The 55570-nt window shown below is 65.5% G+C and carries 57 protein-coding genes and 1 riboswitch (2 of these 58 cut by a window edge); of the genes, 25 read left to right on the forward strand and 32 right to left on the reverse strand.

The genetic code is table 11. From position 1 onward, the window contains the following. The 6 genes from A9973_RS26130 to A9973_RS26155 form a co-directional block, all read right to left on the reverse strand. Positions 1 to 1076: the 5' portion of a hypothetical protein gene (locus tag A9973_RS26130; RefSeq protein WP_183016532.1), read on the reverse strand. Its footprint begins 286 nt before the window's first position; only the first 1076 of its 1362 coding nucleotides appear in the window; it begins with the start codon at positions 1074 to 1076; its stop codon lies off the left edge, out of view. Between the two features lie 2 nt (positions 1077 to 1078). After that, positions 1079 to 2770 carry a type II secretion system protein GspD gene (locus A9973_RS26135; RefSeq protein ID WP_183016533.1) on the reverse strand — a complete coding sequence of 564 codons (1692 nt, stop codon included), beginning with the start codon at positions 2768 to 2770 and terminating at the stop codon, positions 1079 to 1081. Positions 2771 to 2794: 24 nt separating this feature from the next. Continuing rightward, on the reverse strand, positions 2795 to 3535 hold the full coding sequence (locus tag A9973_RS26140; protein ID WP_183016534.1) for a toxin co-regulated pilus biosynthesis Q family protein: 741 nt from the start codon (positions 3533 to 3535) through the stop codon (positions 2795 to 2797). 121 nt (positions 3536 to 3656) lie between these two features. Then, positions 3657 to 4076, reverse strand: coding sequence for a hypothetical protein (locus A9973_RS26145; RefSeq protein WP_183016535.1), 420 nt, complete (start codon positions 4074 to 4076; stop codon positions 3657 to 3659). A gap of 16 nt (positions 4077 to 4092) precedes the next feature. Then, positions 4093 to 4419, reverse strand: coding sequence for a hypothetical protein (locus A9973_RS26150; protein WP_255469292.1), 327 nt, complete (start codon positions 4417 to 4419; stop codon positions 4093 to 4095). A 574-nt stretch (positions 4420 to 4993) separates the two neighbouring features. Next, positions 4994 to 5602 carry an Arm DNA-binding domain-containing protein gene (locus tag A9973_RS26155; protein ID WP_183016536.1) on the reverse strand — a complete coding sequence of 203 codons (609 nt, stop codon included), beginning with the start codon at positions 5600 to 5602 and terminating at the stop codon, positions 4994 to 4996. Positions 5603 to 5810: 208 nt separating this feature from the next. Between A9973_RS26155 and A9973_RS26160 the strand changes: the two genes are divergently transcribed. From A9973_RS26160 to A9973_RS26180, 5 genes are all read left to right on the forward strand, one after another. Then, entirely contained in the window at positions 5811 to 6050 is a 240-nt protein-coding gene (locus A9973_RS26160) for a type II toxin-antitoxin system Phd/YefM family antitoxin (RefSeq protein ID WP_183016537.1), read from the forward strand. Further along, a complete protein-coding gene (locus A9973_RS26165; RefSeq protein WP_183016538.1) occupies positions 6047 to 6442 on the forward strand; it encodes a type II toxin-antitoxin system VapC family toxin in 396 nt (131 codons plus the stop codon). Before A9973_RS26160 ends, A9973_RS26165 begins: the two co-directional genes overlap by 4 nt. A 211-nt stretch (positions 6443 to 6653) precedes the next feature. Continuing rightward, on the forward strand, positions 6654 to 6923 hold the full coding sequence (locus A9973_RS26170; protein ID WP_183016539.1) for a transposase: 270 nt from the start codon (positions 6654 to 6656) through the stop codon (positions 6921 to 6923). 169 nt (positions 6924 to 7092) lie between these two features. Beyond that, the gene (locus A9973_RS26175; protein WP_255469294.1) at positions 7093 to 8718 is read left to right on the forward strand and encodes a methyl-accepting chemotaxis protein; all 1626 of its coding nucleotides are present in this window, start codon (positions 7093 to 7095) and stop codon (positions 8716 to 8718) included. Positions 8719 to 8792: 74 nt separating this feature from the next. Continuing rightward, positions 8793 to 9920, forward strand: coding sequence for an EAL domain-containing protein (locus tag A9973_RS26180; protein WP_183016541.1), 1128 nt, complete (start codon positions 8793 to 8795; stop codon positions 9918 to 9920). Positions 9921 to 9932: 12 nt separating this feature from the next. Here the strand turns inward: A9973_RS26180 and A9973_RS26185 are convergent, their stop codons facing one another. From A9973_RS26185 to A9973_RS26245, 13 genes are all read right to left on the reverse strand, one after another. Then, positions 9933 to 10643 (reverse strand): helix-turn-helix domain-containing protein, encoded by a 711-nt coding sequence (locus A9973_RS26185; RefSeq protein ID WP_255469295.1) that lies wholly within the window; start codon positions 10641 to 10643, stop codon positions 9933 to 9935. Between the two features lie 984 nt (positions 10644 to 11627). Beyond that, positions 11628 to 12434, reverse strand: a complete 807-nt coding sequence (locus tag A9973_RS26190; protein WP_370539535.1) for an ABC transporter ATP-binding protein — start codon at positions 12432 to 12434, stop codon at positions 11628 to 11630. Beyond that, on the reverse strand, positions 12431 to 13489 hold the full coding sequence (locus tag A9973_RS26195; RefSeq protein ID WP_183016544.1) for an iron chelate uptake ABC transporter family permease subunit: 1059 nt from the start codon (positions 13487 to 13489) through the stop codon (positions 12431 to 12433). Before A9973_RS26195 ends, A9973_RS26190 begins: the two co-directional genes overlap by 4 nt. Continuing rightward, positions 13486 to 14577 carry an iron ABC transporter permease gene (locus tag A9973_RS26200; protein ID WP_255469296.1) on the reverse strand — a complete coding sequence of 364 codons (1092 nt, stop codon included), beginning with the start codon at positions 14575 to 14577 and terminating at the stop codon, positions 13486 to 13488. Before A9973_RS26200 ends, A9973_RS26195 begins: the two co-directional genes overlap by 4 nt. After that, positions 14574 to 15740: an iron-siderophore ABC transporter substrate-binding protein gene (locus A9973_RS26205; protein WP_255469297.1), complete on the reverse strand. Its 1167-nt coding sequence runs from the start codon at positions 15738 to 15740 to the stop codon at positions 14574 to 14576. Before A9973_RS26205 ends, A9973_RS26200 begins: the two co-directional genes overlap by 4 nt. Continuing rightward, positions 15740 to 17953, reverse strand: coding sequence for a TonB-dependent siderophore receptor (locus A9973_RS26210; protein WP_370539540.1), 2214 nt, complete (start codon positions 17951 to 17953; stop codon positions 15740 to 15742). The genes A9973_RS26205 and A9973_RS26210 overlap by 1 nt, the downstream gene beginning before the upstream one ends. 116 nt (positions 17954 to 18069) lie before the next feature. Then, complete coding sequence (locus A9973_RS26215; RefSeq protein ID WP_370539541.1) at positions 18070 to 19293, reverse strand: multidrug effflux MFS transporter; 1224 nt, start codon at positions 19291 to 19293, stop codon at positions 18070 to 18072. Between the two features lie 114 nt (positions 19294 to 19407). After that, a complete protein-coding gene (locus tag A9973_RS26220) occupies positions 19408 to 20322 on the reverse strand; it encodes a helix-turn-helix transcriptional regulator (RefSeq protein ID WP_183016696.1) in 915 nt (304 codons plus the stop codon). 206 nt (positions 20323 to 20528) lie between these two features. Then, positions 20529 to 21695, reverse strand: coding sequence for an aromatic ring-hydroxylating dioxygenase subunit alpha (locus tag A9973_RS26225; protein WP_183016547.1), 1167 nt, complete (start codon positions 21693 to 21695; stop codon positions 20529 to 20531). A gap of 41 nt (positions 21696 to 21736) precedes the next feature. Next, a complete protein-coding gene (locus tag A9973_RS26230; protein ID WP_370539536.1) occupies positions 21737 to 22486 on the reverse strand; it encodes a siderophore ferric iron reductase in 750 nt (249 codons plus the stop codon). Beyond that, on the reverse strand, positions 22483 to 24336 hold the full coding sequence (locus A9973_RS26235; protein ID WP_183016549.1) for an IucA/IucC family siderophore biosynthesis protein: 1854 nt from the start codon (positions 24334 to 24336) through the stop codon (positions 22483 to 22485). The genes A9973_RS26230 and A9973_RS26235 overlap by 4 nt, the downstream gene beginning before the upstream one ends. Further along, on the reverse strand, positions 24333 to 24938 hold the full coding sequence (locus A9973_RS26240; RefSeq protein WP_183016550.1) for a GNAT family N-acetyltransferase: 606 nt from the start codon (positions 24936 to 24938) through the stop codon (positions 24333 to 24335). Before A9973_RS26240 ends, A9973_RS26235 begins: the two co-directional genes overlap by 4 nt. A 13-nt stretch (positions 24939 to 24951) precedes the next feature. Further along, positions 24952 to 26349, reverse strand: a complete 1398-nt coding sequence (locus A9973_RS26245) for a lysine N(6)-hydroxylase/L-ornithine N(5)-oxygenase family protein (protein ID WP_183016551.1) — start codon at positions 26347 to 26349, stop codon at positions 24952 to 24954. Between the two features lie 296 nt (positions 26350 to 26645). On the opposite strand from A9973_RS26245, the gene A9973_RS26250 reads away from it, so the two are divergent. Then, positions 26646 to 26783 carry a hypothetical protein gene (locus A9973_RS26250; RefSeq protein WP_255469298.1) on the forward strand — a complete coding sequence of 46 codons (138 nt, stop codon included), beginning with the start codon at positions 26646 to 26648 and terminating at the stop codon, positions 26781 to 26783. A gap of 196 nt (positions 26784 to 26979) precedes the next feature. On the opposite strand, the gene A9973_RS26255 is transcribed toward A9973_RS26250, so the two are convergent. From A9973_RS26255 to A9973_RS26280, 6 genes are all read right to left on the reverse strand, one after another. Continuing rightward, on the reverse strand, positions 26980 to 28503 hold the full coding sequence (locus A9973_RS26255) for an EAL domain-containing protein (protein ID WP_370539537.1): 1524 nt from the start codon (positions 28501 to 28503) through the stop codon (positions 26980 to 26982). Positions 28504 to 28818: 315 nt separating this feature from the next. Then, the gene (locus A9973_RS26260) at positions 28819 to 29034 is read right to left on the reverse strand and encodes a zf-HC2 domain-containing protein (RefSeq protein ID WP_183016552.1); all 216 of its coding nucleotides are present in this window, start codon (positions 29032 to 29034) and stop codon (positions 28819 to 28821) included. Beyond that, positions 29028 to 29636: a sigma-70 family RNA polymerase sigma factor gene (locus A9973_RS26265; protein WP_183016553.1), complete on the reverse strand. Its 609-nt coding sequence runs from the start codon at positions 29634 to 29636 to the stop codon at positions 29028 to 29030. The genes A9973_RS26260 and A9973_RS26265 overlap by 7 nt, the downstream gene beginning before the upstream one ends. Before the next feature lie 129 nt (positions 29637 to 29765). Then, positions 29766 to 30086, reverse strand: coding sequence for a DUF1294 domain-containing protein (locus tag A9973_RS26270; protein ID WP_255469300.1), 321 nt, complete (start codon positions 30084 to 30086; stop codon positions 29766 to 29768). 124 nt (positions 30087 to 30210) lie between these two features. Further along, positions 30211 to 30369 (reverse strand): hypothetical protein, encoded by a 159-nt coding sequence (locus tag A9973_RS26275; protein ID WP_183016555.1) that lies wholly within the window; start codon positions 30367 to 30369, stop codon positions 30211 to 30213. Between the two features lie 87 nt (positions 30370 to 30456). After that, a complete protein-coding gene (locus tag A9973_RS26280; protein WP_183016556.1) occupies positions 30457 to 31692 on the reverse strand; it encodes a hypothetical protein in 1236 nt (411 codons plus the stop codon). Positions 31693 to 31729: 37 nt separating this feature from the next. On the opposite strand from A9973_RS26280, the gene A9973_RS26285 reads away from it, so the two are divergent. Together A9973_RS26285 and A9973_RS26290 are read left to right on the forward strand one after the other, a co-directional pair. After that, positions 31730 to 32047, forward strand: a complete 318-nt coding sequence (locus tag A9973_RS26285; protein ID WP_183016557.1) for a TonB-dependent receptor — start codon at positions 31730 to 31732, stop codon at positions 32045 to 32047. A gap of 99 nt (positions 32048 to 32146) precedes the next feature. Next, a complete protein-coding gene (locus A9973_RS26290) occupies positions 32147 to 33601 on the forward strand; it encodes a GGDEF domain-containing protein (protein ID WP_183016558.1) in 1455 nt (484 codons plus the stop codon). A 14-nt stretch (positions 33602 to 33615) separates the two neighbouring features. On the opposite strand, the gene A9973_RS26295 is transcribed toward A9973_RS26290, so the two are convergent. After that, a complete protein-coding gene (locus A9973_RS26295; RefSeq protein ID WP_006217094.1) occupies positions 33616 to 33861 on the reverse strand; it encodes a hypothetical protein in 246 nt (81 codons plus the stop codon). Positions 33862 to 34059: 198 nt separating this feature from the next. Here A9973_RS26295 and A9973_RS26300 point away from each other — a divergent pair, with 198 nt between their 5' ends. The 12 genes from A9973_RS26300 (at position 34060) to A9973_RS26355 (ending at position 45618) form a co-directional block, all read left to right on the forward strand. Then, a complete protein-coding gene (locus A9973_RS26300; RefSeq protein ID WP_183016559.1) occupies positions 34060 to 35184 on the forward strand; it encodes a cupin domain-containing protein in 1125 nt (374 codons plus the stop codon). Positions 35185 to 35273: 89 nt separating this feature from the next. After that, entirely contained in the window at positions 35274 to 36185 is a 912-nt protein-coding gene (locus A9973_RS26305) for a fumarylacetoacetate hydrolase family protein (RefSeq protein WP_006227233.1), read from the forward strand. Between the two features lie 59 nt (positions 36186 to 36244). After that, on the forward strand, positions 36245 to 37438 hold the full coding sequence (locus tag A9973_RS26310; RefSeq protein ID WP_183016560.1) for an ABC transporter substrate-binding protein: 1194 nt from the start codon (positions 36245 to 36247) through the stop codon (positions 37436 to 37438). Beyond that, positions 37435 to 38349 (forward strand): branched-chain amino acid ABC transporter permease, encoded by a 915-nt coding sequence (locus A9973_RS26315; RefSeq protein ID WP_183016561.1) that lies wholly within the window; start codon positions 37435 to 37437, stop codon positions 38347 to 38349. Before A9973_RS26310 ends, A9973_RS26315 begins: the two co-directional genes overlap by 4 nt. Continuing rightward, positions 38346 to 39332, forward strand: coding sequence for a branched-chain amino acid ABC transporter permease (locus A9973_RS26320; protein WP_183016562.1), 987 nt, complete (start codon positions 38346 to 38348; stop codon positions 39330 to 39332). The genes A9973_RS26315 and A9973_RS26320 overlap by 4 nt, the downstream gene beginning before the upstream one ends. After that, complete coding sequence (locus A9973_RS26325) at positions 39322 to 40092, forward strand: ABC transporter ATP-binding protein (RefSeq protein ID WP_183016563.1); 771 nt, start codon at positions 39322 to 39324, stop codon at positions 40090 to 40092. The genes A9973_RS26320 and A9973_RS26325 overlap by 11 nt, the downstream gene beginning before the upstream one ends. Next, entirely contained in the window at positions 40079 to 40771 is a 693-nt protein-coding gene (locus A9973_RS26330; protein WP_183016564.1) for an ABC transporter ATP-binding protein, read from the forward strand. Before A9973_RS26325 ends, A9973_RS26330 begins: the two co-directional genes overlap by 14 nt. Positions 40772 to 40835: 64 nt before the next feature. Next, on the forward strand, positions 40836 to 41597 hold the full coding sequence (locus tag A9973_RS26335) for a GntR family transcriptional regulator (protein ID WP_183016698.1): 762 nt from the start codon (positions 40836 to 40838) through the stop codon (positions 41595 to 41597). Continuing rightward, positions 41590 to 42474 carry an alpha/beta hydrolase gene (locus A9973_RS26340; RefSeq protein WP_183016565.1) on the forward strand — a complete coding sequence of 295 codons (885 nt, stop codon included), beginning with the start codon at positions 41590 to 41592 and terminating at the stop codon, positions 42472 to 42474. The genes A9973_RS26335 and A9973_RS26340 overlap by 8 nt, the downstream gene beginning before the upstream one ends. A gap of 83 nt (positions 42475 to 42557) precedes the next feature. Beyond that, the gene (locus A9973_RS26345; protein ID WP_183016566.1) at positions 42558 to 43472 is read left to right on the forward strand and encodes a LysR family transcriptional regulator; all 915 of its coding nucleotides are present in this window, start codon (positions 42558 to 42560) and stop codon (positions 43470 to 43472) included. 145 nt (positions 43473 to 43617) lie between these two features. Further along, positions 43618 to 44610 (forward strand): tripartite tricarboxylate transporter substrate binding protein, encoded by a 993-nt coding sequence (locus A9973_RS26350; protein ID WP_183016567.1) that lies wholly within the window; start codon positions 43618 to 43620, stop codon positions 44608 to 44610. A 63-nt stretch (positions 44611 to 44673) separates the two neighbouring features. Further along, positions 44674 to 45618, forward strand: a complete 945-nt coding sequence (locus A9973_RS26355) for a succinylglutamate desuccinylase/aspartoacylase family protein (protein WP_183016568.1) — start codon at positions 44674 to 44676, stop codon at positions 45616 to 45618. Between the two features lie 46 nt (positions 45619 to 45664). On the opposite strand, the gene A9973_RS26360 is transcribed toward A9973_RS26355, so the two are convergent. The 3 genes from A9973_RS26360 to A9973_RS26370 all read right to left on the reverse strand — a co-directional run bounded on the left by A9973_RS26360 (position 45665) and on the right by A9973_RS26370 (position 48766). Continuing rightward, positions 45665 to 46186 (reverse strand): lipocalin family protein, encoded by a 522-nt coding sequence (locus tag A9973_RS26360; protein ID WP_183016569.1) that lies wholly within the window; start codon positions 46184 to 46186, stop codon positions 45665 to 45667. 82 nt (positions 46187 to 46268) lie between these two features. Beyond that, positions 46269 to 47840 carry a glutamate--cysteine ligase gene (gene gshA / locus A9973_RS26365; RefSeq protein ID WP_183016570.1) on the reverse strand — a complete coding sequence of 524 codons (1572 nt, stop codon included), beginning with the start codon at positions 47838 to 47840 and terminating at the stop codon, positions 46269 to 46271. Between the two features lie 32 nt (positions 47841 to 47872). Beyond that, positions 47873 to 48766 carry an alpha/beta hydrolase gene (locus A9973_RS26370; RefSeq protein ID WP_183016571.1) on the reverse strand — a complete coding sequence of 298 codons (894 nt, stop codon included), beginning with the start codon at positions 48764 to 48766 and terminating at the stop codon, positions 47873 to 47875. Between the two features lie 60 nt (positions 48767 to 48826). Here A9973_RS26370 and A9973_RS26375 point away from each other — a divergent pair, with 60 nt between their 5' ends. After that, positions 48827 to 49384 (forward strand): hypothetical protein, encoded by a 558-nt coding sequence (locus A9973_RS26375; protein WP_183016572.1) that lies wholly within the window; start codon positions 48827 to 48829, stop codon positions 49382 to 49384. Here A9973_RS26375 and A9973_RS31395 read toward each other — a convergent pair. Continuing rightward, positions 49374 to 49601 (reverse strand): helix-turn-helix domain-containing protein, encoded by a 228-nt coding sequence (locus A9973_RS31395; RefSeq protein WP_183016699.1) that lies wholly within the window; start codon positions 49599 to 49601, stop codon positions 49374 to 49376. The two genes, A9973_RS26375 and A9973_RS31395, sit on opposite strands and share 11 nt — an antisense overlap. Before the next feature lie 233 nt (positions 49602 to 49834). On the opposite strand from A9973_RS31395, the gene A9973_RS26385 reads away from it, so the two are divergent. Then, positions 49835 to 50734: an AEC family transporter gene (locus A9973_RS26385; protein ID WP_183016573.1), complete on the forward strand. Its 900-nt coding sequence runs from the start codon at positions 49835 to 49837 to the stop codon at positions 50732 to 50734. Between the two features lie 27 nt (positions 50735 to 50761). Here A9973_RS26385 and A9973_RS26390 read toward each other — a convergent pair whose 3' ends face one another. After that, the gene (locus A9973_RS26390; RefSeq protein ID WP_183016574.1) at positions 50762 to 51769 is read right to left on the reverse strand and encodes an Ldh family oxidoreductase; all 1008 of its coding nucleotides are present in this window, start codon (positions 51767 to 51769) and stop codon (positions 50762 to 50764) included. A gap of 136 nt (positions 51770 to 51905) precedes the next feature. After that, a riboswitch (SAM riboswitch) is annotated at positions 51906 to 51987 on the forward strand. Between A9973_RS26390 and A9973_RS26395 the strand changes: the two genes are divergently transcribed. From A9973_RS26395 to A9973_RS26405, 3 genes are all read left to right on the forward strand, one after another. Further along, a complete protein-coding gene (locus tag A9973_RS26395) occupies positions 51977 to 53239 on the forward strand; it encodes a homoserine O-acetyltransferase (protein WP_183016575.1) in 1263 nt (420 codons plus the stop codon). Its footprint overlaps the riboswitch before it by 11 nt. Next, positions 53236 to 53850, forward strand: a complete 615-nt coding sequence (gene metW / locus A9973_RS26400; protein ID WP_183016576.1) for a methionine biosynthesis protein MetW — start codon at positions 53236 to 53238, stop codon at positions 53848 to 53850. Before A9973_RS26395 ends, metW begins: the two co-directional genes overlap by 4 nt. 108 nt (positions 53851 to 53958) lie before the next feature. Beyond that, positions 53959 to 55209 carry a muropeptide transporter gene (locus tag A9973_RS26405; protein WP_183016700.1) on the forward strand — a complete coding sequence of 417 codons (1251 nt, stop codon included), beginning with the start codon at positions 53959 to 53961 and terminating at the stop codon, positions 55207 to 55209. 89 nt (positions 55210 to 55298) lie between these two features. Here the strand turns inward: A9973_RS26405 and A9973_RS26410 are convergent, their stop codons facing one another. After that, positions 55299 to 55570 carry the 3' portion of a universal stress protein gene (locus A9973_RS26410; RefSeq protein WP_183016577.1) on the reverse strand. 595 nt of this gene lie beyond the right edge of the window, so only the last 272 of its 867 coding nucleotides appear in the window; its start codon lies beyond the right edge, outside the window; its stop codon occupies positions 55299 to 55301.

The following is a 55570-nucleotide window of genomic DNA, read 5'->3' on the forward strand; positions in this document are numbered from 1 at the left end:
GTCAATGCGGGTCGCAGCGCTTGCCAGCTTGGCTCCCAGGCCGTCTGGATCGCATTTGGCGCCGGAAGGTCATCCAGAGGCAGCATTTGCATTGAAAGCGCATTTGGTAGTTGCCAGGTAACGGTGGCCGAATCTAAGTCCGGATGGACGATGCGAAACGAGCTAGCCAGCGCCGCCTGTAGCGTATGGTTGTCGGCCAGACGTGTGCGGCGGTAGGTCGCAGCACACGTCCCTGCGCCCGGTCGGCAGTCGATTTCGGTCAAGCGCCACCGCCCCGGCTCTACCGGAACCGCGAGGACGGCATTGAGAAGTGCGTCGAGGCCGGTGCTGCCTTGAGCCTTGACCGACTTCGCCCAAGTGCTTATGGCGTTGTTCCACAGCGCAGTGGCATCGAATTGGGGTTGTGCTGCTTCTGCCAACTCCTGAAGTCGTGCCTGTCTTTCTTCCCACCAAGCCGACCCGTAATCCCAGGCCTCGTAGGCAAGGACCGCAGCTATTAGCACCCACCAGATGGGCGACACCATGGACAGCCTGAAGGAAGCCCTGCGCAGCGCCGACTGAGCATTCACATGCGCAGTGAGCTGCTGCAAGGAGAATACGCGGGCCGCCGTGAGGTAGTCGCTGTGCAACTGGTGTTCCCGGTAGCGCGCTGTGACCTCTTCCACGGCAATCTTCGCTGCAGTCTGGTCGGGAAATATCGTGTCGCCGCCCGTCTGCACGACACCGTCGATCACAACCGCCAACCACACGGATTGATCGGGCAGAGTGCACGCGACAACGTGGGTGCCATGTCGATGCATCTGTGCAAATGCGGCGGCGCCCGAGAAAAGAGTTGCCCGGGTCTTTGCACGTGTTTCGCTGCCTTTAGCAGTCACCAGACCTACCGAAGAACTTCGCGCATCGCTTTGCACGTAGTGCGTTGCCTTGGCTTTGCGCGCTGCTTGAAGTGCAAGTTTCTGGAGGTCTTCCCCCAGGACTGTTCGCCACTTGAGTCCGAAGACGAGTTGATTAGGCGAGCCCGGTATCGCGACGAGCCTGTAGCTCGTGCGCCGAGCGACTTTCTGTCGCGTTGCCACGTTCAGAATCCTTCTTCTGGGATTGCGGTTACCAACACCACCGTCAGTAGTTGCTGTTCTTGCGAGGCGTCAGACCCACCCATAACCATCGGCGCCCTGTCGTCAAGACGGCGGCGGGTCGAACTGTCGGAGGATTGTTGATACCCACCGATGACCACTTGTTCGCCGGGGCGGACCATCACCTGCTGAACGCGCCCCTGCCCGCCGATGTTGGTCTGCTGGACGAACGACTGATCATCACGTGACCCAACGGGCTCCTTCTTCATTTCGATGAGCCGGGTGTCGTCGTAGGCGATGGTCAGCAGGACCTGGCCGTCGTCTTGCGCGTCAGGCACGACGGTGAGAAACGTGCCGACTGTCTTTTCATCTTGCGTGACCGTGACAGTCGGCGCCGAGCTGTCGGACGTGCTCTTTGTCTGTTGCAGATCCTTGATGTACTGGAAGGTGTTACGCGTGTCGTACTTCGCGGGTCGGCGGTTCTGCGAGAGAAGCGGAATGCTCTTGTGATTGACGATCGACCCGAGTTGCGAAAGCGCGCTCAGTGCGATGTTGGTGCCGGCAAAAGGTCCGCTGCCCACCGAGGCGCCCACACTGCCCGCTGCCTTGGCTGCGTCGAGCAAGGGGCCGACGCCGATGGCGGATGCAGTGTTTTCGCGTCCAAGGCTGTTGAACAGAATTTTCCAGTCGACGCTGCCTTGGTTCAGTCGGTCGCGCTGAACGGTGATCTCTTCAAAGACGAGACGCACGCGCCGCGTCATTTGGCGATTCTCCGCGTCCAGAAACTCACCGATCCGATCCTGCGCATCCTTTGTATCGGTGACGACGATGGTGTTGGCCGCGCCGTCCGCAGACTTGATCACGCCTGCGCGACTGAGGAACTGGCTGACCTTGGTGACCACAGCGGCCAGTTCGCGGGCTTCTTCCTTTGAACTGCTGGTCGACTTGTCGGCGAGCGTCGAATTTGCCGACTTTATATCGCGTTGAAGGTTCTCTTCAGCAGCCTGCGTCGGCGTGCGGACGACGTAGCTCTTGGTCTCCGTCCGATAGAAGCGAAGCGCACCGATCTTTTCGTCGTAGCGCCAGTAGACGCCCAACCGCAGCGCAATGGAGTCCAGCACGGATGCCAAGGGGGCTTGGCCTGGCGGCAGAGGAGCCATCTTCGTGCGCGCAACGCCCTGCGGCAGGACCGGGCCTGCAATGCGGTCAACTGCAATACCGGGGACAAGGGCCGGAACCAGTGTGTCGGCTGTCGCCGCCGCCAAGTTGGTACTGGCGGTAGCAACGCCCTGGTCGACCGCCAGGCGCGGAAGGAAATACTCGGTCGGCAGCAACGCGTCGGCGGACACGTGGGTCAGGATGCCGGTGGCCAGTTGGATGCGGTCGGCAAGAGTTTTGAGGTCCGCCGCGCTGTTTTCGAACAACAGTGTAGTGTTGACGTTGGCGCGCAACGCCGGCGGCAGGGTGACATCACGGGCAAGCGGTTGAGGCCGACCAGCGATCCAGGGAAGTTCTACGACCTGGCCTTTAGCACGATCGGTGTCACCTGCCATGCCCTTGAAGGCGTCCATAGCAATGGCGCCCTTGGAGCCTTCGTGGTCAGCACGGGCGGTGACGCGGTCTGTGGATTGGAGCGCGGAGCAGCCGGACAGCGCGGCAAGCGTCAGTGCGGCCGCTACAGTGCGGTATGCAGTCATTGGTATTCCTGGTCAACGCCACGGCTAGGATTGCGTGGCTGGGGATCGGTTGCAGCTGCGGGTGAAGGGCACGACGCGCAGGACACGGTTGCCGTAGAAGCAGGGACGTATCGGAGATTCGGTCATGGCGACCGCCTGGGAGAGCGCCTGGGTAGCTTCTTGGAAGGACGCTGCTTCGAATTCGGCGGGTGCCTGGATCGGCAAGTCGAAGTTCAACTCCCATTGGTCAGGACCGAACGTCCAACTGGCATCTGCGGCCCAGCGGACGAGCGCCTGACGCACCGTGCCGTCCTGCGGGCTGATGCGCCAGATTTGCTTGGGCGGTTCCACGATTTCCGGTTCTGCTACTGCCGGGGTCGGCGTGGCATCGACCGTCATGACCTCTGTGGTCGCCGCTGCCGTTGCTGCGCCGCCCACTTCAGCGCCCTGGGTCTTCGCGGCCAGTTCGCCTGCCGGCGTCTGAGCATCTGCCGCGGCGGCAGGTTTCGCGCCGGCGGCGGGAAGCTCGCCGCTGCTGGGCGCCACGGCAGGCTGGCCGGGCGCCGGGTCTTCAGCAATGGGTGGTGCCTCGGGGACTGGAATTGGCGGGATAGGCGCCGAAGCGACCACCGTGGGCGATTTACCCGGTAGAACGCTTCGTGGATCCAGTTGGTTAATCGCGACGCGGCCAGAGTCGGCCGGCATTGGCGGGGCCGGCGGTACGAATCCGCAGGCCGAAAGAAAGCAGGCAGCCGAGATGACGGCCGCCAGAAGACGGGCATGCATAGGGGGAACTCCGAAGGGATGAGGCGTGTGTCCCGTGCTGATCACGGGCTAGGTGGGCTGGGAGGCCGCAGGCGCGCGTGAGGCTCCGTGGGGCAGTGGAACGACCGACGTGGACGGCGGTTTATTCGAACATCCCGGAGAACAAGAGCATCTCGAAGGCTTTGGCGCTCAATTGAGGTACCGGGAGGCTCGCTAGGTTCACCCCGTCATGACACCGGGCCACCTTCGCCGGTTCGCCATTGAGCCTGAGTGCATTAATGGCGCTGCGCTTGCCTTGCGCGATCCATCGCTCGCACGCCTGGGGCGACAAGTAGAAGTCGATGCCGTTGGGTTGCTCGACTTTGATGACCCAGTCTTGGCCGTCATCGCTGCTCCAGGTCTGGTTGTCGAGTTGAACACGGGCGAGATTGGCTGGAGAGGGCACGGGTTGAATGTGCGGGGACCAGGCGCCGGACACAGGGTTCTGGGCGGACGCTGCCGACGACAGCAAGAAAAGGATCATCGCGGCAAGGATCCGGCGTGCAGCGGTAATGGGAAGCATCGAGAGGTCCTCAGTTTCAAGTTGGAGTCCAGGGCGGCACACCCTGGCGGTCAAGTTCAAGGTGCACTGCTCGCATATCGCCCGGTGAGCAGTGCCGGCGGGAAAGCAGGAGCAGTTCGAGGAGGATCGGAAGGATCGACGCTGGGGCCTGGTCGGCAACGCCGCCGTCCATGAGCGTGAGTCGAAGCTGCGATATGTGTTCGGCGACCTGGTCGTCGACCTCGAGCCGGTCACGCAGATACGCCGAAAGCGTCATTCCACGCTCCGCTGCAGCGCCTTCGTAGCGTCGACGTGCAGCGTCCGAAAGTCGAAACGTGATCGGCCTTTCAAGCAGCGAGCGCATGAAATCGGGCCTCCTCCACAACGATGTGACCGATGGCCTCCGCGAATGCCTGTTTGAATGCGTCTCGGCGAATCCTGCGCTCGAGGGCGGAGTCGGCCTTGTTGTTGCAATGGTCCCGAAACTGTTGATCACGGTATTGGGCGGGACTCATGTCGGGAGCCGTTTCGAACCAGGTTCGAGCGGCATGGCGGGCGGCACGTGCTGTCGACGGGAACTCGAAGGACGCGTGATGCCCGCGGGACGCGATCGCGTCCGCATGGGGTATGGACCTCATAGGGGCTTCCTGAATGGCTGTGCTCGAACCTCGGGCGAGGCCGGCGACGCTTGGGGCGGGGGGACTGCCCCGAAGGCGGCTGGGCCCAAGTTTGGGACCACAGCCGCGAATTAGTACAACTCTATGCGCCTAACGTGTAGGCAACTGCACGGAAGTTCCGCGTTAAATGGCGCTAATAGGCGCGTGTACAGATTCGATTCCTGTCGGGCGCACCATAGATTCAAGGACATACACGTAAGGACTTACGTTTTTTTGGGCCCATTCTTGTGACCCATCTGGCGCGCATCCCGATCCCGATTCCTAACGCGGCAAGCGTAGGGCGCCACACCTTCTGAACCGCATGAGCAGCGGATCTGGTTCTGGATCTTGGCCTTTACGGCTTTCAATCTCCAGCGTGATGTTCTCCGGAACTTTCCTCATCTTGAATGCCAACGCCCAAACCTGCCGAGCTGGCGTCATGACGTTGTTGAACGTCTTGGCCGCCATGCGCGGATAGTCAGCTACGTCCATCGCGAGCTCTTCATAGGTGATCTCCGCGATCGGGCGATTTCCATACAAAGGGCGCCACCGCGAGTTCAAGAGATTCTCGTATTCGCTGAGCGTCGTTGCCGCTTTGTGGCTGATGAGCTTCAGCCACATGTCTGCCTCTTTGAACGTGACTTCTCGGGCCGCCTCTTTGATCGGAATGCTGGGGGACTCGGGGAAGTAGCGAGCGAAGTCGTCCCAAGTGAAGACGCCGAGGTCTATCGCTTGCAGAATCTCGCTGCGCATGCGTGCCGCAGCGCGCATGTTGGCGGCGGTGGGGCGCAGTGCTACGCGCTCGCGGAAGCGGCGGTCATTCCATCGGAAGTCGATTCGGATCGACGTCGTCCGCGCGATGATCCCTTCGAGGTGCTCTTTGATACTCATTCGTCGTACGCTTCAAGATTGATGTGTTGTCGGTTGCCTGAACTGATGCGCACTGAGCTCATTCCGGCCGCTATAGCCGTGGAGCACCCGATGGGAGAAATGGAGGAGTAAGGAGCCTGGCCCTGGGGGGCTCCCCCTGGGGCGTGCGCCGCTTCGGTATGGCTTATTCGAGAAAATGACTATCTGTACTGACCATTTGGGGGCCGCCATGCACAGCCAGCAAGTTTCTAAGACCGAGTTCAAAGCGCGAGCGCTTGAGCTTTTCCGGCAAGTCGAATCGACCGGGGAATCCATTGTCGTGACCGATCACGGTAAGCCCGCACTTGAAATCCGCCCCTATCGGGCAGTGGCCAAGCGCAATCCGTTGGATGTGCTGCGCGGCTCCGTCCTGCGGTTTGACGATCCCTTGTCGCCGGTCGGGGAAGATGCGTGGGAGGCAGCGCAATGATCGTGCTGGATACCCATGCACTGGTATGGTGGGCGGCGGGGGACGCGCAGTTGAGCCGTCCCGCACGTGAGGCCATTGAGGCCGAAGGGCAGGACGGAGAAATCCTGGTTTCGGCGATCAGCGCCTGGGAGGTCGCAATGTTGGCCAAGGCCGGACGTTTGGCTCTGACCATGGATGCGGCGGCGTGGCTGGATACGGTTGCCCAAGTGCCTGCCATTCGGTTCGTTCCAGTGGATGTGCGCATTTCTGTTCAGTCCGTGGACCTGCCCGGGGAATTCCACAAGGACACGGCTGACCGCATCATCGTGGCCACGGCGCGGCATCATTCGGTGCCTCTGGTATCTGCTGACTTGAAGATTCGCGATTACCCGCACGTTCAGACCATCTGGTGATGTAACCCATCTTGTATGTTTTTATAGCACTTACCGATCTCACGTCGGAGGTGCTGGGGACCGGGACGCACCCATCCATCAGCCGTCACTAGCGGACTGACGTTGGTAGATATCCCACCCCGCCCAAATACGTCGATTAAGAATCTAGCGGCCGTGACCGCCGATTGATCGCAAGACGAGGCTGCGCCTGTCCAGCGATCGGCATAAGCACGTGGGATCGCAAGCTCAGGTCCAGCACGCGTTGGATGCCTTGGCGCAGTTGGCAGATGCTCTTGAGCGCGAAATGCTGGATCAGATCGCTGCCGAACCCGCCTTGGCCGACGACTTCAACTTAATCACCAGCATTACCGGTGTGGGGAAGCTGACTGGGGCCGCTCTGGTGACGGCCTTCACCCGCATCCCGTTCGCCTCTTCGGACGCAGTGGTGGCCTACGCGGGGCTAGATCCCAGTAGCCTCCATTGCAACGGCAATGCAAGTTGATGCGACTCCACTCATGGCCAAGAGAGTCCCACAGCCAAATCCGAACTTAACTTGACGAGGATCAAGATTGCCCGTCCGATCCGCTCGGGCGGTCGATACGATGCGGCGTGGGAACTTTAGATTTCCTGGCGTCAACCAGTCGAATCGATTCGGATGCGCCTTTCTCCGCATGCAAACACCGAATCGTATGAAGAACCCATTAATCACAATCAAAGCTAGGCTTGCGACCGGATTCGCGCTGATATTCGTTCTATTGGCTACCGTAGGCACCTTCGGCTACGTTGGGATCTCGACTCTCGCAACGCGTATTCACAATACCTACCAAACAAATACCTTGCCGATCCTCGATGTCGGATCGGTACGTTCGTCAACGCTACGCATCCGGCTCATGCTCTGGCGCGCGCAAGCGGAGAGAAAGTCCGAGGCCACCGATCAACTGATAGCCGAAATCGAGAAGCTCCGGGAGTCATTGCAGCAGGCGTGGGCCCATTACTACCCCGCGGGAATCTCATCACCGTCAGAACGTGAACTGGCGGAAAAAATCTCTGCCCGCCTTGGCAACTTCAAGGAAGAATCAGACCGCGTGATTGCATATCTCAAAGAAGGCGATTATGAAAATGCAACCCGGCAGCAGTCCGACCAGCTGGCTCCTCAAGCCGATGCGCTCAGCGATCTCCTTGACGCAAACGTCAGGGATAACGCAAACCAGGCCGATATCGACGATAAAGAGAGCATTGCGCTTGCCCGACGCATCGTCCTGATCTCACTCGGCCTGACCCTTGGCGGCGGCGTCGTTGCGCTCCTGGTGTGTGTCTTGCTCATCCGTGCCGTCATCAGACCGCTATCTGCTGCCGTCAAAGCCAGCACGCGGATCTCCGAAGGAAAGCTCGGCGAACCGATCAACGTCGAATTTCGCGACGAATTCGGTCAGCTATTGTCGGCACTGAACCGAATGGACCAGGTCCTGGCCAACGCCGTACGCGGAATTCGAGAGTCGAGCGAGTCCGTAATGGTTGCATCGAGCCAAATCGCCAGCGGCAATCTCGACCTGTCCGCACGGACTGAACAACAAGCCGCCTCGCTCGAGCAGACCGCTGCAACCATGGCACAGATTACCGAAACCGTGAAACAAAACGCCGACAACGCCAGTGAGGCAAATGCCCTTGCCCAAAGCGTGTCTGAACTTTCCAAGGTCAACAATCAGGCAATGGATGCCATGGTGGGTACCATGGGCAGCATTTCCGGAAGCTCCCGAAAAATCTCAGACATCACAAGCCTGATAGAAGGCATTGCGTTTCAGACAAATATTCTTGCGCTCAATGCAGCCGTCGAAGCAGCCAGGGCGGGTGAACAAGGATTGGGCTTCGCGGTGGTGGCCAGAGAGGTGCGCTCTCTGGCTCAACGCTCCTCGGCAGCGGCTAAGGAAATCAAGGATCTTATCGGCGAATCCTCAAGATTCGTGCAAGAGGGCTCTCGGCAAGCCTCAGAGGTAAGCACAGCCATGCAGGACATGACGCGGGCCATCACCAAGGTCTCGGGAATTGTCAGTGAAATTGCAGTGGCATCGGATGAGCAGAGGCGAGGCGTGGAGGAGATTCACGTGGCGATCAGTCAAATCGATTCGGTCACCCAACAGAACGCAGCCTTGGTTGAAGAAGCCGCTGCGGCAGCCCAGTCATTGGAAGAACAGGCAAAACGGATGAAGATCGAGGTGATGTTCTTTCAGATGCGCGACGAAACGTCCTCAGTGGGCATACCGTCTTCACCGAAGATCGGCCCGGCCACACCCTGCTGACTGCCGCGGTTGTACTCAAATCCGAATTGGTGGGCCCGTTCCCACACCACATGCCAAGCCATTTGAATGATCTGATGCAGGACACACAGCCCGGGCTCCATCGAGTCGCGAAATTGCTGCAGGCCGGTTCGCTCCAGATGCACTACCAGCCAATATTCGATTTCAAAACGGGCAATGTCACACAAGTGGAGGCCCTTGCCAGGCTGATTGAAGGCACCCGCGTCCTGCCACCCAGCGATTTTTTGCCGTATTTCGGACGGGAGGAACTCTTTGAGCTTTTCGCTAGAGGATTGGAACTGGCAGTCTCCCAACGGGATGTTTGGCTCCACAACGGCATCCCGCTTAGGCTATCGGTGAATATGCCGTCTTTTGCGTTCTGCGACGACCGCTACTATGCGGTGACTCGTGACACGCTATCCAGGCATCGCTGCCCGCCTCGTGCGTTGACGCTGGAGGTTCTCGAACACTGGGACGTTTGCGCGGAAATCACGATCTCCAACAATCTGCGCAAGTTCAAGGAACTCGGCGTGTTGTTGGCGGAAGATGATCTCGGGGCTGGTCACAGCGGCCTGCAACGTCTGCGCGAACTCCCCTTCGACTCGTTCAAGATCGATAGGAGCATCATCTGCATGGCCGACAGCGACCACGCCAACGCCTTGCACTTCGTCCACCAATTGACAAGACTAGGTCACCTGCTCGGAAAGACGGTCGTAGTGGAAGGGGTGGAGAGCAGCGACTTGATAGAAGCGATCCGAATTCTTGGCGCCGACGCCGTGCAGGGATATGCCATTGCGCGGCCGATGCCGGCGGAGCAGTTGACTGCCTGGATTAGAGGCGGATACACGAATCCGGCTAGTCGCCCACAAACCATTTTGACCAAGTTGGCAAGACTGCTGATTCTCGAGGAACGTCTGAGCTTGATGTCGGAGCCTCACGCAGGCAAGCCGTCCGCGGGCGGTGGAGCACAGAGCTTCGCCGCGATATTCTCTTCAAGAACGCAATGCCAGAAAGGTCCGTCCTGTTTGGAAGACCACCTCGCGAGCTTCCGCGCCGGCATCAACGCAATTTTCTCGGAGAATCATGCCTATGTTCGGGAGATCGATGTTCTGGTGAGTGCCATATCCCGCCATGGCCTTATGAGCAACCACTATCGGCAAGCGCGTAAAGATCTCACTGCGGCCGCAATGCTCATTGAGCATTAGGAGGGCGCGGCGTTAACCCTCAGCGGAGGTCTTCGCTCTGGACGCGCAGGCGCGAGAAGATCCCAATAACAAGTCCTCGAGCGCACGTCTGTCGAGGATCCTGACATTTCTGGTCCGGATAGAGATGAACCCGGCGCGGGACAACCGAGAGAGCGTCCGACTGACCGTTTCCACTGTCAAGCCAAGGTAGCTGCCGATATCTTCCCTTGTCATGCGCAGCAAAAACTCGGATGCCGAGAACCCGCGTGCCGCGAGGCGCCCCGAGATATCAAGCAGAAATCCCGCAATGCGTTCCTCGGCATTCATGACGCCCAATGTCGCCAGCATGTTCCGGTCGCGCCACGTGGCATCGCTCAGGGACTGGAGCAGCCGGTCATTCAACACCGAGAGTTCTCCCGCCAGGGCGCGGAGCTTGTCGGATGGAATGACACAAAGATTGGTGTCTTCCAGCGCAATGGCCGCTGAGTGGCGCTTGATGTCCGTCAGGTTTTCCAAGCCGACGATTTCTCCCGGGAAGTAAAATCGGACGACTTGGCTGCGCCTGTTCTCGGTCGTCACCGTGGTCTTGATCGTGCCCCCCCGGACTGCGTGGACGGCGGTCACGTGGTCACCCGGCAAGTACAGGGGGTCGCCTTTGAAGAGGCGAACTCGTTTCCTGACCAAGGGCAGGAGTTTCTCTACGTCGGAAGGACGCATGCCTGATGGCAAGCAGAAGCGCTTCATGGAACATTGCGTGCAGTTGGGCATGGCTTAAAAAGTATTGTTCGGCGCGCTGGTTGCTCAGAAAAGCGCCGATCGATGAAACTGCCATGAAATTCGCGAATGCCCCTTGTTTGGGGGGCATCGAGCAACAACTTGTTTGCATGGGACGCCGCCAGAGTCGCCGGGCCGGTAGTGCTGCGACCAAGTTCTGCGGAAATGATCTATTCGGATGTCGTATGAATTTATGCCTGTAACAAAAAAATTCATTCGAAGCATCGTATCGACTGCCGGGGCGCACCGGGTCGGCAATGTTGATCCGAGTCAACTTTGAAGCAGATTCGAGTCGTTCGCCGGCATTGCCAACGCCGAAATGCGACGGCCGATGAATCGACGGCAGGACCGGCAGTTTCAGTCGTGCATCATGGCTACCGCCCCGCGGCCTTCTGTTTGACGAGCGCCCAGTGCTCGGAGGCCAGATACTCACCCTAGGTCATCCCTACCAAGTTCTGTCCTCTTCTTCCCCAGGTGTCCGCGTATATCTCGTCTAGGTCGTGCCGCTCTTCATCGTGACTGTCACCGTCATGACCGAGGCGAGAAGGAAACTCGCCAGTAATTCGCGTGCAATGCTCCGACGCGCTTCCCTCCGCGCCTGCTGGCGCTGCGCGCTATCGCTTGCCAGCGGCCTGCGGCCGGATTTGAGCCCTACGGGCTTGCGGCGCTCGCCGCGCCTGCGCCCTCTGGCTATCTCACGCAAGCCTGGCGCCCTGGTAGTCGCCGCGCCCCAGAAACGCCGACTGTATCACTGCGTTCGTCGCTCCAAGGGGTTCGCTTCGCCAGGTACTCACCCGGTCCTTGCGCTATGCGCAATTCGCCTTTCCCCGCTGGTTGGATTCGCCGTCGATCCCCTTGGAATAGACGCGGAAGAACCTCTGCGCGTTCTTGTGGCCCATCTGGCGCACATGCGGTAGGGCGGGGCGCCGCCCCGTCCTCGTTCCCCGGCTGCGTTCAGCCCCGGCCGCTGCGCCTGGGCACGATCATCGGGCTGCCGGTTTCCGGATCGGGCAGCACTCGGCAATCCAGATCAAACACCTGTTGCATCGCGGCTTCGGTCACCACTTGGCGCACCTCGCCCTGCGCGGCGATGCGGCCGGACCGCATCATCACCACGCGATCGGCATAGCGGAACGCCAGGTTCAGGTCGTGCAGCACCACCACCAGCGTGCGGCCGGCCCGGTGCAGGCGCGCACACAATTCCAGCAGGTCGATCTGGTGGCGGATATCCAGGAAGGTCGTGGGTTCGTCCAGCAGCATGATGCCGGCGTCCTGCGCCAATACCAACGCCAGCCAGGCCCGTTGGCGCTGGCCGCCCGACAGGGTGTGCACGGGTTGTTCGGCCAGGTCCGCCAGGTCGGTGTCGGCCAGCGCGGCATCGACCGCCGCGGCATCCGCAGGTGACCATTGCCGCAGCAGCGTTTGATGCGGGTAGCGACCGCGCGCCACCAGGTCGCGCACGCTGATCATTTCGGGGGCTACCGGGTTTTGCGGCAGATAGGCCAGGCGCCGAGCCACCACCTTGCGGCGCAGCGTCGCCAGGTTGGCACCGTCCAGCCAGGCCTGGCCCCGGGTGGGCGCCAGCGCGCCGCCCAGTACCCGCAACAAGGTCGACTTGCCGCAGCCATTGGGTCCCACCACCGCCGTGAAGGCACCCGGTTGGACGGCCAGCGACAGCCCTTGCAGCACGGCGGTATCGCCATACGACAGGTCCACATCTTGTAGTTGCAGCGCGGATGGGCCGGGGGAAGCATCGTTCACGTTGAAGCCTTGCGCCATTCAAGCACCAGCAGGAAAGCCAGGTAGATTCCGCCGATGCCGGCGGTCAGGACGCCCACGGGCAGGCCGCTGGGGCCGGCGGCGCGGGTCAGGAGGTCGGCCGCGGCCAGCAGCACCGCGCCTGTCAGGGCGGCCAGCAGCGGCTGCGGGCCGCTGGCGCGTACACAGCGGCGCGTGATCTGCGGTGCGGCCAGGGCGATGAAAGCGATGGGGCCGGCCACCGTCACGGCCGCCGCGGCGGCCAGCACGGCCACCAGCGTCGCAGCAAGACGGCTGCGCGCAGGCGATGCACCCAACGCCTGGGCCAGGTCATCGCCCATTTCCAACAGGCGCAGCCGGGCGCAGAGGGCCAGGCCCAGCGGCAGCAGCAGGGCGCAGGCCAGGCTGATTAATGCCACGTCGCTCCAGGTCTTGCCGGCCAGGTTGCCGTTCAGCCACATGGCCGCCAGATAGGCCTGTTCGCGCCGAAGGTTGGACAGCCCGAATTGCACGAACGCAAAGGCGATGGCGCCCACCGCGATGCCGGCAATGACCATGCGATGCGGCGCGGCAAAGCCAGCACCGGACCCGAACCAGACGCCGGCGGTAGCCAGCAGGGCGCCTGTGGCAGCGCCCCAAGCCACCGGCATCAGGTCGGGCCAGACCATGGCGACCGCCACCGCGCCCGCGGACGCGCCGGCGGTCAGGCCGATGACGTCGGGGCTGCCCAGCGGATTGCGGGTGATGCTTTGGAACAGCGCGCCCGACAGGCCTAGTGCGGTCCCGGCGCCTAGTGCCGACAAGGCGCGCGGCAAGCGCACGGTATGCACCAGCCACTGATCCACAGCGCTGCCGCCGCCCCAAAGGGTTTGCCACAGCGTGTGCCAGGGCAGGGTCGGGTCGCCCGTGCGCAACGTGGCGGCAAGCAGGGCGGCAGCCATCACGAACAGGATTGCGCCATAGGCCTGCGCGCGCGGCGCCAGCGGCCAGGCTAGCCAGCGGCCCGCGCGCAGCATCGGCTGGGAGGGATGCACGGACGAATGCGCCGGCTGTGTCATGCAAGACTCCGGCCACGGCTGCGCAGCGCCGCCAGCAGGAACGGCGCACCGATGAAGGCCGCCACCACGCCCGTCAACAGCTCGGCCGGGGCCCGCAGCAGCCGCGCCAGAATGTCCGCCACCAGCATCAGCAGCGGGCCCAGCACCACGCAATAGGCCAGCAGCCAGCGCATGTCCGGGCCGGCGTAGCGGCGCGCAATGTGCGGCACGGCCAGGCCGACGAACGCAATCGGGCCGGCCGCGGCCGTGGCCGCGGCGGCCAAGATGGCCACGCACAGCAGTCCCAGCAAGCGATACAGTCCGGCGCGCAAGCCCAACGCCTGCGCCAGCGCCTGGCCCAGGGCCAGCAGATTGAGCGGCCGGGCCAAGGCCGCCGCCAGCAGCAGGCCGACGCCGATATAGGGCGCGGCGCGTAGCGCGGCGTCCAGGCTTTGGCCGGCCAGGGACCCCACGGCCCAGAAGCGGTAGGCATCGAAGATATCGCTGCGCAGCAGCGCCACGGCCTGCACGTAGGCGAACAGCACGGCGTTGACCGCAGCGCCGGCCAGGATCAGCCGCACCGGTTGCAGGCCGCGGGCGCCAGCACCGATCAGGTAGACCGCCGCCGCGGCGGCCAGCGCGCCGGGCAGAGCGGCCCAGAAAGGATGGGCAGGCAGGCCGCCTGCCATCAACGCCACCGTCACGATGGAGGCCGCCGCGCCCGCGTTCACCCCCAACAGGCCCGGCTCGGCCAGCGGATTGCGGGTCAGCGCCTGGATCAGCGCGCCGGCCACGGCGAGCGCCGCGCCGGTCAGCAAGGCCAGCAAGGTGCGTGGAATGCGCGAGGCCACCACCAGCGCGGCATGGCTGTCGTCGGGCCGCACCAGGGCCTGCCACACGGCGCCGGCCGACAGCCCGCGCGACCCCAGCCACAAGCTGGCCAACGCGGCGGCGGCCAGCCCCATACAGACGGCGAGCAATACCGGCGCGCGCAGGCGCGTGGCGCGTGGTGGCGTCTCCGGCGGCACGGAAGGCGGCGTGCTGCCCAGCGAGGCGGGCAGCGCAGGCCGCGGCGCCGCAACGGAAATGGGCCGCGGAACCCGCGTCATTGGCCGGCCCCGCCAGTCTGCGCCCGCTGCGCCGCCTGCGCCAACTGGGGCGCCAGCCGGTCCAGCATCCAGGCCACCGCCAGCGGCGTGCCGGACGACGATGCCATGACCAGCGCCGGATTGCTCAACGCCACATAGGCGCCGCGGCGCACCGCGGGAATCGAGGCATATAGCGGCAGGGCGGCGGTGCGGTCGCGCTCTTCGGGGGTGTAGAACCACGACACCAGGATATCGGCGTCGTCCAGCGCGTCGGCATGCTCGAAGCCCAGGTAATGCGCAAAGTGGCCCGCGCTGGCCCGCAGGCCGCGCACGGACGGCGCCAGGGTCATCCCCATCGCGCTCAGCGTGTCCACGCGGGGGTCGCCGGCCACATAGGCGGCGAAATTGCCCGAGCCCAGGTCGGCTCGCACGTAGGCAAAGGTCTTGCCGGCCAGCTCGGGATACTGGCGGGCCGCCTGTGCCAAGGCGTCGTGAATGCGGGCCTTGAGTGCATCCGCTTCGGCGCGCTTGCCCAGCGCGGCGGCGATCAGGTCGATCTGCTTGTCCACCGGCGTCAGGAAGGGCTGGTCGGGGTAGGCCACCACAGGCACCAGCCGCGACAGCTGCGCGTAGGCCTCGCGGTTGACGCCCGAGAACGGCGCCAGCACCACGTCGGGCCGCAGCGCGATGATCTTTTCGACATCCAGTTCGGGATAGACCGTGATGCGTTCGGGCAGGGGCTGCCCCTGGGCCTGGATGGCCGCGCGCACCCAGGGCCAATAATGGTCGGCATCGCCGCCCCAGTCGGCCCGGCTGGTGCCCACGGGCACCACGCCCAGCGCCAGCGCCAGGTCGTCGGCGCCTAGCCCCAGCGTGACCACGCGGCGCGGCGGCGCGGCAATCACGGACTGGCCCAGGGCGCTGTCGATCGTGACGGGAAAGCCGGTCGCGGAGGCCGCGGACGAAACCGATCCCGCGTTCGGCGCAGGGGCGTTGGAAGCCGCTTCGGACGCGGTGCCCGAGGATGCGCCTGAAGAGGAAGCCGGCGCGGACGGCGCCCGATCGCATCCCGCCAGTCCCAGCACCAACGCCGCGGCAATAGCCGCGGCGCCCCGGCACCACGGCGCCGTATTCACCAGATTCAAACGCATCGTGCCGCTTTGCCCCTTGGCGTGTACATGCATCAATACTGCGCGCGCACCGTCAGCATGACGTTGCGGGGCGCCCCGTACCAGCCCTGGCTGAAGAAGCCGATCTGGTCGTAGTACTTCTTGTCGAAGACGTTGTTCAGGTTCAGCGTGGCCGACACCTGCTTGGAAAAATCGAAGCGCGTCATCAGGTTGACCAGCGCGTAGCTGCCTTGCTCCACGTCCACATTGCCGCGTGGGCTGGCCGCGGACTGGAACATGCGGCTTTGCCAGTCGATGCCGCCGCCCACCGTCAGGCGGTGCAGGTCGCCCGGCAACCGGTAGGTGGTGTACAGCTTGAACAGGCTGCGCGGATGGCTGGTGTTGATCGGCTTGCCGTCGGCGGCCTTGGCGGTGAAGTGGGTGTAGCTGGCGCCGATGTTCCAGCCGGCCGCGAGCTGGCCGTTGGTTTCCAGCTCGAAGCCTTCGACCTTGGCCCCGCTGACGGCGCGGTACGCCTGCGTGCCCGGCATGCCGATCACCGATTCGCCCGGAATGGCCTGGGCCAGGTTGTTCTGGCGGGTCTGGTACAGCGACACCGCGGCGTTCAACAGGCCGTCCAGGTAGGCGGCCTTCAGGCCGACTTCATAGCTCTTGCCGTCGATGGGCGGCAAGATCGAACCGCTGGGCGTGCGCGCGTTCTGCGGCTGGAATATCTCGGTATAGCTGGCGTACGCCGTGTAGGTGCTGTTGATGTCGTAGATCAGGCCGGCATAGGGCGTGAACTGGTCGTTGATCTTGTATTCGCGCTTGCTGCCGAAGTAGGTCTGCTTGGTTTCCCAGTTGCTCCAGCGCCCGCCCACGATCAGGTGCAGCGGGTCGGCCAGCGAAAAACGACCCACCGCGTAGGCGCCGGTCTGCTTGACCCGCATGTCGTCGGCCGCCGTCTTGGTGCTGGACCAGGTCGGCTCGGCGATATGGTCCTGGCGCCAGTCGAAGTAGCTGCCGATGGCCGGCTTGGCGCCCGTCATCAGGTATTGGCCGATATTGCTGTGGTCGTTCACGCTCATCCAGCCCAGCGCCAGCTCGTGCTTGCGGCCCAGCAGCTGGAACGGGCCCGACACCGTCAGGTGAATGTCGTCGCGCGAGCGGTCGCCGTCGTAGTTGTTGAACGAACTGGTCATGCCGGCGCCGGTCACTCGGTTGGGGTAGCCGCCGCGGTACAACTGCTTCATGCGGTAGTCGGCATCGTTGTGGCTGTAGGCGGCGCGCACCTTCCAGTCGTTGGCGAAGCGGTGCGTCAGGTCCACGAAGGTGGTGGTGGTTTCGGTATCGATGCGGGCCCACGGCGTGTTGTTGGACGCCGAGCGGTTGAAATCGGTGCGCGAACCGTCGCTGTAGAACAGCGGAAAGCCGCTGCCGAAGCCGTTGCTCAGATTGCGCTGGTATTCCACGCCGGCCGTCAGCACGGTGTCGGGCGTCAGGTCGGCGCTGACCACGCCGTAGAATGTGCGCTTGCGCGAATCCAGGAAGCTCACGTAGCTGTCGCCCTGGCTGTAGGCGGCCACGAAACGCGAGCGGATGCGGCCGTTTTCGGTAATGGGCAGCGACAGGTCCAGGTCGCCGCGGATGTTGTCCCAACTGCCCGCGCTGGCGCTGCCTGACAGGGCGAATTCGCGAAGCGGCTTCTTGCGGATGAAGTTCACCGCGGCCGACGGGTTGCCCGAACCCGTCATCAGGCCGGTGGCGCCGCGCACAATCTCGACCCGGTCGTAGATGGCCGCGTCCATGTCGGTCGCGCCGTAGTTCCACTGGCTCAGGATCGGGGAGTTCAAACCGTCGAACTGGAAATTGTCGATCGAAAAGCCGCGCGACGAGAACGACAGCCGATTGCTGTCGCTGCGCGTGACCGAGATGCCGGGCGCGCTGGCCAGGATCGCGCCGGTGTCCTGCAAGCCCTGGTCTTCGATCTGCTGGCGCGTCACCACGCTGACGGACTGCGGCGTTTCACGCGGCGACAGCGCCAGGCCGGTGGCGGTGTCCATGGCGTCGGTGGTGTAGGAATGGGTGCCTTCGGTAGTGCCGGGGATGCCGGCTCCCCGGACGGTCACGACGGGCAACTGGGCGACATCGGTCGAAGCGTTCTCGCCCGTCGATGCCGCACTTTGCGCGCTGGCGGTTTGGTGGGTCAAGGCGGAGCAGAACAAGGCCGTTTGAATCGCATAGACAAGAGGGCGCACCCGGCGCAAACGGGCGGCGGGCGAGGGCAGAACGGACGGCATGAGGGCGAGCTCCAGTGGCAATATTTGGTAATGAGAATTATTGATTTTTACCGCTGCCGCTATGTATGCCGGACGATACGATGCATATGGCAAACGCCGCCGGCCTATCCCGCCTGCGCTTTGGTCAGTGCCAGGTCGCAACGATGCAGCCAGGCCCAGCCCGCCGCGCTGGCCGCCACGCAGGCCAGCATCGCCACCGCCAGCCGCAGCGGCTGACCATAGACCAGCGGCACGCACCAGCCGCTGACCACCGAAAAGGTCAGCATCTGCAAAAATCCCAGCACCGACGCCGCCGTGCCCGACAGATCGGGCACCCGCGCCAGGATGCGCAGCGTCATCGCCGGCACCGACATCGCCAACCCGCAGGTGAATACGCCGGGCAGCAGCACCGCCCAGGGCAGGCGCGGCGTGTCTACGGCGGCCACATACACCACGTTGGCCAGGCAACTGGCGCCCATCAGCAGGTAAGCCAGCAGCGTGATGCGTGAATCGGGCCATTTGCCGGCCTTGCGCGCCGCGAACAGCGCGCCGGCCATGGCGCCCGCCACCAGCGGCACGAACAGATAGGCGAAATCCGTTTCCGGCAGGCCCAGCACGTTGGCGATGAAATCGGGCGCCGCGCCGATCAGAAAGCCCTGGGCCGCGAACAACAGGCTGAACGCCACGCCCAGCGACATATAGCGCCGCTCTCCCAGCACGCGGGCGTAGTTGGCGCCCAGCGTGCGCCAGGCCAGGGGCTGGCGCTGCGCGGGCGGCAGCGTTTCGGGCAGGCGCCGCGCGCACAGCAGCCAGGCCGCGCCGGCCAACGCCGTCAGCAGCAGAAACACTGACCGCCAGCCCTGGTGCGCCGCCAGGTAGCCGCCGATGATGGGCGCCAGCGCCGGCGACAGGTTGAACACCAGGATCAGGTACGACATCGCCCGGCGCGCCGGCACCCCGTCGTAACAGTCGCGGATGATGGCCTGGCCCACCACGATGCCTGCGCCGGCCGACAGCCCCTGCACGGCGCGCCCGGCCAGCAGCCAGCCGAAGCTGGGTGCCAGCGCGGCCATCAGCGCGCCGCAGATATACACGCCCAGCGCCGTCAGCACGATGCGTCGCCGGCCCAGGGAATCCGACAAGGTTCCGTGCAGCAGCAGCATCGACGCGTAGCAGGCCATATAGACGCCCAGCGTCAACTGCACGGTTTCCTGGGACACGGCGAATTCCCGGCCCAGCGCCCCGAAGGCGGGCAGGTAAGCGTCGATGGTGGCGGGCGCAACGCAGGCCAACAGGCCCAGCATCAGCACCATGACGGGAAAAGACGGCGGGGATTCGGGGCGCGGCACGACAGCATCCATGGCGGGCGCTTCCCGGGATGGGAGGCTCTGCCGCATGGTCGCCTGCCCGGCGCACGGGTATGAATGGGGAACGCCGCAAGAGCAATGGGCAGCGCCGGACGTTCAGTTCAGCTCGCTGGGCGAGATGCCGTACCGTTCGCGGAACGCCGTGGCGAAGTTGGTGGCGTGGCGGTAGCCGGCGAAATGCGCTGCCTGCTGCACGCTGCAGCCCCGGGCCAATTGTTCGCGCGCCACTTCCAGCCGGCGCTCGCGCAGGCAGCTAAACACCGACCGCTGGTAGGTGGCCTGGAACTTGGCGCGCAGCGTGCTGGGGCTCATGCAGGCCAGCCGCGCCAGGTCGTCCAGCGTGTGGTCTTCGCCCGGCGCGTTGTGCAGGCGTTCGCGCACCCGTTCCAGCAGCAGGCGGTCGCGTTCGGACACGGCGCTTTCCGTGGGCGCGCCGGATCCCAGCGAGGCCAGCGCGTGGGCCAGCAGCTGGGTCGCCACGCCTTCGCGCAACATGTTCTGCAGCGGCTCGTCCCAGGGGCAGTCCAGCAGGTGTTCGATGGCTTGCAGCAAGTGGCCCGGCACCTGCCAGCGGCGCAGCCGCAGGGCGGGCGAGCGCAGCGCCTTTCTGATCATCTCGCTGGTCCGGTCGTCGCCTGCGCTGTCAGGGTCCGACAATGACAAGTTGACGCTGCGCAGGCGCTGTCCGGGTTCGTGGATGCCGGTCATGGCGACGGTATCGCCATACAGCGCGCTGACGCCGCTATGCGCGGCCAGGCGCACTTCGTCGTGGCGGTCGATGCGGGTGCGGGCATGGCCTTGCAGCATGACGATGGCCGAGAAGCGCGGCGACATCATCGATGTCGCTTCGTAGTGCTGATGGACCCGCACGTCGGACAACACTAGGGTCAGGCCCGGGCGGATGGCGCACTTTTCGACGCGGCCCTCGGCAATGCAAAGATGATCAGGGTCGCCGCACGCCACGCGCTCCAGCTGCGGCAGCCGGTAGCGGAAACCGCTCTGGTTGCCCATGCGGTTGAAGTCTGCGACGGTGAATTGGGCGGGGGAGGCAGATGGGTTCAAGATCGTCACTCGCGTTACGGGATGATCCCTTGGCGGCGCGGAAATCACCACCAAATGTGAGAATGAGAATAGCATATATTCGCATTGTCTAAGGAAAATTCCCGCGTCGTTCCGGCGCCCTTTCAGCAGGCGCCGGCTTGCCTTCCGGCCCGGGTTCAAGGCGCCGCGCAGTCGCCCAACTGATCCCCCATGATGTCGCGATACCACTCGTGAAAGTGCTGCATGCCGTCTTCCATCGGCGACTGGTACGGCCCGCTTTCCGACACCCCCCGACGTAGCAGCGCCAGCCGGCCGGCATCCATGCGTTCGCCGATCTCGTCGTCTTCGATGGCGGTTTCCATATAGGCCGCGCGCTGGGCCTCCACGAACTCGCGCTCGAACAGCGCGATATCTTCCGGGTAGTAGAACTCTGCGATGTTGATGGTTTCCTGCGGGCTCTTGGGGTAGAGCGTCGACAGCACCAGCACGTGCGGGTACAGCTCGATCATGTGGGTAGGAAAGTACGTGACCCAGATCGCGCCGAAATCGGGCGCCGAGCCGCCGCGGTAGCGCATCAGCGTGTCGTGCCAGTCAGCATAGACGTCCGACCCCGGCTTTTCCAGCGCGTCGTGCACGCCCACGCGTTGCAGGCTGTACTGCTGGCCGAATTCCCAGCTCAGATCGTCGCAGGTCACGAAGCGCCCCAGGCCGGGGTGGAACGGGCCCACGTGGTAGTCCTCCAGGTAAACCTCGATGAAGGTCTTCCAGTTGTAGTTGCACTGGTGCACCTCGACGTGATCCAGCACGTAGTCCGAAAAATCGAACTCGGGACGGGTGAACAGATTACCTAGATCGCGCTGCGGATCGCGGGGACCTTCGAACAGCAGGCCGTGGCAGTTCTTCAGCGGAAAGCGCGGCAGATTCAGGCACGGCGTACTGGGAAACTGCGGCGCGCCCAGGATTTGCCCCTGGTTGTCGTAGGTCCAGCGGTGCAGCGGGCAGACGATGTTGCCGCCGGTGGCCGACAGGTTGCCCGCCGGGTTGGCCGGGCCGGTTACCGCGCCCGTCTCGCCGCCCAGAATCAGCGCCTGGCGGTGCCGGCACACGTTGGACACGAGTTCCACGCCGTGCGCATTGCGCACCAGCACACGGCCGCCTTCTTCATTGGGCAGGCGGCGCCAGTCGCCCGGCTCGGGCACGCCTTTCTCGTGGCCCACATACAGGGCCGATTGCTTGAATATCATTTCCTGTTCGCGGGCGAACAGGGCTTCGTCGAAATAGGCCCGAACGTGCAGCGGGCTCAATGCCTGTTGCACATGCTCCAGGCGGCCAATGTCCGTCATATCCGACTCCTTGTGCCGTCGCGCAAAGCCCGGGCCGCCTGTCAGGCGGGCACGGCGCTCTCGGCGTCGATCCGGGCGATGCGTTCGGCAAGATCCAATTTGGGGCAGGTGCTGCAATAGTCGCCGTCGCGCCTGCGGAAGTAGTGGCAGCAGACCTGCCGGTCAACGGCAATGACCGGCAGCGATGCGCGCTCGTAGGTCAGGTAGCCGCTGCGTCCGTCGATGTCCAAGAGGCTCAGCCATTGGCCGGCCTGTTCCTGGGCCCAGGCATTGGCGGCGGCGCAGTTGCCCTGGCGCGCGGCAAGCAGGGCGTAAAGAACGCAATCGGCCTGCATGCTCTCGGCGGCGCGCGGACTGACCCGCAGCACCTGGGTCAGCTCGCGATAGAAGGTGGCGCAGATACTGCGCAGCTGCGCGGCGGCGGCTTGCATGCGTTCGCGCAGGTGGCCGCGCAGGGGTTCATGGCGGTCCAGCGTATAGCCGATGACAAAGCCGTCGGGCGGCACCGGCTGATTCATGCTGGACAGGTCGGGCACGATCGGGCTGCGGTGCGCGGCGAACACGCTCAGGTACACCGGCTGCCAGATCAGCAACCCCCAGCAGCGCAGCGCCAGGTAGTGCGGCCCGGCTTCGGGGTAGCGGCGCTGCCAGCAGTCGCGCAGTTGCGCGATCAGCGCGCCGTTGTCGGCGCCCGGGCGGATGCCCGGGGCCGCCGCCGGCGCGACCTGGCCCGACAGCCCGGGCACCAGGCGGTCGGTCAGGTCCAGCAGATCGTCCAGGTCGCGGTTCACGCAAGCGCCCGCGCGGTGTCGGCCACGCGCTGGCCCAGCCACAGGGGCCGATAGGGGGCGATGGGGTTGGCCAGGTTGGGCGCCATCTGGAAGCTGCCGATGGGGTCGGCCAGATTGACCATCTGCAGGTTGTTGGCCAACTGCAGGCGGTTCAGGCACGAATGGATCATCTCGGGCGCGAACAGATCGTACTGGCGATACTTCTCCAGCAACTCGGGGTGCGCTTCCTGGTAGGCGATAACGCGGCCGGCCACCAGTTTCCAGAACGCGTCTTCCTGCATCACGCCGCTGTCGGCCAGCACCTGCGACAGGTGGCGGAAATAGCCTTCGAACACATCCACGAAGATGGTCAGCAGCTTGAATTCCTCGGGCACGTCGGCGGCCAGGCGGCGGGCGTTCTCGGGCAGCGCGGCGTTCGGGTTCAGAATCGACGATTCCTCGGCGATGTCCTTCATGAAGGCGCGCACCGGCACGTGGCCTTCGAGCACCAGAATCACGTTTTCGCCGTGCGGCATGAACACCAGGTCGTGCGCATAGAAGCAGTGCACCAGCGGCGTCAGGTAGGCGTCCACGTAGCGTTCCAGCCATGCGGCCGCGTCCAGTCCGGAGGCGCGGATCAGCGCCGGCAGCAGCGCGCCGCCGTCAGGGTCCACGTGCAGCAGCGCCGCCATGGTCATCAGGCGCTGCTGCGGCCCGATCAGTCCCACGGGGTTCTCGCGCCACAGCGCCGAAAACATCTTCTTGTACGGCGTGTCCACCGAAATGGCCGCTTCGTAGTAGTAATTGCGGAACCCCAGCGACGCCGCTTCGCGCAGGATGGTGAAGCCGTTCTCGCGCAGCCACGGGTCGGACGAGATCAGGCCGTGCAGGTATTCGTTGATGGCCGGCGTGCCCGACATGTAATACGGCGACAGTCCGCGCATGAAGCCCATGTTCAGGATCGACAGCGACGTCTTCACATAGTGCCTGCCCGGCTGGCTGATGTTGAAGAACGTGCGGATGGACTGCTGCGCCAGGTATTCGTCGTCGCCATAACCCAGGCACACGATCTTGCGCGTGGCCACATAGGGCGCGAACGCCAGTGACAGCTTGTTGAACCACTGCCACGGGTGCGACGGCATGAAGAAGTAGTCGGCCGGGTCCAGCCCTTGGTCGCGCAGCGCCTGGGTGTAGCGGGCCACGGTGGCCGCGCCCAGCTCGTCCTGCACCAGGCTGTCGTAGTCCATGGTCGACAGGCACGCGAAGTGCGCGTTGTCCTTGTGCACCGCCAGCCACATCACGCGGATCGGGCTGGCGCATTCGGGCGCATAGACGTGGTAGTCCTCGGCGTCAAAGCCCAGCCGGCCGTTGTTGGCTACGAAGCTGGGGTGGCCCTCGATCATCGACGTTTCGATGGTCTGGTAGTCGGCCAGCGCCAGCTCGGCCGCCGGCAGCGCGGCGCGGGTGTGCTTGTAGGCGCTGCCGTGCAGGGTGCTGGTAATTTCGTCCAGGTAGATCGGCAGGCGGTCTTCGGGCATGCCCAGCTTGTCGCGGATCTCGATGACGAACTGCAACGCGTCCAGCGGCGCCGGCGTGCCGGCCATGGTCTTGCTGATCGATTCGGCCGGAATTCGCCAGTGGCGCATCGCCATCAATTGGGCATCGAACTGGTATTCGGCATGGCCGTCGGCCAGCAAAAGGCGGTACCGGTCAAAGCCGGGCGCATCGGACGGACCCAGCCGCTCGGGTTCCAGCAGCCATTCGTGGGCATATTCCGAAATGGCCTTCTTCACCAGCAGGCGGTTCGCCTTTTCCCAGACCTCGGGTGCAAGGTGGCTGGCGATCTGGGCGGGGTGGGGCAGGGTGCTCATACGGTGGACTCCTGGAGTTGGGCCTGTTCAAACTGTTGCCGGGTGCAGAAGGCGATGCTGGCGGTCTTCTCGCGAAAACGCGCCTGGCCGGCGTAGACAAAACCCATGGCCAAGTTCAGCGCATGGATCTTGCTGTTGTCGCGGTCGGGTTCGACCACCACGCGGCGGGCATGCAGGCGCTCGAACATGAAGCGCATCACAAAGGCCAGCACGTTGTGGCTGAATTGGGGAATGCGTACTTGCGGCGGGCCGATGAAGATATGCATGCCCAGGTCGCCGTCGCGTACCGGGTAATGCTCGCCGACCTGGTCGTGCGTCGGGTCATAGCACTCCACCAGGAATGCCGGGCGGCCGTCATGGCTGCCCAGCCAGGCGCCGGCGTGGCCGCTGCCTTGCAGCGCTTCATAGAATTCGCGCACCTGCGCTTCGGAAAACTCCTGCATCGACCAGAAGCGGGCGTAGTCCATCGAGAACCATTGGCGCAGCAGAGCGGCGTCCTTGGCCGGGTCCAGCGGACGCAGCGTCAGGCCCAGGCCTTCGTCGTAGTGGTTGCGCGCCTGGCGGTCGATTTCGCCAAGAAAGGCGGATGTCATGGTGATCATGGCGGCTCCGGGGTCAGACGGTGGCGGCGCGATGCCCGTCCAGCATGGGCATCAGTTCGGGGGGGGCGCTGCCGCGGCAGACGGGCGCGGCTTGTGGCGCACGGTGGCCCAGCACGCCATTGGCGGGCGGCCGGAATTCCTGCAAGGCGGTGCGCGGTTCAATCGCGTAATGCTCGTGGCCCGTCAGCTCGCGCAGGATCTGCGAATTGCGGTAGCAGCAGAATCCCAGGTCGGGGTTGGTCACACCATGGCTGAGCAGGCCGCTGTTCTGCACGAAGACCTCGTTGCCGCCGTGGTCGATCGTGTAGTTGCGCGCGATCTGGTAGCCGCCGTCCTCGGCCCAGGCGATGCGGTCATGGATCGGGTTGATGCACGCGGGAATGCTGCGGGCATAGCCCGTGGCCAGCACCAGCCCGTCGGTCGCGTGTGAAAACGGCTGGCCGGTATCGACGTGGCGGAATTCCAGCTGGTAGCGGCCGCTGGTGCGATCGTGGCGGCTGGCGCGCAGTTCGGCGTTGGTCAAGAGCGTGTAGCGCTTGTCGCCGTTGTGGATCTTCTCGTCCAGCAGGTCGTAGATCTGATTGATCAGCGATGCGTTGATGCCTTTGTACAGGCTGCTCTGCTCGGCCAGGATTTCGCGGCGTCGCGTTTCCGGCAGATCGTAGAAATAGTTGGTGTAGTCCGGAGAGATCAGTTCCAGCGTGAGCTTGGTGTTCTCCATCTGGAAGAACCGCGGCGACCGCGTGATCCACGCCAGGCTGTAGTCGTGTTCGTCACTGTCGCGCAGCAGGTCATGAAACACCTCGGCCGCGCTCTGGCCACTGCCGATCACGGTGATCGACGCGCGCCGCTGCAACTCGGGTTTGTGGCGCAGGTAGTCGGCGCTATGGATGTACGGCGCCTCGCGCCGGTCGCAGCAGGCCGGCAGCACGGGGTGCGAGCCCAGCCCCAGCACCAGCTTGCGGCAGCGAACCATGAAGCGTTCGCCATTGACCGTGTGCTGGCCCGTCACCAGGTAGGTGTCGGTTTCCGGATCGTGCAGCACGCTTTGCACATCGCTGTTGAAGCGCAGATTCGGCAGGCGGGCCGCTACCCATTTGCAATAGCGGTTGTACTCGGCGCGCGTCAGGTAGTGGTTCTCGCGCATGTAGTACGAATAGATGCGGCCGGTCTGCTTGCAGTAGTTCAGGTAGCTGTATTCGCTGCGCGGATCGGCCAGGCTGACCAGGTCCGCCAGAAACGGGTTTTGCAGGGTGGATGCCTCGATCAGCATGCCCGGATGCCAATCGAAGCCAGGCTTCTTGTCCAGGAACAGCGCGCGCACGCCGGGCAGCGGCGCCGACAGGCACGCCAGGCTGAGATTGAAGGGGCCTAAGCCGATCGCGACAAAGTCATAGATTTCACGGTTCATGGTGGTTACGCCTTTTGCGGAAGTTGCACGGACGATGCCCGGGGAAGGGCACACTCGGAACAGGGCCGGTTAATCAGGCGGAACGGGACGCGACCGGCTCGCCGGCCCGTCGGTCCACTGCAAGAACAAAGAATTTCCATCACCGGTATTGCATGAATTAAGCATCTGTTTAGGTATGATTTTCATTTGCAATACGGACACTCTAGCAAATGGTTTTTGGGTGCGAGGCATCTTAAGCGCCATGCAGGCGGCGCCCATATGCAGGGTGGCAAAGCGCATAGGGTCACTGTCAGCTTATGCTTGCCGCCATCACCGGCCCCTCGGGGTCGGGAACATCGCTGCTGTTGCGCCAGGTCGCCGACCAGGATCCCGGCCACGGCGAAATCGAACTCGACGGCGTGCGGTCCGCCGGGCTGACCAATCGGATCGGCTAGGTATTGTGAATACGCGTGGCGAGCGTCGAGAGCCCGGCATAGCCGAAGGTGCCTGCGACTGCCAATAGAACGGATACCAGCGCGAATCCGGTCGCAAGCCTGGCTTTGATTGTGATTGACGGGTTCTTCATCCTATCCGGTGTTTGCATGCGGAGACGTCAGGAGCAGATTCGGGCATGCATGTTGTTATTGCCAATCACCGGGCAGGATCTTCCCCGGCGTTGTCGACATACCATGCAATGAACTTGGGCGACCCCATTGGGTGGGCGAACAGGTATCCCTGAATGAACGCCACGCCGCGCCGAGTCAGGTAGTCGAGTTGCGCAGTCGTTTCGACGCCCTCGGCGACAACGGCCAAGCCCAGGTGGTGCGACAGGCTGATGATCATGTCCAGCACGGGCGCATCTTGGCCAGAAGGCAAGATCGCCTGGACAAAGCCTTTGTCGATCTTCAAGTAGTCCACTGGAAATTGTTGAAGATAGGACAACGAAGAGTGCCCGGTGCCGAAATCATCGATCGCAATGAACACGCCCTGCGCGCGTAGCGCGTCGATATTCTTGCGGGCCTGGCCGGATTCCGAGATGAGGCTGCGTTCAGTGATCTCAAGCACGAGGTGCGATTGCCGGACGGCGGATCGGAATGCCAGGATATCGGGAACCAGTACGGGGTTGCACAGATGGTCGGTGGCAATGTTGACGGCGATGTGGAAAGAGGGCGGCGTGTCCCAATTCTGCGTGTCTCGCGCAATAAGCTTGAACAGGTGTTGCGTGAGCAGAATGATCATGCCGTCGGCTTCGGCTGCGGCGATGAAAATGTCCGGCCTCACTAACCCTACGCCCGGCCGGTTCCAGCGCATCAACGCTTCGACGCCTCCGCAACGGCCAGTAGCGATGCTGCACACCGGTTGGTACTCCACATGGAATTCTCCCGCCCGCATGGCACGCCGCAGTTGTTCCTTGAAGGAATGGCGGTTGACTTCAAGCTTGAGCGCGGTCGCGCCCAACAGGGTGCCGCACAGCATGGCTGCGGGGAGATACACCCACATGAGCCGTTGCCACCTGTCGACCAGCCAGTCGGCCGGAACGCCGACCCGAATCTGCAGCGTCGCCCTGTCGGAGATCTGGCTGACGTCATCGAGGATGGGCCCGCCCTGCTCATCGGCGGAGTGCCAGGAATCGCTGCGGATGGGCGAGCCGTTGCCCAACGCCAGTTCAAGCCGGTAGTCGCCCAGCGAGGCCACGGAATTCAGAAGATTCTGTACGTACCGGCCGTCGATCGAGACGACGCCGGCGCCGCCGTCATTGCCCGGCATGCCAAGCAGGATGGCTGGGCTTTCAGGGACAGGGGGCGTGCCTGGCACGGTGAAATACCACCGGGCGGGCGGCACCTCGATGGGCCATCTGGAAAGTTTGTCGCGCTGGTCCTGCGCAGCGCCTGGCGCGGATGAACAATAGATTCGATCCTGTTTGACCAGCAGGAGCGAACGGACATACGGATCCAGCATCGCCCAGAGCTGCAGGTGGGGAAGCGCCTCGTCGCAAGGCTTGGAACTCAATGCGACGACCCGAGTCAGGATGTCCGTGGCCTGGTTGAGAATTCTCTCGGTCTGGAGTCGTACCAGGCGTGCGGCAGCCTCGGCATTCAAACGCTCTTGGGTGCGTGCGTGAAACCACGTGATGGACACACATAACAGCACGGGCGAAAGAACGGCCACGACCACGGGGAAATATCGTGAGGACGGCACTCGTACCGTCATTCCGGAAGTTGGCAAGGTGCCCTCGCTATTTGTCGTGCCGCAAATTTCAGGAAGCGCAACTGCCACCCGCGGAGCCGAGGTGGGACCGCGTAGGAAAACAAGCGTGTGCAAGGAGGAATGCAGCGCGAGCGTCAGCCGCTGGAGCCTTCAGGCGAGCGGTTTCAGCACGGCGCAGCGTTGAAGCCGAATCGCATGCGCTTGTGCCGTTACTCGGAGCAACCCGTCATTTACTTACGGGAATAAATGAAACAAAATGAAACCGTCGGAGGGCGGGCTTGGTCAGCTTTTCTCGCTGCTGCCGATATCGGTGGGAAGAGGGGAGACGGCGTTGGGGAAATTCTTCGTCCAGCGGCTCAACATGCCAATCTGGCGCTTGAAATGCCGGCACCCTTTGCAGAAGGGAAGATGAAGTGAAATGCGGAGTCTCTGCTTGAGCCGCAGCGGCATGTCGCACGCGCGCGACGCCAGTTGAGTGACTTCGTGGCAGGTCAGCATGATTCGTCTCGCTGCGCCTTGAACCAATTCATGTCCAGGCAGCTTCGCAACCGTAGCCGTGCGCGATGCATGGCCGCGTGAAGCGCGCCAGAGGTCAGGCCCATGCGCTCGCATATTTCGGCGCTCTCAAAACCCAGATACTCGCGCATCATGAATATCCGGGCATTGGCCGCTGGCAGGCGCTCAAGGCATTCCATGAATATCCGCCAAAACTGCTTGCTATGCATGGATTCTTCGGGGGCCTCCCAACCCGTGGGCCGGGTCTCCGCGCGCCACTCGCCATCGCTCTGGAAGAACGTGTCCATGATGACGGCTTCGTCCTCGTCATTGCCCGTCCCGAATCCGACCAGACGAGCGCGACCGCGAATCTGATCGACGATCTTGTGTTTGAGTATGCCGAATATCCATTGCTTGAAAGCAGCGGAATCATCCAGGGCTCCGCGCTTGTCCAATGCCGCTGCCAGGGCTTCCTGCACGGCATCCTGAGCGGCCTCGGCCTGTCCAAGCTGCAGATGCGCGAACCGCAGCATCTGTTCGCGGAAAGAGACCAGCCACGCATGCGGATCGCCCTGGCTATCCGTGTCGATGTAGGACGTATCCATGGAATTTGGCCGGCAGTTGATTGAGGCGGAATTGTTGCTGCCTGCCGTGCAAGGGACCAGAAGGGTAGACCCTACCTCAGTCTGATGTAGCCATCGTGACAGCCGAGGGAGATCTCCCGAGCCGATGGCTCAAGCGAGCGCCGCAACATACGGCGCCAGCAGCGACCTGCCGTAGGGTGAAGCCAGAAACACAAAAACCGCGACGTTGACCGCCACCGTGATCCAGAACACCGCACGGAAGGCCGGCTTCACCGACTTGTGCCTGAGCCATTCCTGCGCGATCAACGCGCCGGGCCAGCCCCCGAGCACAGCAAGCACATGCAACGTCCTTTCAGGGGTCCGCTGCCGGTTGGCGCGGGCGGCCGCCTTGTCGATGGCGTAGACGGCAAACGTCAGCGCGCTCAGCGCCAGGTAGCCCAGCCCCACGGCGACAGGCACCCGCCAAAACAAGGCCGCCAGTCCACACAAGAACACGAACGCCGCCGCCCGCGGCAACGGCGCGCCGCTTCGGCGGCCCCCGGGGTGTGCTGACGCGCCCCGCGCCGGGGGCTGGCGTGGGGAAGGTCGGGCGTTCCTATTGGTACTCATGCGCCTTTTCTTCGACGAACGCCTGCAGCCATCGGCCCATGTGCGCGACGTCGATGGCTTCGTCCGCCTCGGCGCGCCGCGTTTGCATGGGTTCCAGCAGGTTCGTGGGCAGCGGCTGGAATTCGGCCTGGATGTCTTCGTTCATGCGGTGAATATCCTGATTCGTTGTTTTTATCGTTGCGGCCGAGCTCCGGCGGGCTTACGGCCATCGGCCCGCCGGAGCAAATGCCGCTTAATCCGTCGTCAGGTACGCCTGCCCGCCCGGCTTCACATGCGGCGCCAGGTCCGCGAACGGCACCCGGGCAAGCGTGCCGAGGCAGACGCCCGACGCATGGCCCACGCCGGACACCGACAGGCTGAGCGCGCCGGGGGCCTCGGCGCCCAGGGCAAGGTAGTCGGGCCACAGGGTGTAGCAACCGTCCTTGGACGAGTCTTCGGTGTGGCCCTCGGCTTCGGCGGCGGCCAACGTGCGCTGCGTGGCGGAGACGATTGCCAGCAGGGTCGGGCTTGCCTGAAGGCGCCCGTCCTGGCCGGAGACATAGGCGTCGAAGACGCGGTTCCAGTCCAGGGGTTCGCCGCGCAGCAGGTCGTAGGTGTAGGGCTCGAAATGATTGAAGGGATGGGCGCCGCCGCAATCCAGGCTGCCGCGTTCGGTCACCGTCATCAGGGCGCGCGACACCCAGGGCACGGCGATGGCTTCTTCGTCGTAATTGCCCAGCGTGCCGCTGTTCGGGATGTCGCTGGTGTAGGCCTGGGCCATGCACTGCAGCGCGCCGAGGCTTTTACGCCAGTGGCGCTGTTGCAGCAGATGGTTGACGCGCTGGACAACCTGTTCGTCGGGATGTCGGCTCAGGCGCGGGTAGGGAAACTGGGTGCGCGGGTCGCGCCACATCCGGTAGGCGACCGCGCCGTGGCGGATCTCTTCGCCGACGGGTTCGGCGTGTCCGGCCATTTTCAGGGTGTCGTAGGGGGCCGTTGCAGCGTTGATGTCCGGATAGGTCAGGACGCCGTTGCGGATGACGCCCGGCACGGAGGGCTTGGCGTCGTATTCGGCGACGCGCCGGAGTGTGAAGCCGCTCTGCTTGCCGCTGCGCGCATCGGTCCAGTTGCCGCGAAAGCCTTGGGCATCGCGCGTGCCTTGCCAGGTGGCTGCGGCGGGCGGCGCTTCGGACCGCGCGCCCGCGGTAGCCTGGCCGCGTGACGATTTCCAGTTCGGCGGCGGCTCGGCCAATGCCTGTTCCGTGCCGTGCAGGGGAATGTCGACGCCGGCCTTCGGATGGAAGTAGCGGCCGGTCAGCACGCCGTTGTCGGCCGCTTGGGCATCCAGTTCCATCACGACCTCGCCGGCGCCATCCAGCGTGCCGGCATAGACAATGCGCTGCGCGGCGTGGGCCACGGGGCTGGCCAATGCCGCCAGCGTCAATGCGGCAGGAATGAATCGGGCAAGGCGGGCGAAGAATGTGAACATCGGAAGGGCCGTCCGGGTCGGGTGGGAAGTCGCATCAATGGAAAGCTGCGCCAATATACCGGAGGCGTCCGCGGATGGATTTGCGGTTCAGTTCGCGGGATCGATCTACGCGCCGAACGGCACGGCCAGCCCGTACAAATTCACGCAGCCCGGCTACGCCGCGGTCGGCCTGATGGCGCAATACCGGTTCGACCCCAGCTGGACCGTGACGCTTTACGCAAACAACGTGGTCGACAAGGTCTTTTACGAACGCGTGGGCGGCGCCGTTGGCGGGAATTGGCATGGTATGCCGCAAATCTGCGACCATCCCCGTTCCATCCATCCCTTTTTGGCACCCCCCGCGCGTATTACTTGATGGACACGCCGCGCCGGCGCACGATATAAGAATCACGGCAGGCGCGGCGGCGGATGCCCGGCCGTCCAGAGTCTTGAGTGCAGGCGGGAAACCAGACACATGAGGGGCGATCCCAAAGCGGTGTTCGGCGGTTTGCAGGCCCGGTCTTCCGTGGTGTCGGCGGCAGGGGCGGCTGCGGTCGTGTTCTGCGTGGTGCTGGCCGCAAGCCTGTTCGGCATCCTGACGCGGCCGCTGGGGTTCCTGGCGGCGTTCTGGCCCGCCAATGCCGTGCTGCTGGGCTTGTTCCTGCGGTTTCCGCGCCTGGCGTCGCCCTATGGCTGGATCGCCGCGGCGCTGGGCTATCTGGTGGCCGACTTCGCGACCGGCGGCGCCGTCCTTCTGACCTTATGGCTGACCGCCGCCAACCTGGCGGGCGTGGCGGCCGGCTGCTATCTGGCGCGCCACGTCGACGGCGCCGGGCTGGACTTGCGCCAGCCCCGGGCCATGTTCCACCTCTTCCTGGTGTGCATCGTCGCGGCGGCGGCGTCGATGGTGGCGGGCGCCGGCGTCGCGCCGGTGATGTTCGGACGCGACCTCGCGTCCGGCGCCGCCTATTGGTTCACGACGGAATTGGCGAACAACATGATCGTGCTGCCGGTGATGATGTCGTTGCCGCTGTCCGGACCCGGCCTGCGTCGCAAGTCCGGCTGGCGCGGCCGAAGCCTGCGGCAGGCCGTCCTGCATGGCTTGCCGATCCTGTCGGTGGTGGCCAGCGTATTCGCCGCGGTCGTGATCGGCGGTCCGGGCGCGCTGGCGTTTCCGGTGCCGGCCCTGATCTGGTGCGCGCTGACCTACGACGTGTTCGGCACCGCGCTGATCACCATGTCGCTCTGCGTGTGGAAGATGACGGCGGTGTCGTCGGGCTGGGTGCCGTTGCCGCATTTGAGCGACTTCATGAGCGCGGCGGTGTCATTGCGCTTAGGCATCACGCTGCTGGCGATCGCGCCGCTTGTCGTGGCCAGCCTGAACGCGTCGCGCAACGACATGCTGCGGCGCCTGGACCGGGCGGCGAACGTCGATGCGTTGACAGGCGCCTTGAGCAAGCGGGCATTCCATCAGCGGGCGGAACAAGCGCTTGCCGCGCGGGCCGCGGGCGTCCAGGCCTCGGTGTTGATGATGGACCTGGACCACTTCAAGCGCGTCAACGACGAGCATGGCCATCAGGCGGGCGACCAGGTGCTGGAAGAATTCGGCGCACGGGTCAGGGCGCTATTGCGCGACGGCGACCTGTTCGGGCGGCTGGGGGGCGAAGAGTTCGCCATCCTGTTGCTAGGGCTGCCGGTGCAGGATGTGCAGCGGATCGCGGAGCGCGTGCGCGCCAGCATCGAAAGCACGCCGATGCGGCTGGACCACGGCATCGCGCTGCGCGTGACGTCCAGCTTCGGGCTGGCGCATGCGGGGCCCGACAGCGGTCCCGTGCCTATCGACCGGTTCCTGCTGCAGGCGGACAAGGCGCTGTACGGCGCCAAGGCGGCCGGCCGCAACAACGTGGTGACGGTGCCCGTCCATCCCTGAACGGGCGGGAGGCATCAATCGTCCAGCGACGGCACCGTGCCGATCTGCGTCAGGATGCGCGGCGATTCCATGTCGCCGGTTTCCTTGTCGATCCACACTTCATAGGCCGCGACCCCCGCGAATTTTGAGGCCATGGAATTGGCGATCCGGATGGCTCCGAATTCGCTGCTGGCCGGACGGATTTCACCTGGCGCGACACCGTTGGCGGCGGCGCGGTAGGGAACGACGATGTACTGAACAAGATGAGCGGCTTCGGACACAGGATTCTCCTGGACGACGGTTTTACGGGCGAGCGAAATGTATCACGTCGCACTGTGTTTTTGTACAGTATTTTTTGACGCCGCACCAACAAAATTTCACCCGGCGGGAAAACCCCTAGCGCGTGGAGATTGCCCGATTCCGGCCTCGCCTCTATTATTTTCGAAAATCTTCTGATTTTTATAAAAAGAGGGCAAGGGATGGAATCGAACCGGTACGACGCCTACCGCGAAGACACCGCAGGCCGCGCCAATGTGGCCGACTCGCCGGAGCGCATCGCCTACTACCAGGAGCTTGCGAGCCTGGAGACGGGCGCGCTGTGGACGGTGGCGAACAAGATCGAGCCCTGGGCGCCGCGGTCGGCCTCGGTGCCGGTGGTGTGGCGCTACCAGGAATTGCGCGGCCATGTGCTCCGCTCGGCCGAGCTGGTGTCGCCCGAAGAAGCGGGCCGTCGCGTCATCTACTTGAACAATCCCGGCCGGCGCGACGTGGCGGCCGCCGTGGGCTGGCTGTATTCGGGCCTGCAGGTGATGCAGCCCGGGGAACTGGCCTCGGCACACAAGCATTCGCATTCGGCGCTGCGCTTCATCATGGAAGGGCGGGGGGCGTACACCGTGGTCGACGGCCACAAGATGACACTGGGCGCCAACGATTTCGTGCTGACGCCCAACGGCACCTGGCACGAGCATGGCGTGGCAGAAGACGGCACCACCTGTATCTGGCAGGACGGCCTGGACATTCCGCTGGTCAACGCGCTGGAAGCCGGTTTCTACGCCGTGCATCCCGATTTGAACCAGGCGGTGACCTACCCGGTGGACGACACCAGCGCGGCCTGGGGTCATGCGGCGCTGCGGCCGCAGGTATCCGGCTGGACGAAGCCTTATTCGCCGCTGTTCAAGTATGAATGGGAACCCACCTACGAGGCGCTGCGCCGCTATGCGCGCACCACTGCCGGCAGCCCGTACGACGGCATCCTGCTGGAATACGTGAACCCCGCGACCGGCGGCCCCGTCATGCCCACCATCGGCGCCAGCATGCAGCTGCTGCGTCCGGGCGAACACACCAAGGCGCACCGGCACACGGGCAGCTTCCTCTATCAAGTGGCCAAGGGCAGCGGCTTTTCCATCATCGACGGCAAACGCCATGACTGGACCGAACGCGACATCTTCTGCGTGCCGTCCTGGGCCATCCACGAACACGCCAACCTGTCCTCCAACGACGACGCCTGCCTGTTCTGCTTCCACGACCTGCCGGTGATGCGGTCGCTGGCGCTCTACCGCGAAGAAGCGCTCAAGGAAAACGACGGCCATCAAGTGCTGATCTAGCGTCGCCCGACCCCTTTCGAATTTTCATCCGCCGCGCGGGCGCCGTCCCGCGCGCCTGCCTCAACTCGTCCTGAATCTATGGAGTTCCTATGCGCTTGGTGACTTTTCGCGCTCATCCCACCGCCGCCGCACGCCTTGGCGCGCTGGCCGAGGGCTATGTGGTGGACCTGGCCCTGCTGGGCCGCGCCGGCGGTGTGGACCTGCCCGACGACATGCTGGCGTTCATCGACCTGGGCCCCGTGGCGGTCGCGCAGGCCAGCCGCCTGATGGAGTCGTACCGCGGCAATTGGCCGGTGGGCACGGCGCTGCCGCAGGAAAACGTGAAGCTGCTGGCGCCGATCCCGCGTCCGCGCAAGAACATCTTCGGCATCGGCCTGAACTACGTGGAGCACGTGGCGGAATCCAGCCGCACGCTGGACACGTCCGCCGACCTGCCCAAGCAGCCGGTGATCTTCTCCAAGCCGCCCACCACGGTCATCGGCCCGGGCGACGCCATCGAACACAACGCCAAGATCACGCAGCAGCTGGACTGGGAAGTGGAGCTGGCCGTCATCATGGGCCGGCGCGCTTCGCGCGTGGCCGAGGCCGACGCGTTGTCTTACGTGTTCGGCTATAGCGTCATGCTGGACATGAGCGCGCGCGACTGCCGCCGCGCCGGCCAGTGGATCTATTCGAAGGGCCAGGACACCTACGCGCCGTTCGGCCCTTGCATCGTCACCGCCGACGAGATCCCGGATCCGCAGGTGCTGGACTTGTGGCTGACGGTCAACGGCGAAAAGAAGCAGGGCTCCAACACGCGGCACATGCTGTTCAAGGTGCCGTTCCTGATTTCGGACATCAGCGCCGGCATCACGCTGGAGCCGGGCGACATCATCGCCACCGGCACGCCGGAAGGCGTGGGGGCGGGCCGCAAGCCGCAGGAATGGCTGTGGCCGGGCGACGTGGTGGTGGCGTGCGTGGAAGGCATCGGCACGCTGCGCCATCCGGTGGTGGCGGTCTAGCGCAACAGGCAATCGGGCCCGGCCGCCAGGCGGGCCACGCAGTCTTCAAGGGGAAAAACATGATCAAGAAACAGAAAATGGGTCGCACGGCCGCCGCGTTGTCCGCCGCAGTGGGCGCGATGGCCGCCATGGGCGCGGCGCAGGCGGCGGAGCCCGTCAAGATCGGCTTCATCGCCACCTTGTCCACGCCGGCGGGCTACATCGGCGAAGACGAGCGCGACGCGTTCAATCTGGCCATCAAGCAAGGCGACGGCAAGCTGGGCGGCGTGCCGGTGCAGCTCGTCATCGAAGACGACGGCCTGAAGCCGGCCAACGCCAAGCAGGCGGCCGACCGCCTGCTGCAATCGGGCGTGAAGCTCTTTACCGGCGTGAACTTCTCGAACGTGCTGGCCGCCGTCGTGCCCAGCGTGGTGAAGTCGGGCGCCTTCTACGTCAGCCTGAATCCCGGCCCGTCGAACTTCGCGGGTGAAAAGTGCGACCCCAACTATTTCGTGGCGTCCTATCAGAACGACGCGTTCCACACGGCGGGCGGCGTGGCCGCCAACGAGCTGGGCTACAAGCGCGTGGTGCTGCTGGCGCCCAACTACCAGGCCGGCCGCGACGCGATCGAAGGCTTCAAGCGCACCTACAAGGGCGAGGTGGTGGCCGAGATCTACACCAAGCTGGACCAGTCCGACTTCTCGGTGGAACTGGCGCGCGTGCGCTCGCTGGCGCCCGAAGCCATCTACCAGTTCCACCCGGGCGGCACCGGCATCAACTTCGTCAAGCAATACGCGGCGGCCGGGCTGAACAAGACCATTCCGATGCTGATGCCCAGCTTCTCGATGGATGCGCGCATGATCCAGGCGACGGGCGACGCGTCGGCCGGGTCGTACACCACCGGCATCTGGTCGCAGGACTTCGACAACCCGCAGTCCAAGGCATTCGTGAAGGCGTTCAAGGACGCCTACGGCCGCGTGCCGACCGACTATGCGATGCAGGCGTACGACACCGCCCGCCTGATCGGCGAAGGCCTGAAGGCCACGGGCGGCGACCTGTCGAAAGCGGCGGAATTCCGCGCGGCGCTGCGCAAGCCCGATTTCACGTCCTTGCGCGGCAAGTTCAGCATGAACACCAACCAGCATCCCGTCCAGGACCTCTACCTGATGCGCATCGAGAAGGACAGCGCCGGCACCTTGTCGCCGCACCTTGTGCGCAAGCTGGTGTCCGACGATAAGGACGCCTACGCCCAATTCTGCAAGATGCCATCATGACGCTTCTGTTCGAACAGTTGCTGAACGGCTTGCAGTTCGGCGCCATGCTTTTCATGCTGGCGGCCGGACTGACGCTGATCTTCGGGATCATGGGCGTCGTGAACCTGACGCATGGGTCTTTCTACATGGTGGGCGCCTATTGCGCGGCCTACGCCATCGGCACCACCGGGTCCTTCCTGGCGGGCGTGCTGGCCGCGTTGATGGGTGCGGGCCTGTACGGCGTGTCGGTCGAAGTGCTGGTGATCCGCAAGCTCTACAAGCGCGACCACCTGTACCAGGTGCTGGCCACCTTCGGGTTGCTGCTGTTCTCCAACGAAGCGGTCAGCCTGATCTTCGGCCGGCGTCCGCCGCTGGTGGGCATCCCGCCGTTTCTCGAAGGCGCCGTGACGCTGGCGCCAGGCTTCCAGTATCCGGTGATCCGCCTGTCGTTCATCGCGATCGGCGCGCTGGTGGCGGTGGGCCTGTGGTGGCTGGTCAACCGCACGCGCATCGGCATGCTGATCCGCGCGGGCGCCGACGACCGCGAAATGGTGGACGCGCTGGGCGTCGACATCCGCAAACTCTACACGCTGGTGTTCGGCCTGGGTGCCGTGCTGTGCGGGCTGGCGGGCGTGATGGCCGCGCCGTTGCTGGCGGTCGAGATCGGCATGGGCGAACGTATCCTGATCACCACCTTCGTGGTCATCGTGATCGGCGGCGTGGGTTCCGTGCGCGGCGCCCTGGCGGGTGCCTTGCTGGTGGGCATGGTGGACAGCCTGGGGCGGGCCTTCCTGCCGCAGCTGCTGTCCACGGTGTTTTCGCCTGCCACCGCGGACCCCCTGGCGGCGGGCATGGCGTCGGCCAGTATCTATGTGCTGATGGCGATCGTGCTGATCGCCAGGCCGGGCGGCTTGTTTCCGGCGCGGGGATGATGATGGCAAAGACACTTTCGAATCGCGCCCGATGGGGCTTGGGCGGCCTGGTGGTGCTGATCCTGCTGCCGGCCGCGGCGCTGGCCTCGGGCTCGCCGTTCCTGATCGGCGTGGTGACGCGCTTTCTGATCTACGGGCTGGCGGCGGTCAGCCTGGACCTGGTGATCGGGTACGGCGCCATGGTCAGTTTCGGCCATGCCATGTTCTTCGGATTAGGCGGCTACGCGGTGGGCATCATCGCCTTCCATACCGCCGAGGCCGGGCCGATCTTCGGCTGGGCGGGCAGCAACGCGGCGCTGGTGGTGTGGCCGATCGCGCTTGCCGTCTGCGCGCTGGCCGGCTGGATCTTCGGCTACCTGGCGCTGCGCACGCGCGGCGTGCAGTTCATCATGATCACGCTGGCGTTCGGCCAGATGGTGTATTTCGTGCTGGTGTCGCTGCAGTTCTATGGCGGCGACGACGGGCTGATGATCCCGCAGCGCAACGTGCTGCCGGGCATCAATCTGGAAAGCCCGACGGTGTTCTATTACGTGTGCCTGGCGGTGCTGACGGCGTGGACGTTGTTCTGTATCCGTGTCACCAATTCGCGCTTCGGCATGGTGCTGCAAGCGCTGCGCCAGAGCGAACGGCGCGCGGTGAACCTGGGCGTGGCACCGACGCCGTACCGGCTGATCGCCTTTGTGCTGTCCGCCGTGGGCACGGGCCTGGCCGGGGTGCTGTGGGCCAACTATGCGGGGCTGGTCACGCCTGACATGGCCGCGTGGACCAAGTCCGGCGAACTGATGGCGATCGTGATCCTGGGCGGCGTGGGCACGTTGCTGGGGCCGATCGCGGGCGCGGCGGTGTTCCTGGGGCTGGAGCAGATGCTGTCGTCCCTGACCGAGCACTGGCTGCTGTACATGGGGCCGATCCTGGTGCTGGTGGTGTTGTGGGGCCAGAAAGGCCTGTTCGGGAAACTGCTGGAGACGCGTCATGCCGACTGACGAAAGCACCGTTCTTTTGCGGCTGACGCAGCTGCGCAAGGCCTTTGACGCGGTGGTCGCCACCAACGGCGTGGACCTGGATGTGCGGGCGGGCGAGATCCACGCCATCATCGGCCCCAATGGCGCCGGCAAGTCGACGCTGATCGCGCAGATCTGCGGCGAAATCCGGCCGGACTCGGGCAGCATCCACCTGAACGGCCAGGACGTCACGGCGCTGCGCGCTTTCGAGCGCGCGCGCCTCGGGCTAGGCCGGTCGTTCCAGATCACCGAGCTTTGCCACGAGTACACCGCGTTGGAAAACGTGATCCTGTCGCGCATGCTCAAGGGGGGGCGGGCCTTCCAGGCCTGGACCAATCCGCGCCATGACGAGGCGCTGAAGGCCGATGCGATGCAGTGGCTGGCGCATGTAGGCCTGCAAGACCGCCGCCATGTGCGGTCGGCGGACCTGGCGCACGGCGAGAAGCGGCAACTGGAGCTGGCGGTGGCGTTGGCGCGGTCGCCGCGGCTGCTGCTGCTGGACGAGCCGATGGCCGGCATGGGGCCCGAGGAATCGGCGCGCATGACGCGGTTGCTGCAAGGCATGAAAGGCGACTACGGCATCTTGCTGGTCGAACATGACATGGACGCCGTCTTCGCCCTGGCCGACCGCATCAGCGTGCTGGTCTACGGCCGCGTGGTGTTCAGCGGCACGCCGGACGAGGTGCGCCGCCATCCAGAGGTGCGCGCGGCCTATCTGGGAGAAGAGCATGTTGAAGGTTGACGGGCTGACCGGCGGCTACGGGTCCAGCAAAGTGCTGTTCGGCATGTCGTTCGAGGCCAGCGAAGGCGAAGTGATCTCGCTGATCGGCCGCAACGGCATGGGCAAGACCACTACCATCAAGACGCTGATGGGCATGCTGCCCGCGACCGGCGGCACGGTGCAGTTCCGCGGCCAGACGCTGGGGAAGGCCGCGCCCAGCACCGTGGCGCGGCTGGGCGTGGGCCTGGTGCCCGAAGGGCGGCGCGTGTTCGGTTCGCTTTCGGTGCAAGAAAACCTGGTGGCCACGGCGCGTGCCGCCGCGGGCGGCTGGGACCTGGAACGCGTCTACGCGCTGTTTCCGCGGTTGAAAGAGCGCCGCGCGCAATCGTCGCGCACGTTGTCGGGCGGTGAACAGCAGATGCTGGTCGTGGGCCGCGCACTGATGACCAACCCCAAGCTGCTGATCCTGGACGAGGCCACCGAAGGGCTGGCGCCGCTGATCCGGCAAGAGATCTGGCGCTGCCTGCGCGCCCTGAAAGGCGAAGGGCAGACCATCCTGGTCATCGACAAGAACCTGCCTGAAATGGCCCTGCTCGTCGACCGCCATTACATCGTGGACAAGGGCCGGGTGGCGTGGTCGGGCAGGCCGGCCGAGCTGTCCGCGCAGCCGGAGCTGGCGCAGCGGTATCTGGGGATATGACGCAGGTAGAATGACCCGCCTGCACGCAGGCCGGCGGGCAATCCGCCGACATCTGGAGAGCATGTTGAAGCCAAGAATCAAAGCTTCCCGCCAGGACGACGCCGGATCGGACGGGAATGCCGAAGTAGAGGAAATCACGCTGTCCGAGCAGGTCTACCGCCTGCTCCGGCGCGACATCATGAGCGGCGCTTTCGCACCCGGGCAATCCCTGCGGCTGGAACTGCTCAAGCAACGCTACGGCAGCAGCTTTTCACCGATCCGCGAGGCGCTCAACCGCCTGCGCAGCGAACGCATGGTCATCAACACGACGTCGCGCGGCTTCAGCATCGCGCCCCTGTCGGTCGAGGAAATGTGGGACGCCTGTGAAACCCGCATCCTGATCGATTGCGATGCGCTGCGGCGGTCGCTGGCCAACGCCGACGATGCCTGGGAAGCGCGGCTGGTCGGCGCCTATCATGCGTTGACGCTGGCCGCGCAGCGCGCGGGCGAGGCGCAGCCGCCTTCCGAAGAGCTGGAAGCGCTGCTTGAAGCGCGCCATCTGGATTTCCACCATGCGCTGATCGGCGCATGCCGGTCGCATTGGCTGCTGGACCTGTCCACGCAGCTCTACGCGCAGACCGAGCGCTACCGCCGTCCGGCGCGCGCCGGCGCCACGGCCTACGGGCCGGAGCGCAATGTCGACGACGAGCACCGCCAGTTGCTTGACGCCGCGATCTCGCGCGACGTCGAAGCCTCGGTCGCCATGCTGGCGGCGCACTACCGCAAAACCGCGCAGTTCATCGAGCGGATCATTTCGCAGCCCGACACGCAGGCCCGCCATGCATGACATGAACATCGACCTTTTCTTCCCCACCATCGCCGAGCGCGAAGTCCAATACAACGCCCGCGGATCGGTGCCGGATTTCGACGCCTGCGTGCGGCGTTACGCCGAGTCGTCGGCGCGGGTGCGTGCGCGCCGTCCCGCCGTGCTGGACCTGCGATACGGCATGGGCCACGACGAACGGCTGGACCTGTTCCTGCCTGCCGCGTCGCACGGGCCGGCGCCGCTTTTCGTGTTCATCCACGGCGGCTACTGGCGCGCCCAGCGCAAGGAAGACGCGCCGGTGATGGCCGAGGCGTTCAACGCGGCCGGCGCCGCCGTCGCGACGCTGGAGTACACGCTGGTGCCCGAAGCCACGCTGGGCGAAGTGGTGCGCGAAGTGCGTTCTGCCGTGGCGTGGCTGTACCGGAACGCGGCGGCCTACGGCGTGGACCCCGATCGCCTGTATGTCGGTGGCAGCTCGGCTGGCGGCCATCTGGCCGGCATGCTGGCCGCGCCCGGCTGGCCCGCCCGGTATGGCGTGCCGGACGACGTCATCAAGGGCACGCTGGCGCTGAGCGGGCTGTTCGACTTGCGGCCGCTGTGCGACATCCTGCCGAACACCTGGCTGCAGTTGACGCCCGAGCAGGCGGCGCACCAGAGCCCGATCTTCAACCTGCCGGAGCGCGCCGGCCCGATGCTGCTGGCCGTGGGCGGGGGCGAGACGCAGGGTTTCAAGAACCAGACCGCCGCGTTCGAAGCGGCCTGGAACGCCGCGGGCCTCGCGTCCACGCGCATCCCCACGCCGCACTGCAACCACTTCGACCTGGTCAACGAACTGGAAGACCCGGCCAGCGACCTGACCCGGGCCACGCTGGCGATGATGGGCCTGGCCGCGGGCTGATCCTGGCCGCGCGTTGATCCTGGCGGCCGGCGATCCGGCGGCCGGCGACCCGGCGGCCGGCCGATGGCGTAAGCTTGCGCCTCATGGCCGACCTGAAACTCCTTGAAGACCTGATCGCGCTGGCGCGCACCGGCAGTTTCGTGCGCGCGGCCGAGCTGCGCCACGTGACGCATCCTGCATTCGGGCGGCGCATCCGCGCGCTGGAAACCTGGGCGGGCGCGCCGCTGGTCGAACGGCAGCACCTGCCGGTCACGTTGACGCCGGAAGGCGAAGCGCTGCTGAAGACGGCCACTCAAGTCGTCGAGCAGATGGGGCTGGTGCGCCACCGCATCCGCAGTTCCGGCGCGGGCGGCGAAGCCGTGCTGCGCATCGCCACCGGCCGCAGCCTGGCCCGCACGCTGGTGGCGGACTGGATCGCCCGGCTGCGCCACCGCACGCCCAAAGTGTTGACCGAAGGCACCCAGGTGGAACTGTCCACCGGCAAGGCGCAGGACCTGGTGGTGCGGCTGGAGCAGGGCAAGATGGACTTGCTCTGCTGCTACGAGCACCCGGCGCTGTCTGTGCCGCTCAGTCCGGCGCGCTACCGCTACATGACCCTGGCGACCGACAAGCTGGTGCCCGTCAGTCAGGTGGACGCGCGCGGGCGCGCCCGCTACACGCTTCAGGACGGCGGCGCGCCGGTGCCGCTGATCACGTATACGGGCGGCCTGGCGATGGAGCGCATCGTCGGCGACCGCCTGGAGGCCACCCCTTACGCGTTGACCCCGTTCGTGCGCAGCGATTCCCTGGATGCGGCGCATGGCGCCGTGGCCAAGGGCGTGGGCGTGGCATGGTTGCCGTGGTCCATGGTGGCGGCCGATTGCCGCCGGGGCGCGTTGGCCGCGCTGGGCGGGCGCAGCGAAGAGATCGCCTTCGAGGTGCGCCTGTACCGTCCGCGGGCCCGGCTGACGGACCTGGCGGAAGCGGCCTGGGAAGCTACCGCCAACCGCAAGGCCTGACGCGCCGGCGCCATCGTCAAGCCGGATAAGCACCATAATGTGCCGTTTTGGCACGGATGGCGCGGGCACTGCCCATGAAAATGTGGGCCTAAACCTCAAACGAGACGGCAACGCCGTCCACCCCCAGCACCCCAAGGAAGAAAACATGACATCCCTTCTGCATCCGCTGCGTGCAGCGCTTGTTGCGCTTTGTGCCGCCTCGGCCCTTGCCGTCGCACCGGCCGCGTCCGCTGCCGACTACCCCGCCCGCAGCGTGTCGCTGATCGTCGGCTACCCGGCCGGCGGCAGCCTGGACCTGACCGCCCGCCTGCTGGGCGAAGAACTGGGCAAGCGCCTGGGCCAGACCGTGATCGTGGAAAACGTGGGCGGCGCCGGCGGCACGATCGGCGCGCAACGCGTGGCGCGCGCAGCCCCCGACGGCTACACGATCTTTCTGGGCTCCACCAATGAAATGGTGATCGCCCGCATGATCAACACCGCGGTCAAGTACGACAGCGCGAAGGATTTCACCGCCCTGGGGCTGGTGGCCTCGCAGCCGATGTTGTTGGCGGCCAGCAAGAATTCCGGCGTGAAGACCGCCGCCGATTACCTGAAGAAGCTGCGTGGCGCCGAACCCGGCACGTTCAACTACGGTTCGTCCGGCGTGGGCACCACGCTGCACCTGGCCGGCGAAATGATCAACCAGGCCACCGGCACCCGCGCCGAGCACGTGCCGTACCGCGGCGTGTCGCCGCTGGTCACGGACCTGATGAGCGGTCAGCTGGACTACGGCATGCTGGTGCTGTCTTCGGGGCTGCCGCAAGTGCGCAGCGGCAACATCGTGGCGCTGGGCCTGACCGAGAACAAGCGCTCGCCGGCCGCACCCGAGATCGCGCCGCTGGCCGCGACGCCGGGCTTCGAGTCCGTCGACATCAACCTGTGGTTCGCGCTGTACGGCCCTGCCGGCCTGCCCGAGCCCGTCGTCGCCAAGCTGCGCGGCGTGCTGGACGAAACGCTGAAGTCCGAGGCCTTCCGCGCCAAGATGCAGGACGCTGGCGGCGAAGTGGCCAAGCCGGGCGTCGACCTGGCCGCGTATCAGGCCGAAGAGACGAAGAAGTACGGCGCGCTGGTCAAGGCGGCGAAGATCGAGGCCCAATAAGCCGGACCCCGCCGTTCCAGGCATTCATCCATCGCAAGACCAGGCAGACAAGCGGACATCATCATGGAATTCAAGCTTCCCGTTCCCGACCTCGGCGCCGAGCGCGCCGGCAACACCGATACGCCGGGCGTCTGGCATTTCGATTCGGGCGTGCCGGGCAGGGCGCTCATGGTGTCCGCGCTGGTGCATGGCAACGAACTCTGCGGCGCCTGGGCGCTGAAAGACCTGCTGGCTGCCGGCGTGACGCCGCGCCGCGGCAGCTTGACGCTGGCCTTCTGCAACCTGGACGCGTTCGACCGGTTCGACCACGCCAACCACGACGCCTCGCGCTTCGTGGCCGAAGACATGAACCGCGTCTGGAGCGCCGAGCGCTTGGACAACCCCACCACGCCGGACCGCCAGCGCGGCGCGGCGCTGCGCCCGTGGGTGCAGCGCGCCGACTGGCTGCTGGACCTGCATTCCATGCACGAGCCGGGCGCGCCCCTGCTGTTGACGGGCGTCTTGCCGCGCAACATCGCGCTGGCGCGCCGTTTGAAGGCGCCGCAGCACGTGATCGTGGACGCGGGCCACAAGGACGGCGTGCGCATGCGCGACTTCGCGCAGTTCGGCGACCCGGCGCGCGAAGACGCCTGCGCCTTGCTGATCGAATGCGGCTTCCACGGCGAGCTGGCCTCGCGCGACGTGGCGCGCGACATGGTGGCACGCATGCTGGTGGAATCCGGGGTAATCGATGCGGCGGACGTGCCTGCCGGCTGGCGGCTGCCCGATCCCGCCGCGCAGCGTGTGCTGGAAGTGACGGACGCGGTGGTCGCGCCGTCCATGGACCTGCGATTCGCGGAAGGCTGGACGGGGCTTGAAACCTTGGAGCAGGCGGGTTCGGTGATCGGTTGGGCGGATGGCCAGGCCATCGTGACGCCCTACGACCATTGCACGCTGATCATGCCGTCGCTGCGGCAGTTGAAGCCCGGCGTGACGGTGCTGCGGTTGGCGCGCGACTACGCGGGCTGAGCGGCGAGGGGCGACCGGCTAGGGCGACCGGTGCCGGCTGCCCGCGTCATTTCTGCGGCGTGTAGCGCAGTTCGTCCAATTCGTATCCCTGGGCCTTGGCCGAGGCCAGGGCCTTGTCCAGTTCTTCCTTGGGCAGTTGCGGCGAACGCGACAGAATCCACAAGTACTTGCGGTCGGGCGTGCCGACGACGGACCAGCGGTATTCCGGGTCCAGGCCGATCACCCAGTAATCGCCCTTGAACGGTTTGGCGAACGACACTTCAAGCTTGGCGTTGTTGCTGCCTGGGACGACGGTCGCCGTGCCCGAGGCCGAATCGATATCGCCGTCCTTGGTGCGGCAGCGGTTGTTCACGCCCACGGTGCCGTCGGCATGCGCGGTGTATTCGGCGGTGGTGTCTCCCACGCAGTTGCGCTGGAAGAACATGGGGAAATTCGCGATTTCGTACCACATGCCGGCGTAACGCTTCAGGTCCACCGATTCCACGGTCTGCATGGCCGGCGGCGCGGCATGGGCGATTCCCGCCATGCTGGCTGCCAAGGCCAGCAAGAATGTTGCAGTGCGGCGCATGGAAAAAACCTCCTGATTGACAGACGCGGTTGCGGGCGCCGGGTCAAGTAGGCGCCGCGAACCGAAACCCTAACGATACGCCTTATTTGCGAGGGGCCTTCAGCGCCTCGTGGTAGCGCGCGACGTAGGTGGCGAAATCCACCGTGTCCGACTGTTCGATGCGAAGCTGCTCTTGTGTCGATTGCGCGGCCGCCTGCTCATAAGCTGCCGCCAGGTCCGAGGGCAGCGCTTGCGCGCGCAGCGCCTCGGCGTGCTGGCGGCTTTGCTGCAGCGAATAGTCATGGAACGACAGGCCGCTGCGCTTGAGCGAGTCCAGCAGGCGGGCCGACGGCGTGGCGTCCGGCTGATCGAGCTTGGCGCGCTGCGCGTCCAGCGCTTCGGCGTAGGCGCTGCCGCCCAGTGCGGAATCGAACAGCGCGGCGTACGGCGCGATCTGGTCCAGCAATTCATGGCCCCACTGCGTCAGCGTGACGGTCTGGCCCTCGCGGTCCAGCGTCAGGCCCGGCTTGCGGCCTTCCTTGACGACGGTCGAGAAGTTGTCGGCGCTGCGCTGACAGTAGCCGTTGTCGGGGAAGAAGGGGCTGTCGGATGCGGTGCAGAACAGCAGGAACGCGTCGACGAAGCGGCTGGTGCTGGCGTCGATGCCCACGGGCGAATCCGGGTCGATGTCCAGGCAGCGCACTTCCACGTATTGCACGCCGCGTTCGGTCAGCGCCGTGATGGGGCGTTCGCAGCGGCCGGTGGCGCGCTTGGGGCGGATGCTGGAGTAGTACTCATTTTCGATCTGCAGCACGTTCGTGTTCAGCTGGATCCATTCCCCGTTCCGATGCGTGCCCAGCTTCTGGTAGTCGGGCCAGGGTTGAGTCACGGCGTCGTACAGGCGGCCCAGGAACGTATCCAGGTCGTTGTAGCAAAGCTTGAGCTGCGACTGGGCCTTGTTCTGGTAGCCCAGGTCGCTCATGCGCAGGCTGGTGGCGTAGGGCAGGTACAGCGTGTGGTCGCCCAGGCGTTCCAGCGGGTGCTCGCGGCCGCGCAGGAAATCGCTGGCCAGCGCCGGCGCCGCGCCGAACAGGTACATCAGCAGCCACGAATAGCGCGTGAAGTTTCGGATCAGCCCGATATAGCCGCGCGAACGGCGGTCTTGCACCGAACCCGGCTGCGTATCCAGCACGGACCAGAGGTCTTCGGCCAACGAAAAGTTGTAGTGCACGCCGGCGATGCATTGCATCGTCTTGCCATAGCGCTCGGCCAGCCCGCGGCGGTACACATGCTTGAGCATGCCCGTGTTGGACTTGCCGTACCAGGCGATGGGGATGTCCGCTTCGGGGGGAAGCGTCGCGGGCATGGACTGGTTCCAGATCAGCTCATGGTCCAGCACGCTGTAGACGTGGCGGTGGGTATTGGCCAGTTCGGCCAGCAGCGCGTCCACATCCGTGTGCGTGCCGGTGATCAGTTCCAGCAGAGACTCGGAATAGTCAGTGGTGACGTGTTCGTTGGTCAGCGCCGAACCCAGGCCCGCCGGGTGCGGCGTGCGGGACAGGATGCCCTGCTCGTCCACGCGCAGGCCTTCTTTCTCGATGCCTCGCAGCGTCTGGGTCAGCAGCGAGCGGTTGGCCTCTAGGCGGGAGAGGCGGTTGGCGGCGGTATCAGTCACGGATTCTTCTCGTTGGGGTCTGTCGCCGGATTTTACGGGGTGCCGGCCTCCTGTGCCGAGGGAGCCAGTACAGGGCGCAGGGACAATGCCTGCGCCGTGCGGGCCAGCCACTCGTCGAGATCAGCATAAACCGGATCGGAAATAGGGGCCGTCTCGTTGAAGATCTCGTGCCAGGCGGTGTCGTACCAGCGCAGCGTCAGCAATTCGGCCGGGGCGCGCTGGGCGAACTGGCGGCTGCCTTCGGCGGCGACGATGGAATCGTCGCCCGCCACCATCAGCAGGGTGCGGCAGGGCAGCAGCCCGGCCTCGCGCAGGGCTTCCTGGCCGCCTTCGTCCACGAAACGCGCCAACCTGCCCGTCATGCGGCGCCTGACCAGCGGGTCGGAGCGGTAGGCTTTCACCACCGCCCGGTCGTGTGAGATCCGGGCGGGCGCCAGGCCGTGAGGTACCCGCAGGTCGGGCGCATGGAGCGACATCCAGGTCAGGGTGCGGCGCACCCACTGTGGCACGTGAACCACGAACGGCGGGGAACTCAGGACCAGGGCGTCCAGCTCGGCCATGCGGCGCAAGGCGATCCGCACCGCCACCAGCGCGCCCAGGCTGTGGGCCAGCAGGATGGGCGGGCGGCCCTGGGCCTGGGTCCAGGCGTGCAGGCGGTCGGCGGCGTCGGTGACGAGGTCTTCCTGGTGGCTCAGCGTGGCGGCCGGGCCGCCCGAGCGCCCGTGACCGCGATGGTCGTGCGCGCCCACGGCCCAGCCGCGGGCGGTCAGCCAGCGGGCCAGGCGGTCATAACGCCCGGCGTGTTCGCTCAGGCCGTGCATCAGATAGATGCTGGGCGTGCCGGGGCCGGTGATCGGCGGGGGCACATTCGGGGCGGCGGGCCAGACATAATTGGCCAAAGGGGTGCCGTCGGGCGCGGGGGTCATGGAAATCGGCGACAATTTCTGGATTCCTTGAAATGGATAGACCGTCCAGGTCCTCGGGTAATGACGATTTCATCGCTGTTTCGTTTCATGTTCAAGAAAGCCGGCATCTTTGTGGGGTTGGCGCTGGTGCTGGCCGCGTGTTCGCCCCGTTACAACTGGCGGGAAGTCGATGTGGCGGACGGCCATGTGCGCGCCGCCTTCCCGGACCGGGTCATGACGGACACCCGGGACTTGCGCCTGGATACCCATACCTTGCGTTTTACCCTGGCGACCGCCACCGTGGGGGACGCCGTGTTCGCGGTAGGATCGGCCCCGCTGCCGCCGGAGATCGCGGCGGACCCGGTGGCCAGGCAGGCGCTGGGCAGGGCGCTTGTGGTGTCGCTATACGCCAACATGCAGGCCCCGGCGCCTACGGAATGGCCGGTTTACGGGCAGGATATCGAGGTGCACGGCAATGCCATGGGCAAGCCGGGGTGGTTGCAGGCCAAGGTCTGGGTGACCGACACCATGTTGATCGAAGCGGTGGCCGCGGGCACGCAGGAAAGCCTGCCGGCGGAGCGGGCGCGCGAGTTCCTGCGGTCGGTGGTGATCAACCCGGCCAAGCCCGTCAAGCCGTGACGGCATCCAGCAAGCCCTGGCGCAGCGCCGCGACGACCGCGGCCCGCCGGCCGCGCACGCCAAGCTTGGCGCAGGCGTTGCGCAAGTGGAAGTTCACCGTGCTTTCGCTGACGTCCAGGATGCGGGCGGTTTCCCAGCTGGTCTTGCCTGCCGCCGACCAGTACAGGCAGGCCGCCTGGCGGTCGGACAGCGCTTTCGGGGGCGGCGGCGCCGACAGCGACGTCAGCGGCAAGATCGCCGGATTCAGGGCGGACAAGGGCTGGGACGGCGCCTGCAAGGACGCCTGCAACAAGGGGCGGTACGCGGACAAGCGGCGGATGGCGGTCATGGCGGCGGGGGGCTGGGCGCCCTGTAGTTGACGGGGGTGCCCCATGCTGCGGTGCCGGCGGCTGGCAGGCAAGCATTGATGCCGCGGCGCATCAAACTCTTTATCTCTGACGGAATAGTCGTATGTTGGCCATCATCCAGTTCTACCTGTCAGCCATCGTGCTGATGCTGCCGTTGCTGTTCTGCGTGGGCATTGGGGTGTTCTGGGGCAAGCGCGACATTCCCTTCGGCGGCACGTTCATCACCACGCTGGTGACGTCGGTGACAACGCCGGCCCTGGTGTTCCATACCTTCGTCACGACCCACCTGGACGACCGCGCGCTGGCCGACGTGGCCGCAGCCACGCTGCTGGCGCTGCTGCTGTGCGCGGGGGTCGCCGCGTTGCTGCTGAAGGTCTGGAAGCTGCCGGTGCGCACGTTGCTGCCCACGGCATTCCTGCCTAATGCCGGCAACCTGGGCCTGCCGATCTCGCAATTGGCGTTCGGCGATGCCGGCCTGTCGGTGGCCGTGGCGTTCTTCGCGGTGAATTCGTTCGTCATGCATACGATCGCCGTGCGGCTGCTGCCCGGCGTGAACACCAAGGGCAGCTGGAAGAGCCCCATCCTGCTGGCCTCGGTGGTGGCGGTGGCGCTGCGCATGCTGCACATCCCGGTACCGGAATGGGTGGTCGAGACGGCCCGCATGCTGGGCGCCGTGACGGTGCCGCTGATGCTGCTGAGCCTGGGGCACGCCCTGGCGCTGATTCCGTCCAACGGCTTGCGCGACGGGGCCAAGGTGGCGGCGATCCGGCTGGGGGTCGGGCTGGCGGCAGGGCTGGCCGTGGTGTGGGCGCTGGATCTGGAACCCGTGCTGGCGGGTGCGCTGACGCTGCAGATGGCGATGCCCTGCGCGGTGGTCAGCTACATGTACGCCAAGCGCTATACGCCTTTGGGCGACACCGCGGCGGGCGCGGTGCTGGTGTCTACCGTAGTGTTCCTGCTGTTGGCGCCGCTGATGCTGTGGTTCACCCGCGCCGGGGCATAGGCCCGGGCGGGTGTCGCTGCGAACGCGTCAAACCACGCCCGCCATCGTTCGCAATTGCGCCATGAGCGCGTCCGGGATGTCCACGCCGTGTTTGACGGCCTCGTCGCGCAGCTTGCGGCGGCGGTCGCCGGGCAGGCGCACGCCGTCGTCGTCCAGCATGGCGTCGACGAGCGTTTCGACGCGTTCCAGGTAGGTGTTGTTGCCGGCCAGCGCGCCCGGGTCGATCGCCATGAACGCCTGGCCCAGCCGGGCGGGGCCGCCCGCGTCGACGAAAAACGATTCCGTCTCGAAACCGAAGTGCGCGCCCGTCAATGCGCAGGCCAGCAGTTCGACGATCAGCGCCAGCATCGCGCCTTTGACGCCGCCCGCGGGCAGCATGCTGCCCGCCAGGCCCGCCTTGGGATCGGTGGTGGGCTGGCCGTTCGCGTCCAGCGCCCAACCCAGCGGAATAGGCTGGTTGTCGCGCGCGGCGATCATCAGCTTGCCGCGCGCCACTTGGGACAGCGACAGGTCGATCACCAGGCGCGCGCCGTTGCGGCGGGGAAAGACCGCGGCGATGGGGTTGGTGCCGAAGAGCGGCCGCTTGCCGCCCCAGGCGGGCATGGCGGCCGGCGAATTGCTCAGCGCCAGCGCCACCTGCCCGGCATCGGCCAAGGCCTCCAGGTGGTAGCCCGCTTCGCCGAAATGGTGGCTGTTGGTCACGCCGATGAAGGCGATGCCGTGTTCGCGGGCGCGCGCGGCGGCTTGCTCCACCGCCATCGCGCAGGCGGGGAAGGCCAGGCCCGAGCCCGCGTCGATCAGGGCCGCGCCGCCGCGCTCGTGCACGATGCGCGGCACGGCCGAACCGATGGCGCGGCCCGCTCGCAGGTGGCCGGCGTAGAACGGCACCCGCGACAGGCCGTGGGAACCCAGGCCCTGGCTTTCGGCGAAGACCAGCGCGCGGGCGGTGCTGTCGGCCATCGCCGGGTTGGCGCCGGCGGCGGCCAGGCCGGCCGCCGCCAGGTGTTGAAGTTCGTCCAGATAGATGTGAGCCATAGCCTTCCTGTCAGGGGGGGCGCGCCGCGTCGGGGCGGGGGCGCCGCCGGCAATGCCTATTGTCCCACCGGCGCACGGGCTGCGGCCGCGTTCGCAAGCAGTGCTAGAATTCTTTTCGCAGTACCCATTGCATCACCCATATTTCGGCGCCGATTTGCCTGATCCGCTTGCGGGCGCCTTCCAATAAATCCAGCTAAAGAGGTCCGTATGACCACTCCTGCCCAACATTTGGCCGGTGATTCGGCCAGCGGGTTCGTTCCCGCAACCGTCACGACTTCCGACTCCGTTGATCCCGGTTCCGTCGGTCTTGTCGCACCCGTCTTCATCCGTTCCGATGAGCCGCTGCCCTTGCTCAGCGGCCAGTCGCTGGCCGCCTACGAACTTGCCGTGGAAACCTACGGCACGTTGAACGCGCAGCGCACCAACGCGGTCCTGATCTGCCATGCGCTCAATGCCTCGCACCACGTGGCGGGGCAGGCGGCGCAAAACCCCAGCGACGTGGGGTGGTGGGACAACATGGTCGGCCCCGGCAAGCCGGTGGACACCAACATCTTCTTCGTGATCGGCGTCAACAACCTGGGCTCGTGCTTCGGCTCGACTGGCCCGGCCAGCATCAACCCGGCCACCGGCACGCCCTGGGGCGCCGCGTTCCCGGTGCTGACGGTGGAAGACTGGGTGCGCGCGCAGGCCCGCGTGGCCGACCACTTCGGCGTCGAACGCTTCGCGGCGGTGATGGGCGGATCGCTGGGCGGCATGCAAGCGCTCAGCTGGGCCATCACGCTGCCCGACCGCGTGGCCAACTGCGTGGTGATCGCCAGCACGCCGCGCCTGTCGGCGCAGAACATCGGCTTCAATGAAGTCGCGCGCCGGGCCATCATCACCGACCCGGATTTCCACGGCGGCGACTACTACGCGCAAGACACCGTGCCGCGCCGCGGCCTGTCGGTGGCGCGGATGATCGGCCACATCACCTACCTGTCCGACGACGACATGGCCGAGAAATTCGGCCGCGCGCAGCGCGCGCCCGCCGAGAACGGCGCGTACCACTACGGCTACGACGTCGAGTTCGAGGTGGAGTCGTACCTGCGATACCAGGGCGAAAAGTTCACCCGCTATTTCGACGCCAACACCTATCTGCTGATCACGCGCGCGCTGGACTATTTCGATCCGGCGCGCACGACGGGCGGCGACCTGGCGCGCGCGCTGGCGCCGGCCAAGGCCGATTTCCTGCTGGTGTCGTTCTCGACGGACTGGCGCTTCCCGCCCGAGCGTTCGCGCGAGATCGTGCGCGCGCTGCTGAAGAACGCCAGCCCCGTGACCTACGCCGAAATCGACGCGCCGCATGGCCACGACGCCTTCCTGCTGGAAGACGCGCGCTACCATGCCGTGGTGCGCGGCTATTACGAACGGATCGCGCGCGAACTTGGGCTTGGCGCCGCCGCCGCCCCGACCGAAGGACGTTCCGAATGACCCCTGTGACCCCCCGCTATGCCCACAGCGCGCTGCGGCCCGACCTGGCGCGCATCGCCGGATGGATCGAGCCCGGCAGCCGCGTCCTGGACCTGGGCTGTGGCGACGGCGCGCTGCTGGCGCATCTGCGCGACCACCGCCAGGTGCGCGGCGCGGGCGTCGAGCTGGACGACACCTGCGTCATCGCCTGCGTGCGCCGCGGGGTCGAGGTGATCCAGCAGAACCTGGAAGACGGCCTGGCGCTGTTCGACGACAAGCAGTTCGATACCGTCGTGCTGTCGCAGACCCTGCAGTCCATGCACCGCACCGAACACATCCTGCGCGAGATGGCGCGGGTGGCGCGGTATGGCATCGTGTCGTTTCCCAACTTCGGCTACTGGCCGCACGGCTGGGCCATCCTGCGCGGCCGCATGCCGGTGACGGGCCAGATGCCCTACCAGTGGTACAACACGCCGAACATCCACCTGTGCACGCTGCGCGATTTCGAGCAACTGGCGGGCGAAGTGGACGTGCGCATCCTGGAACGCGCGACATTCAATGAAGGCCGCGAGGTCAAGCTGTTCCCCAGCTGGCGCAGCACGCTGGCGGTCTACCGCTTCGCGTCGCCCTGACATTCCGACACCGAACGTCCTGACGGCGCGGGCGAACAGGCCCTAAAATGCCGCAAGCCCGCGGCGCGATGCCGGTTTCGCCGCTCGGGTGCGTTCCAGGAGACCGTCATCACCGCTGTATCCAACGTCTACACCAGCCCCCGCGTGGCCCCCTTGCTGGTCCTGGGCTTTGCCAGCGGACTGCCGTTGGCCCTGACCAGCGGAACCTTGCAGGCCTGGGCCACCGTGGAAGGCGTGCCGCTTCAGGAAATCGGTTTCCTCACCCTTGTAGGCACCGCCTACACCATCAAGTTCCTTTGGGCGCCGCTGATCGACCGGTATGTGCCGCCCCTGCTGGGCCGCCGCCGCGGCTGGATGCTGGTGACGCAGCTGCTGCTGGCCCTGGCCATCATGGCGATGGGCATGCTGTCGCCATCGACGGCGCTCATGCCGCTGGCCATGCTGGCCGTGCTGGTGGCTTTCCTGTCCGCCACGCAGGACATCGCGTTCGACGCCTACTGCACGGACGTGCTGCGCAAGGAGGAACGCGGCGCCGGCGCCGCCGTCAAGGTCATGGGCTACCGCCTGGCGATGATCGCCTCGGGCGGCCTGGCGCTGATCCTGGCGGACCAGTGGATCGGCTGGGGCTACACCTATGTGCTGATGGGCGGCCTGATGCTGCTGTGCGCGGTGGCCACCCTGCTGGCGCCCGAACCCGAACACGTTGCCCGCGCGCCGCGCAACCTGCGCGAGGCCGTCGGTGAACCGCTGCATGAATTCTTCACCCGGCGCGGCGCGCTGGCGGTGCTGCTGCTGATCGTGCTGTACAAGCTGGGCGACGCCTTCGCGGGCGCGCTGTCCACTACCTTCCTGATCCGCGGGGCGGGGTTCACGCCCACCGAAGTCGGCACGGTGAACAAGGTGCTGGGGCTGGCCGCCACCATCGTGGGCGCGCTGGCCGGCGGGTCGCTGATGTCGCGTTGGGGCCTGTACCGGTCGCTGATGGCCTTCGGCCTGCTGCAGGCCGTGTCCAACCTGGCGTACTGGCTGATTGCCATCAGCCCCAAGAACCTGTGGCTGATGGCCACCGGTGTCGGCATCGAGAACCTGTGCGGCGGGCTGGGCACCGCGTCTTTCGTGGGGCTGTTGATGGCGCTATGCCGCCAGCGGTTCTCCGCCACGCAGTTCGCGCTGCTGTCGGCGCTGTCGGCGGTGGGCCGCACCTATCTGGCCGGGCCGCTGACGCCGCCGCTGGTGGGCTACATGGGCTGGCCGGGCTTTTTCCTGGTGACGGTGGTGATCGCGCTGCCGGGCCTGGTGCTGCTGAAGATGCTGCGCGGCACGATCGAGACCATGGAAAAGCAGGGCGACCAGGCATAAGGCGGGCCGGCTCGTCCCGCGGGGTCCGCTTCGTCCGGACGAAAAAAACGGCGCCCGGAATCGGACGCCGTTTTTCCTTACCCGCCCGCTTATTCTTTATCGGTCAGCCGGACGATCAGCACGTCGCTGGGCAGAGACTCCAGCAACCGCTCGGCCACGCTGCCGATGGCGGTGCGCAGGATGCCGGTGCGGCCGTGGGTGCCCGTCACAACCAGGTCGGAGCGGTGGTTGAACGAGTATTCCGACAGTACGGTTTCGGGCTGGCCGGCTTCCAGCACGATCCGGGGCGTCTTCCCGGACAGTTCGGGCGTGTCGGCCGTGAATTCGCGCGCGCTTTGTTCGGCGCCCTTGTAGAAGCTGC

The sequence above is a fragment of the Achromobacter sp. UMC46 genome (assembly GCF_014170335.1).
Taxonomy (GTDB): domain Bacteria; phylum Pseudomonadota; class Gammaproteobacteria; order Burkholderiales; family Burkholderiaceae_B; genus Achromobacter.

Bases quoted from the DNA above. Each gene is read 5' to 3' on its own strand.
- A9973_RS26165 (WP_183016538.1), top strand. From the start codon at position 6,047: ATGATCGTGCTGGATACCCATGCACTGGTATGGTGGGCGGCGGGGGAC.
- A9973_RS26250 (WP_255469298.1), top strand. From the start codon at position 26,646: ATGCTTGCCGCCATCACCGGCCCCTCGGGGTCGGGAACATCGCTGCTG.
- A9973_RS26195 (WP_183016544.1), bottom strand. From the start codon at position 13,489: ATGACACAGCCGGCGCATTCGTCCGTGCATCCCTCCCAGCCGATGCTG.
- A9973_RS26345 (WP_183016566.1), top strand. From the start codon at position 42,558: ATGGCCGACCTGAAACTCCTTGAAGACCTGATCGCGCTGGCGCGCACC.
- A9973_RS26370 (WP_183016571.1), bottom strand. From the start codon at position 48,766: ATGACCCCCGCGCCCGACGGCACCCCTTTGGCCAATTATGTCTGGCCC.
- A9973_RS26360 (WP_183016569.1), bottom strand. From the start codon at position 46,186: ATGCGCCGCACTGCAACATTCTTGCTGGCCTTGGCAGCCAGCATGGCG.
- A9973_RS26180 (WP_183016541.1), top strand. From the start codon at position 8,793: ATGCAGGACACACAGCCCGGGCTCCATCGAGTCGCGAAATTGCTGCAG.
- A9973_RS26305 (WP_006227233.1), top strand. From the start codon at position 35,274: ATGCGCTTGGTGACTTTTCGCGCTCATCCCACCGCCGCCGCACGCCTT.
- A9973_RS26325 (WP_183016563.1), top strand. From the start codon at position 39,322: ATGCCGACTGACGAAAGCACCGTTCTTTTGCGGCTGACGCAGCTGCGC.
- A9973_RS26275 (WP_183016555.1), bottom strand. From the start codon at position 30,369: ATGAACGAAGACATCCAGGCCGAATTCCAGCCGCTGCCCACGAACCTG.
- A9973_RS26235 (WP_183016549.1), bottom strand. From the start codon at position 24,336: ATGAGCACCCTGCCCCACCCCGCCCAGATCGCCAGCCACCTTGCACCC.
- A9973_RS26200 (WP_255469296.1), bottom strand. From the start codon at position 14,577: ATGACGCGGGTTCCGCGGCCCATTTCCGTTGCGGCGCCGCGGCCTGCG.
- A9973_RS26285 (WP_183016557.1), top strand. From the start codon at position 31,730: ATGGAAAGCTGCGCCAATATACCGGAGGCGTCCGCGGATGGATTTGCG.
- A9973_RS26350 (WP_183016567.1), top strand. From the start codon at position 43,618: ATGACATCCCTTCTGCATCCGCTGCGTGCAGCGCTTGTTGCGCTTTGT.
- A9973_RS26225 (WP_183016547.1), bottom strand. From the start codon at position 21,695: ATGACGGACATTGGCCGCCTGGAGCATGTGCAACAGGCATTGAGCCCG.
- A9973_RS26155 (WP_183016536.1), bottom strand. From the start codon at position 5,602: ATGAGTATCAAAGAGCACCTCGAAGGGATCATCGCGCGGACGACGTCG.
- A9973_RS26220 (WP_183016696.1), bottom strand. From the start codon at position 20,322: ATGGGCAACCAGAGCGGTTTCCGCTACCGGCTGCCGCAGCTGGAGCGC.
- A9973_RS26135 (WP_183016533.1), bottom strand. From the start codon at position 2,770: ATGACTGCATACCGCACTGTAGCGGCCGCACTGACGCTTGCCGCGCTG.
- A9973_RS26160 (WP_183016537.1), top strand. From the start codon at position 5,811: ATGCACAGCCAGCAAGTTTCTAAGACCGAGTTCAAAGCGCGAGCGCTT.
- A9973_RS26390 (WP_183016574.1), bottom strand. From the start codon at position 51,769: ATGGCTCACATCTATCTGGACGAACTTCAACACCTGGCGGCGGCCGGC.
- metW (WP_183016576.1), top strand. From the start codon at position 53,236: ATGACCCCTGTGACCCCCCGCTATGCCCACAGCGCGCTGCGGCCCGAC.
- A9973_RS26315 (WP_183016561.1), top strand. From the start codon at position 37,435: ATGACGCTTCTGTTCGAACAGTTGCTGAACGGCTTGCAGTTCGGCGCC.
- A9973_RS26265 (WP_183016553.1), bottom strand. From the start codon at position 29,636: ATGGATACGTCCTACATCGACACGGATAGCCAGGGCGATCCGCATGCG.
- A9973_RS26340 (WP_183016565.1), top strand. From the start codon at position 41,590: ATGCATGACATGAACATCGACCTTTTCTTCCCCACCATCGCCGAGCGC.
- A9973_RS26310 (WP_183016560.1), top strand. From the start codon at position 36,245: ATGATCAAGAAACAGAAAATGGGTCGCACGGCCGCCGCGTTGTCCGCC.
- A9973_RS26245 (WP_183016551.1), bottom strand. From the start codon at position 26,349: ATGAACCGTGAAATCTATGACTTTGTCGCGATCGGCTTAGGCCCCTTC.
- A9973_RS26145 (WP_183016535.1), bottom strand. From the start codon at position 4,076: ATGCTTCCCATTACCGCTGCACGCCGGATCCTTGCCGCGATGATCCTT.
- A9973_RS26395 (WP_183016575.1), top strand. From the start codon at position 51,977: ATGACCACTCCTGCCCAACATTTGGCCGGTGATTCGGCCAGCGGGTTC.
- A9973_RS26280 (WP_183016556.1), bottom strand. From the start codon at position 31,692: ATGTTCACATTCTTCGCCCGCCTTGCCCGATTCATTCCTGCCGCATTG.
- A9973_RS26150 (WP_255469292.1), bottom strand. From the start codon at position 4,419: ATGCGCTCGCTGCTTGAAAGGCCGATCACGTTTCGACTTTCGGACGCT.
- A9973_RS26330 (WP_183016564.1), top strand. From the start codon at position 40,079: ATGTTGAAGGTTGACGGGCTGACCGGCGGCTACGGGTCCAGCAAAGTG.
- A9973_RS26205 (WP_255469297.1), bottom strand. From the start codon at position 15,740: ATGCATGTACACGCCAAGGGGCAAAGCGGCACGATGCGTTTGAATCTG.
- A9973_RS26175 (WP_255469294.1), top strand. From the start codon at position 7,093: ATGCAAACACCGAATCGTATGAAGAACCCATTAATCACAATCAAAGCT.
- A9973_RS26320 (WP_183016562.1), top strand. From the start codon at position 38,346: ATGATGATGGCAAAGACACTTTCGAATCGCGCCCGATGGGGCTTGGGC.
- A9973_RS26300 (WP_183016559.1), top strand. From the start codon at position 34,060: ATGGAATCGAACCGGTACGACGCCTACCGCGAAGACACCGCAGGCCGC.
- A9973_RS26140 (WP_183016534.1), bottom strand. From the start codon at position 3,535: ATGCATGCCCGTCTTCTGGCGGCCGTCATCTCGGCTGCCTGCTTTCTT.
- A9973_RS26375 (WP_183016572.1), top strand. From the start codon at position 48,827: ATGACGATTTCATCGCTGTTTCGTTTCATGTTCAAGAAAGCCGGCATC.
- A9973_RS26185 (WP_255469295.1), bottom strand. From the start codon at position 10,643: ATGAAGCGCTTCTGCTTGCCATCAGGCATGCGTCCTTCCGACGTAGAG.
- A9973_RS26260 (WP_183016552.1), bottom strand. From the start codon at position 29,034: ATGCTGACCTGCCACGAAGTCACTCAACTGGCGTCGCGCGCGTGCGAC.
- A9973_RS26355 (WP_183016568.1), top strand. From the start codon at position 44,674: ATGGAATTCAAGCTTCCCGTTCCCGACCTCGGCGCCGAGCGCGCCGGC.
- A9973_RS26290 (WP_183016558.1), top strand. From the start codon at position 32,147: ATGAGGGGCGATCCCAAAGCGGTGTTCGGCGGTTTGCAGGCCCGGTCT.
- A9973_RS26240 (WP_183016550.1), bottom strand. From the start codon at position 24,938: ATGATCACCATGACATCCGCCTTTCTTGGCGAAATCGACCGCCAGGCG.
- A9973_RS26385 (WP_183016573.1), top strand. From the start codon at position 49,835: ATGTTGGCCATCATCCAGTTCTACCTGTCAGCCATCGTGCTGATGCTG.